Below are 57,671 nucleotides of genomic sequence, written 5' to 3'. Positions count from 1 at the left end.
GAAGCAGAATCCGGGCGATTACGTATTTTCTTTGGATGACAATTTATATTCTGAAATGATGCTGGCGGTGAAAAAGGTTGCTGGTATTTTGGAAAAAGCATTTGACACTCCACGGGTAGCGCTGATTTTTGAAGGTACGGGCGTGGCACATGTGCATGCCAAATTGATGCCGCTTCATGGCGATTTGGCAAAGGGAATTGGTTCGCCAGTGTCGCACGAGCAAGCGTTTTATGAGGAATATCCTGGCTGGCTAACTACGACTGACGGTCCGAAAATGGACGACGCTCAATTGGATGAAATTCAGGTGCGAATTTTAGCTGTGCAAGGTAAATAGGATAGCTAGTTCACCTCTAATTTTACGTTTTTTCCTTCGTACATATCCAAATAAAACGGATATAATTTGGCGGCGTGCTTTTTAACCTCGTCTTGGTTTAAGGCTACAATGTCGTGACCGATACCAAATGAGGTCGGAATTGAATAATATTGGAATTTGGCGCCAGAAGCTGCAGCCATTTGCTTGGGTATGTTGACCGCGAGATTTTTATCAATTGCGGTGTCGTTTTCGCTCGTTACAACCCCGACATATTTTAGCCCTGGAGCTTTTAGGTCGGATTTATAGTTCTTGGCGATTATTATATATTTTCCAAGAGCGCGATATGACAAATTGCTACCCGTAAACGAATCTGGAAGAATATTACGTCCGTAAAGATTTCGTAAAAGCGGAATTTTCCAGGAAGGAGTTTCCGACGATGAAGGCTGATAAAAAGGTGATAGAAGTAGCGCTCGTGATATGGTTTGGCTGTTGTACTGAGTAATCCAAGTCGCCATATTTGCGCCGCCAGAAAGTCCGACAACTCCCGCTTCATCGCCTAAACCGCTAATTATGCTGGTGCTGGATTTCATAAATTGCGCCATTGCTGGAATGGTGATTTCTCCGTGTCGTTTATTGTCCGTCAGACCGTGGCTGGGGACGCGGGGAATATAGACGTTATAGCCGGCATTGAAAAAGGTGTCGCCCAAGTCTGCGAATTGCTGTGGGCATGCGCTTACGCCATGAATCATCATGACGGCTTTGGCGGTTTTTTTGCCGTGGGTTTTAATAATCGATCGGCATTCTGATCTAACGTCGGTATTTGAAGTGTCTTCGCTAACAGTGCGATTTGCGGCGGCGATGGCGTCGTTGTAGCTCAATTTTTCAGAGCTTGCAGATTGCAATTGCTTGGATGTTGCTGGCCAAAAGAAAGCTGCGGCGACTAGTAAGGCGGTTATAATGACAATTGAGCAGACTACCCAAATAGTAATTTTTATGATGCGATTTTTTCGTGAAGTATTCATGGGTATATTATAGTATATTTTAATATTATTTCAGCTTAAGCATTATAGTAGGCGTATAATAACCAATACAATGAAAGTCAATTATTTACAATTATCAAACATTCTTAGTTTTAAATATGAGGAGGATATAAACAACGCTTTTAAGATTGAATTTGACCCGTACCTTAGCATTATTATTGGAGGGAACGGATCCGGCAAGTCAACAGCCTTAGAGGCTATGAATTTTGTATTCACAAGAGTTCTATTTAAATATTGTGAGGTTAGAGATTATAATTCTTTGTTGCCAGGTGAAGCTCGAAGAAGTTCCCTCGTAATAGATGATCGATCTAGTCATATTTCAGGTCTTCGGCTCCAGCCTAATTGGAATTCGGAATCGAAACCACAGAGAATAAGAATATCATTTACACTTGATGATATTGATAACGCTAACATGAGCCATATAGCAAATAATTACACTCATATAAAAAATATATTTGAGGAGTATTCTTATATAAAATTTCCCATAGATTTTAGGCCTATAAATGGCGATATAAAAATTGTTATAGATATTATCTTTAATTATGAAAAAAGCACATATAATGTAGAATATACTGATTCCACGCCGGATTCCGTACAATTTTATCTAGAATACTACCAGGCTATCAACGAAGCTATAGCGATACATAATAATAAACACGCCGACCGCGTAAAGCCTCTTGGAAGTACATTTTCTATGTTGTCTGCTTTTCGTAATTATAATACCTTCTCTCTACAAACCTCTTTGCAGTCCAATCCAGTAAGTCAATTGCGAGAAATTAGGCGCGATTCTTCTTATCGTAGTAATCATGATCAATCTGGTAGTGAGCCAGCTATATTCAATATTGTAAAGCTCAAGCTTGGTGAGGAATATCTTAATTTTTTAAAAGGCAAAAAGGATATTGATGAAGCTGGGAGAGTTGTAAATAGTTCGAAGATGGTTAATCGTATAAATAATGCGCTTAAATTATTCAATTTAGAATTGCATATAGAGCTCACAGAGTTAAGAACTTGGTCATACGAATTTAGATTTTACGATACAAAAAATGAGCGGGATCTAGGAGACATTAACAGTCTTAGTGCTGGACAAAAATCGATTATGCACTTAATATTTGAGGCGTACGGTCGGGACGATGTAAATGGTGGTCTTATTATTATCGATGAGCCGGAGATTCATTTACATTACCAATTTCAATTTGAATATCTTAAGATACTCGAGAAACTAGCGGAAGAGCAGCGCATACAGTACGTTATCGTAACTCATTCGGAAGGATTTATAAGCAACAAGACAATAGAGCATGTTAAGCGATTTTCACTGGACGAAGGGCGTAATTCTGTGGTGTGCGCTCCTGATATTAGGGAAGATCAAAAAAAGCTGATAGAAATCCTAAACAATACTTGGGCAGCTCGAGTACTATTTCTAGATAGAGTATTGCTGGTTGAAGGTCAGGATGATGAATATTTCTTCAGAGCTGCCATAAAGAAACTACAACCAGATCTCAGTCGGAATATTACTGTATATGGGGTACGTGGAAAAGACAGTATATCCTCATTTAAGTCCTTCTTTGAATCTTTCGGGCTAAAGGTGTATGTCATTAAAGACTTAGATGCTACAGGGAGAGATTTTTATAATTCTACCGTGTCATTCAAATATGATAAACGGACAAAACAGGCGGGGCTTGATAAACGTAAAATCGACAAATATAGAAACGAGCATCCTGATCTAGACCAGCAAATAGAGTCAAAATATTCATCCGACGAGTTTTATCTAAAGAAAGGAGCCATCGAACAGTATACTGGAAAGGAAAAAGGAATTGATCATGTAATTGATTTTTGCGAAAATGAGATGGATAATTTTCTAAACAGCGATGACGAGAAAGCAAAAGAAATTTGTAAAATTATAGAGATTATTTCAAAATAGAATAACTTTCGGTTAAACGAGATATTTGAATATTTATATGATGGTTTAATTATAGCAAGAAAGGCAAATAATTTTATGACCACACACCAATTAAAATTGGCGACTGAGCCGTTTAATGCTATTATTTCTGGCAATAAGACTATCGAGTCGCGACTATATGACGCCAAACGACAGAAAATCCAGATCGGGGATCGGATTATTTTTACAAATAGAGATAATTCCGAGCAAACTGTTACCGCTGAGGTTGTTGGTTTGCTTAGATGCGCGACATTTCGTGACTTATTTTCTCACAATAATCCGCGAAAGTTCGGCGGTGATAATGTCGAATGGTTAGAAAATCAAATTTCTGAATTTTATTCTCTCAGCGACCAGCTGGAAAATGGCGTGATAGGTATCGAATTTGAAATATTTTAATGATATAATAATGACCATCCTATCAGGCTACACTAAAAATCGTAGTCATCACAGGAAGGTGTACTATGACTGAAGCGCTAGTCAATGATATCATTGTACGTCCGGCAAGGGCGGACGATTTCGATTTCGTCGCGGATCTTATGATCCGGGCGCTCACACCGTTTTATGACGGTGACCACTATGCACACGCACGGCGCATCTTTGATGCGCACATGGCAGGCGGTGTTGACCACGTCGGCCAGTTCTCGGTCGGACAGCACATGTTCATCGCCGAGAGTGATGGACAACCCGTGGGTGTCATTCATGTTGTCAACAAGAAACAGGGGACTGTCAAGATCAGCCCTCTCATTGTTGATACGGCGTACCGAGGAAAGATGGGCGTCGGAAGTGTGCTGCTCAAGCACGCTGAAGATTTCGCCCGCAGCCTCGATGCTCGACAACTGTACTGCACTGTCGCGTCGTCGAACCAGAAGGCGCTTCAGTTCTTCCTCCGGAAGGGTTTCCTCGTCACTGGCACGGCTCGCAACCACTACAAGATGGGGGTCGATGAGCACATGCTGTACAAGCAGCTCGTTGACGAGGCGGGGTTCGACTCGCCGAATATCTCTGTGGTTCCGTTTAACGAGAGTCAGCACGCCGACAGCGCGCGAGCTCTCATCCTGTCGCAGGTGAGTGACGACTTTGAAGGAGTGGACGACAGTTGGGTTGACGCCCTCTTCGCTGGCTATCGTCGTATGGAATCTGGTGACGTCAACAACAAGTTCAAGATCATCTTTGTCGCTGAGTGCAACGGTCAGGTTGTTGGTGTCGCTGGTGCGACCCCGAAGAAGGGTCAGCCTATCAAGCTGATGCCTCTCGTGGCGAAGTCGGAAGCAGCTTTTGAGGCGCTCATTATCGACCTTCAAGGTTTGTTGGAGGATTACGGTCGCAAGCTGTACATCCATCTCGTCCCTGAGCCATGGCAGGTCGTCTGTCTCCAGCGTCACGGCTGGAGCCTGGAGGGCGTGTTCCCGGGAGGGTATGCGCCTGCCAGCGTCGTTCAGCAGTGGGGAATCAGTCTCAACAAGGAAGGAGTGCCTATGCGTAAGATGCGCATCAAGCGTCCATACTACGACGCAATCATGTCCGGCAAGAAGACTCTCGAGGTGAGAGTCGGCTATAACAGCATCAAGCGACTGAAGGCTGGTGAGCTGCTACAGCTCGAGACCGGTCACACATCGGGCGTGGTACGGATCAAGTCGATACGTATTTACCGTAGCTTCGCCGACATGCTGGCGGCTGAGCCGTGGCAGCAAATCGTGCCGCAGGCAGAGAGCGAGAGGGAGGCTCTCCGTCTCCTTCGTAAGATCTACCCTGGCCACAAGGAGAATCTTGGTGTTCACGTCATCGAGGTTCAAAAGTAGGACAACGAGAGAGGTGCGCATCCTCTAGGCTGGAGAAATCAATCTGAATAAATGCGAGAAGACTTATACTAACGGTACGCCAGAATGGGTTGATCTGGATAAGATTGACGATATAAACTTTCGCCACAGCGTGGAGCTAAAAACAATTTTACAGGCGTATATTTCGCTAGAGGAGATCAAGAGGGTATCATAAGGCTTACTATAGGAGTAGTAAGAATGTTGGGAAGATTTATCTTAATCAAAAAAGAGCGCCCGAAGTCTGCACATAGTATGGGAAAATATGTCGGACAGATCAAATCTCGGATAAATGCTTTAAATAATCAATAACATCTATATAATAAGGATCTGCGCCCTCTGGAATATTAGTATCTAACAATTCCGATAACGTCATCCAACGGTATTTTTTATGTTCCCAGCTCAATTTAACAGAAATGCCAGCCTCAGTCTTATCTATGACTATCTCAAAAAGTACATGTCTTGTGTTTTTGTACTGCTTAACAAATAGCTTTTTTAAGTCATTTGGATATATACATATGCCAGTTTCTTCCTGTACTTCTCGCGCGGTCGCCGTCTTAGAGGTTTCTTCAGATTCTACTTCTCCTCCAGGAAGATCAAGATGCCCAGGGAAATTAGGGTGTGTATCTCCCCTATAAAGCAGTAGATATTTACCATTTTTATTCTTAATAAGCGCTTTTGACACTGTTTTAACCATATTTCAATTGTAATGGAGAGGCAATATTTGATCAATGTGATGTACTGTGAATAGTGAAAAGCGCCAAAAAATCAACTTGGAGAGGAAGCCACTTTTACGAATCGAGAAAACACCAGTCAGACAGTCGCTGTAAAAGTGGTTGGTTTATTGCGTTACTAAACCCTTCATGACCTTTTCATTCATAATAATCCTGCAAAATTTGACAGTGTTAATATTTCCTCTTCAGAATCCTTTCTCTACTAGAAAATCAGCTAGAGCTAATAATCCAGGACTATCGTCGCCTTTATTTGTTTTAAGATTGCGTTCATGTTTGCGATGTTTATAGTTTTCGCTAGGTCATTTCTGGATAGTGGCGTAGCGGTTTGTTGATAAAAATATATGGGCACTGAAATATAAAATGGGTCAGACGTGAAAGCTTCGGCAAGGTTTCTTAGGTCGGTTGCGTGTGAGGATATGTTAAAGCTTCGTAAGTATGTCTGTATAGTTTCACTTGAGCTCAGTCGAGCAAGGTCTGTATTTTTTACGGTGTAGGTTTGGCTGGTGTAATTGCCGTCATAGTACGCTATAAACTGTCCGGGGCTGGACGGGTAGGACGAGATTTTATCGAAACAAATGTCGCGCACTAGGTCTAAAAGTATTGGGTATGTGCAGAAAAATGCGGCAGTCAATTCATCGCTGGCGTCAGCAATTTCTATAGCAATCTTAACGTCTGTAAAATCCTTCGGACTATGGCTGATTTTAAGAGGAGAGATTTTAGATTTTGGGCGTGAATTGCTGGGAGTGGTTTTTTGACTATCGATAAAATATTTTTGACAAAGAGCGAGCTGTTCTTGTAGTAGCGTCATGTCTGTTATGTCAATGTTGGATTGCATCTCGGCTTCTATGTGTGAGATGGACTGTTGAATAAGAGGCTCCTCAAAAGGCGTAACATCGTTGATGATTTCTTCAAATAATGTATTAGACTCGCTTGTGAACAGTGCGGACGTAAAAAATACGCTTGATTCGCTAGTCGTGCCGTCCAACTCTCCAACAAAAGCTCGGTTACCGCCAACTTTTTCCGTTTCCTTTAAGAATCGCCTAATAATCAGATGCTCAAACAAGTGGCACGTGTCGTGGTCTGCTGGTAAAGAATATGCTGAATGCAAGTTGTGAATCATGAGTTTATTATATCAGTATGGAAGTTGACCTAAATCTTATAAGTTTGGTGGCGTGTTTATATGAAGAAAAATCATTCATCATAGTCAAACAAGCTTCCAGCTCCCGCCGCTTTATATAAGGCATCTGCCGCTAAGAGCATATCGTTCTGAAGTGTTGGCTGATTGTCAATATTTTTATCATAAACAAAGTATAAATTTCTAATTATCTTTTTATATTTTCTTAAATGCTCGTAAAGCCTTATTCTATGTGCTTTCGAGTATTTTTACTGTAGGAAGATACTTCACGTTTCTTTGCATATTTCCTCATGTCTTAGCTGTCAGAAGTGGTAAATAAGTAGTAAATCATTTGTACTACTAAGCAACAAGACGCTCCTGTTGCTTCTCTTTATTCAAGCGTTTCATTTCTGCCATTGCAGAATCGAATGTTGCATGTGCGTAATAGTTCAGCGTCATGGCTATATTAGCATGTCCCATAATGTACTGTAATGCCTTTGGATTCATTCCTGCATTTGCATAGTTGGTACAGAATGTATGTCGCAAACTATGTGGAGTGATGTGTGGCAATTTATCCTCGTTATACTTATTGTATTTCTTAACAAGACCTTTCATCATGCCGTTGTAATCACTTGCCACTTTTGGATAGTTCTTTCTATTAAGAAAGAGGAAATCACTATATCCATCAATCTCAACACGCTTATCATTCTTTCGATTCGCTAACACTCGCTTAAATGCTTGATAGGCTTCTTCAACCATAGGAACTTGACGTTCGCCACTTTTGGTCTTTGGTGTTTCAATGTAGTACCCAATTTCAGTATCTCTCAATAGCTGATGGTCTATATTGACAAGACGATTCTCAAAATCTAAATCTGGAAGTGTCAAACCACCAAACTCTGAAATACGAAGACCTGTTTTTAAGAGTATCAGAATTTCATCATAATTTTTGCTGTAGGTTTTATCAGCTTTTGCAAAGGCTAACAGTTTTTCTTCCTGTTCTTCTGTTAGTACGGTCTTAGGGACAGTATCATCATCAAGAACTGCTTTCAGTTGAAAGTCAAATGGATTCTTCCGAACACAATCATCTTGTATAGCAATATAGAATGAAGCCTTTAAAGAACGTTTGTAGTTATTGATGGTTTGATAAGCATAACCATTTTCACTCATTCTAATAGCCCATTCTTTAGCGTCTGATGGCTTAATACTGTCAATACTTCTTACACCTAACTTGTCTTTCTTCAAAATATCCATAAGATATTTGCGTCCAGTTTCAGTGTTTTTTCTAACCTTTGGTCTTTGAGCGTTCTGTTTTGCGTAAAGCTGGCAGAGTGTCATTTTCTTTCCTACAACATCAATACCATCATGAATGTCTTTCTGTAACTCTGCGATTTTCTCTCTAAGTGAGATACAATCACGCTTTCCTGCTGGTACTCGGTCTGTAGCCACAAGTTTCCACGAGTAAACAAATTGCGGTTCTCCAAATGAATCTATATATTTGTATAAGTATCTTCCGTCTTTTCGTTGGCTCTCTCCAGTCTTTAAGATTCGACCTTTATTGTCACGTCTTTTTTCTGACATGGCATTTGCTCCTTTCCTTTATGGAAAGAGCCTTGATACGACTTAATACTATTTTATCATATACAAGACCCTTTGGCGACGCTAGATTGCGTCCAATGTATCTATAATTTTTTCAAATTGTTTTCGTTTAATCTGAATACGATTGCCATTCATAATCAGCCAATTTGCATTTTTATTTTCCTCTGCCAAGCGTCGTAGCTTGTTTTCGCCAATACGAAAATATTTTGACGCTTCTTCAATGGTTAGGGTATAACGTTCCCAAATAGGAATGTCAGTCTGCTTCATAAAATCCTCCTTTCCAAATCACTTATTTGGATTTCATAAAAGTTGTTTTACCAGCAATCGAACAGCTTTAGCAAAGCTCACGGGAGTTCCACCCCTGCATGGTTCTCATGTAGCCATACTCATTGCCTGCGACGGTTTTATCACGCTCGGACTATTGACTGTATGGGAGTATCATTATCACGATAAGAATGTCGTTGCAGGCAATCCTGCTAAAGATTGCTTCTCGGATCACTAACATGAATCGCTCGCTATCTTTATAAGATAGGTCATGGCGGTTAGTTCCGTTGGCTCTTTTCTTATCGAAACGTATTCGATTACTTTTATTCAGTTTTCAAAGAACAATGGCTCGTTAGCCTATCAAAACACATTGAAAGCTCAATATGCTTTGGTGGAATAACAAACCTCCCTGTTCGGGAAGCGTGGAATGGTTTAGCACGCTTCCACGAAAGGAGAGAGGATATTACTTAATTTCAAATGACAAAATCTTTGTAATCAGTCTGGTTTCCATTCTTCCACGTAAGACTTCATCAACGACCATACTTTGATTGCCATATTCATCTTTCATAAGTCGTAGGGAACGCTTCGTTATGTACCCTCTGTAATGATGTAGAATCTGGTTAATCGCTTCGGTATCGCCATCTGTTGCCTTTACAATGAGAGGAAAGGGAATCATAGGATATTGTGTTTTCATTCTTCAAATTCCTCCATAAACTTTTTAATTAAGGCTAGTCCACTGGTTCTATGCCGATAGACAGTAGAACGGTTCAATTTCAACAGGTCTGCAATTTCTGAATCGCTCATGTCCATAAAGTAAAACAGCAGTAGAATTTCACGTTTCTTGTCTGGCAACTCACGTAATGCTTCACTCAACAAATCATTTTCAACGCCTACTGATAACCCATTGAGTGTAAAAATCTGAAAGTCAGTTGAATAGTTATCTGTTGTCGCAAACTGGCTAACAAGATAATCGCCAACATCCGAAAAGGACACCTCACGCTTTGCAATCCTTGAAAGATAAAGCATATAATTCTTTCGCTCGTCTTCCATAGCACGTTTACAGATATAGTCAAACTGATTTTCTATTGTGGTCTGAAAAGAAGATGGTTTCATGTTTCTCACCCCCTTTCTGTCTAGGAAAGGAAGTGAGCCTTGCTCGTTTATCTCCTTTCACTCTTAGTCCCAATGTGAAAGGGGGATTTGTTGCATTACTGATAAATAAACTTTGTAAAAAAGTTCTGAATAGCCAAAAAAGCATATAAACAGATTTATTTCTCTGTTTACATGCTTCTGTTATTCTATCTATATGATTTATAAAACCACATTGGTGGACGTACTTATCTATTGCAGATAGACGACTTTTTTTGACAAGAACCCAATGTAAGGAAATTTATTGTATATGATGTACTTCATGGCGACGTTGACCTCCAACAAACCGCCATTTGGAAGTAATATACAATATTTTAACAGCGTAAATAGCACTACCATATAACGGTTTTTTTATTGGCGTTTAGTAGTGCTTTTTATTAAATATAAACCTATAAACCATATAACACGTTTTTCTATACCTGTTTTTAATTCAGTAGGAACAATAAAATGTATAGAGGTGGTCTACTATGCGTAAAAAAGAAGATAAATATGATTTTAGAGCCTTTGGTTTAGCCATTAAAGAAGCTCGATTGAAACGAGGTTTAACTCGTGAACAAGTGGGAGCATTGATTGAAATTGACCCACGGTACTTAACTAATATTGAAAATAAAGGGCAACACCCCAGCATACAAGTTCTTTATGACCTTGTATCGTTACTTCATGTTTCCGTTGATGAATTTTTCTTACCTGCTAATAACTTGGTAAAAAGCACCCGACGATTACAGATAGAGAAATACATGGATAGCTTTACAGACAAAGAACTATCCTTAATGGAATCTTTAGCCAGCGGTATCAACGAAGCAAGAAACATCGAAGACTAATTAAAAGAATCCATACATAACGGAAAGAGCCGATAAAATGAGATTGTATTAATCTCATTTTATCGGCTCTGCGTCTTTGCGTCTGGCTCTGTAATCACAGTTACTTTGAACTGCTTTATTTCAATTAAATTTTCTTGTCTGCATTTCGGACAATAGAGGGGGAATTTTTTTAATTCAGTATCTTCCCTTATCTTTAATCGTGTTTTATTTCCACATACAGGACACAATATCCACTTGTAGTTTATAATAACTATCTCCTCCTTTACACTTTAATTCAAATCTTTATTAAAAAATATTTCATCTTATTTAACAAGAAACCATATTTATATAACAACATAAAATACACTAAGTTATTTTATTGAACATATATCGTACTTTATCTATCCGACTATTTGGACGACGGGGCTGGCAAACAGGTTCACCGGTAGTAACATGGTACCCTTTTAACTCTGTTAAACAAACACTACGTCCATTTGTAAAGAAAGTTAAATCACTACGATATTCTTGAATACACCGAGCAGGGATTTCTCCACTAAGAATGACCTCATTATTTTTCAATTGAGTGTCTACGATGTTCGCACAATATTTAGGAGCATCGTTGTATGCTCGTGAAAGATATTCCTGTGGCGCATAAATTTTAAAACTAAGATATGGCTCTAACAATTCTGTTCCAGCTTTTTTTAAGACTTGTTCCAATACAATAGGAGCAAGCATCCGAAAATCTGCTGGGGTACTAACAGGGCTATAGTATAAGCCATACTTAAAACAGATTTTACAATCCGTCACATTCCAACCATATAATCCTTGTTCGCAACCATAGCGTATCCCTTCCATAACTGCATTTTGAAATGATTGATTTAAGTATCCAAGAGAAACCGAGCTCTCATACTGCATTCCACTTCCCAACGGAAGCGGTGATACAGATAAACCAATGGAAGCCCAGAAAGGATTTGGCGGCACTTCGATGTGAATGGTATATTCTGCATTTTTTAACGGTCTCTCCATATAAATGACTGTAGGCTCTTTTAGTTCTATCTCCACATGATACTTTTCTTGCAACAGTGCACTAATCACTTCCATTTGTACTTTCCCTAAGAAAGAAAGTATAATTTCATGTGTCGTAGAATCCACGTAATATCGTAGAAGCGGATCACTATCTGAGATTTCCAAAAGGGCATCAAGCAACATTTCTCTCTGTTCAGGTTTACTCGGTTCAACAGTTGTTTGTAGTAGAGGGTGCGGATTTTCAATCTTTTTTCTCTGTGGCAATAGTTTTGTATCTCCAAGAACACTATTTAACTTCAAAAACTCATTTTGCAAAATAACAATTTCTCCAGAATAAGCTCTATCAATCTTACATAATTCACCATTTATTGAAGTATACATTTCTGTAACTTTTATTTTTTCTTTTTCTGATACTCTAACCGAATCTCGTAAATGTAGTACTCCACTATAAAGGCGTATATATGCAAGACGTTGTCTTTTTTTTGTATATTCAATTTTGAAAACATTTCCGCAAAGTTCAGACGGACCTCGATGTGTTGATGAATAAAATTTATTCGTAATCACTTCTATAAGGTTATCAATCCCTATATTGTTTTTTGCACTTCCGTGATAAACAGGGAACAGGGAACAATTATGAAATCTTATGCTTTCCTCTTGTTCGAGTTCCAATGCTTCTAATGATTTACCGGACATATATTTCTCTAAAAGGTCATCGTTTCCCTCTATTACCGTATCCCATTGTTCAGATTCGGTAAAGTTCGTCACACACATATTAGGATACAGTTCTACCTTCTGTTTGATTACAATTTCGGCAGAAAGTTTCTCTTTAATATCCTGATAAACCGTTGATAAATCAATTCCATTTTGGTCAATCTTATTGATAAAAAAGATTGTGGGAATCCCCATTTTCCTAAGTGCATGAAATAATATACGAGTTTGTGCTTGTACGCCATCTTTTGCAGAAATCAGTAGAATTGCCCCATCTAAAACTGATAATGAACGATATACTTCTGCTAAGAAATCCATATGTCCTGGCGTGTCTATGATGTTCACCTTCGTATTTTCCCACTGAAAAGAGGTTATTCCTGTCTGAATTGTAATTCCTCTCTGACGTTCTAAAAGCGTATTATCCGTCCTCGTTGTACCTTTGTCCACGCTTCCTAATTCTGTAATCGCTCCACTGTTATATAATAAGCTTTCTGTTAAGGTAGTTTTTCCTGCATCAACATGAGCTAAAACTCCAATATTAATAATTTTCATGTGATTTTCCTCCATTCAAAAACCCAAAAGGGCATAAAAATCCCAGTGATAAATACTTTTATCACTGGGATTTTTATGCATAACCATAGGTATACAAAGCATACAGATATTCTCTGGATACTTTAGAATCACATGATAAAGGTATTCTTAAACTGGGTACAAAAAACTAAGCCCTCCTAAAAAAGGACATCTAATTATTTGTTCCCGCTATCAAATTGACAGTTTATTTAAGAATACCTTGCCGCATATTTATTAACTCCTTTTAAATAGTCACTTAAATAATAGCACGTAAGAGCATATTTGTAAAGGAATCTCCAATTTTATCATAAAAATCCTGCAATGACTTCGGATAGTGTTCGTCGGGCGCATCGTACAGGAACGTATCCTGCAGTAGCTTCTTCTGCTCGAGCGAAATATCATTAAAAAACTCTGGGTGAAAATCATAAAACCATTCTAGACGAGTTTGTAGTTCTAGATATATATCGTAGTTCATAGTTATATTATAATTCAAGAAATGACCCCTCTCCGAGTGCGAAGAGAAGGTGCCCTTGGGAATTATCTCCCGTTTGTTCAAGGACGGTTGTATTTTGCCCTGGAGCAATTTACCTTGGTTATTTATAGTTTTCTAAGGTCGATTACTTGCCAGTAAAATGATATAATTATATCAGTATGAAAGTTAGCTTAAATCTTATAAAACAATTGATTAATTTTGAGTTGCCGCCAGTTGATGAGCTAGTGTCGCGTGTCAATCAGCAGCTTGGTGGTGTCGAGGAAGTGATTGACCTGAAAGCCAAATATGGTGGCGCGCGCATTGTGCGAGTTGTTGAGTGCGAAAAGCATCCGAATGCGGATCGTTTGAGTGTGACTAAAATTGACGATGGTGGCGTAGCGGACGTCCCAAGGGATGACAATGGTTACGTGCAAGTGGTTTGCGGTGCGCCGAATGTTCATGCTGATATGTGGGCAATTTGGTTGCCACCAAAAAGCACCGTCCCAGCGAGTTTTGATGACGCTGAGCCGTTCGTGCTGGATGCGCGGCCGCTGCGTGGAATCTTAAGCCAGGGTATGCTGGCGGCGGCTGATGAGCTGGCGATTGGTACGGATCACGAGGGAATTATCGAGATTAATGAGTGTGATATTCCGGCGGGCGTCACGCTTCAGGCTGGCGCAAGTTTTGCGGAAGTGTTTGGGCTGGACGATTACGTGCTGGAAATTGAGAATAAGATGTTTACGCACAGGCCGGATTGTTTTGGGCAACTCGGTGTGGCGCGTGAAATTGCTGGCATTTTTCATCAGCAGTTTAATAGTCCTGACTGGTATAATGCTATTCAAGAATTCGCAGATAGCGATGGTTTAGAGCTTGAAGTGTTTAATGAAGCCAATGGGCTTGCGCCCGCATTCTCTGTGATTGCTATAAAAAATGTAGATATCCATTCAAGCCCGTTGTGGCTGCAATGTCAATTAGTCGCAATGGGCGGAAAGCCTATCAATAACATCGTTGACGCGACAAACTACGTGATGTTTATGACGGCGCAGCCGACTCACGCTTATGATTACGACAAGTTGCGCGGGCATAAACTTGGCGTGCGAATGGCGCACGATGGCGAAAAAGTTGGTTTGCTTAACGGCAAGGAATATGAATTGACGGTTGACGATATTGTGATCGCTGACGGCGAAGGTGTGATTGGGTTAGCGGGAATTATGGGCGGCGTTAATACGGAAGTTTCGGCTGAAACGAAGAATATTGTCCTTGAATGTGCCAATTTTGATATGTACGCACTGCGACGTACGGCTATGCGCCACGGAATTTTCACTGACGCCCTGACCAGGTTTAACAAGGGGCAATCGCCAGCACAAATTGACCCTGTCTTAAAATGGTTAATTGGTATGGTTGGTGGTGAGCAAGCTAGCCCTATACTATTTAAGAATCATTCTTCATTGCGACAAGTGTTGGTCGATGGCAAGCACTGGCACGGTGGATTGTTGATTCCTAAAAGGTTTGTCGAAGAACGTCTGGGTGTTGATTTTGCCGAGAATGAGATTGAGACACTACTAAAGAATGTTGAATTTATCGTTGACGATGGTAATAAATATGGCGAAGCTGGCGTGATGGTTTACAGTCCATTTTGGCGAACAGATATTGAGCTTCCTGAGGATGTTGTTGAGGAAGTTGGGCGATTATATGGCTTTGATAGATTGCCGCGTCATTTGCCAGAGCGAAGCATCAAGCCTGCTTCGAAGAATGAGCGTCGTGAATTGAAGCAGAGAATTCGCCGAAGTTTGTCGCGAGCTGGGGCGAACGAAGTTTTGACGTATAGCTTTGTCCATGAGCGAGTTTTGAAAAATTCCGACCAAGATCCGAGCCGTGCGTATCGCTTGAGTAACGCGCTTAGTCCAGACTTGCAATATTACCGAATTAGCATTTTGCCTAGTTTGCTGGATAAAGTTCATGCCAATATAAAATCTGGACATGACGAATTTATGTTGTTTGAAATTGGCAAAATTCACGATAAGAAATTAGGATTTAACGATGAGAATTTGCCGATTGAAAAGACTTTCATTGACGGAGTTTATGCGAATAAAAAACCTCAAACTGGCGCGCCGTTTTACAAGGTGAGAAAAAATGCTGAAAGGCTGATGAAAGATTTGAGTGTTGAGGTTGATTTTGTGAAGATTGCGGAATCTGACAGCGACGTTCCGGCGCCATTCGATGCGAAACGCAGTGCTTGGATTGTGGCGAATAATGGCGACAATTTGGGAATTGTTGGCGAGCTGGCTTTGTCTGCTCGACGTAACTTCAAATTGCCAGATTACACCGCGGCGTTTTCTATTGATATTGAAAAATTGCAGAAAAATCTGAGTAAAAATCAGGGCTATAATTACCAGCCGTTAAGTCGTTTTCCGTCGACTGCCAGAGATATTTCATTGAAAATGGATTCGAATGTTGATTATGCGAAGGTTTATGCTTGCGCTGAAGAAGTTGCGAAAAAACACGGTGAGTTACAAATTAGCATAACGCCGATTGCGATATATCAGCCAAAAAATGACGATTCGACAAAAACTGTAACTTTGAATGTAAAATTTACGAGCGCCGAGCGGACGCTGGAAGATAAAGACATTGCGCCGATTATTGAGGAGATTGCCGCGATGGCTGCGGAAGAATTCGACGCCGCTCAGGTTTAACGTGATTTGTTGCGCTTGATAAAAATTGCTATAATTGAAAGGTAAATAAAGGAGGAATATGGCAACTACAAAAGGCCAGAGAATAGGTATTTGGGTTATTGCCGGCATGATGTTTTTGGGTACCGTTGGCGGATTTGTCGCTATGATGGTGGCGCCTGGAAATGAAGCCAAAGACCAAGCCGCGTTTAAGAAAGCTCAGGATGAATATACCAAGGCTACTGACGAACGGAAAAAGAAAGTAGAGGCTCGGACTAATGAATTGAGTCAAAAATATTACGGCAAGTTTTCTGAGTTTAGCTCACGAGTTGGCGCGTTTGAAGCTGGTGACGTGAAAGAGCTTATTAAGGAAGATTTGGTTGAAGGCGAAGGTGCTGAAGTTAAGGACGACACCAAGTTGGCTGTTTATTACATTGGCTGGAACGCTAAGGGTGAGATTTTCGATCAATCAATTGCTGACGGCAAATTGAAAGCTCCTCTCAATATGGATGGCCCGGCAAATACTGCAGTCATTCAAGGCTGGAAAGAGGGTTTAATTGGTATGAAAATTGGCGGCGTGCGTGAATTAACAATTCCAGCCAACAAGGCTTACGGAGACAAAGCTCAGGGTGATAAAATTCCTGCAAATTCTCCACTTAAGTTCGTGGTGATGGCTATTGAAAAGCCAGCCGATATTCCAGAGCCAGAAATGCCAGAAGTGATGAAACAATATTATCGATCGCGAGGTTTCAATGTCTAAAGATGTTATTATTGTTGGCGCTGGTCCAAGCGCGTTAACGGCGGCAATTTACTTGTCGCGCGAAGATGTTGACACGACGTTATATGAGCGTGGCGTGGTCGGCGGAATGGCGGCGATTACTGATCAAATTGACAATTATCCTGGATTTGCTGAAGGTGTTACTGGAATGAAGTTGGCGTCTGAATTGCAACAACAGGCGGAGCGATTTGGTGCGAAGATTGAGTATGGTGACGTGACAGAATTGAAGCAAGTTGATGGCGAATTGGAGCTGACAATTGACGGTCAATCTGTCCGCGCGAAGTCAGTTTTGCTGGCGACTGGCTCGAATCACCGCAAATTAGGCGTTCCGGGCGAAGACGAATTATATGGTCGAGGCGTGCATTACTGTGCGACTTGCGACGGCGCGTTTTATCGTGATAAGAATCTAATCGTTGTCGGTGGCGGAAACTCAGCAGTGCAAGAAGCGATATTTTTGACGCGATACGCTAGCCATATTGATCTGTTGGTTCGCAGTAAATTGCGTGCTAGTGACATTTTGCAAAAAGATTTGCAGAAGTATGTCGATGATGGAAAAATTACCGTTCACATCGGCGCAACGACTGATGAAATTATTGTCAAGGACGATAAATTTTACGGCGTTAAATCGACCCAAAACGGCGAGCAGAAAGAATTTACTGCTGACGGATTATTCGTATTTATCGGGCTAATTCCGAACACGCAATTCCTGACAAATTCGGACGTTGAGTTGGATTTAGGCGGACACATCATTACTGACGAACACCTGCACACTAATATTCCTGGTGTTTTTGCTTCTGGCGATGTGCGCTCGGGGGCAACTATGCAAATCGCTTCGGCGGTTGGTGAAGGTGCGGTGGCGGCGCTGCAGATTCGTGAATATTTACAAGAAAAAGCCAGAGAGGAGTAAAAAATGGCAGATTTTAATCAAATTTTAACACCTGGTGATGTCGAAAATGGCATCGTGAATGTAGTTGTTGAGATTCCACAGGGATCAAGTCATAAAATTGAGTGGAACCGCGAGCTTGCAGTGATGCAGTTGGACCGTGTTGAGCCAGCTATTTTCGCAAAGCCAACAAACTACGGTTTCATTCCGCAGACTTTGGATGAAGATGGCGACGAATTGGACGCGCTAATTATCACCGACGAACCGCTGACAACCGGTATTTTTATGGAAGCAAAAGTTATCGGCGTGTTGGAATTTGTTGACGACAATGAAGTTGACGACAAGGTTATCGTTGTGCCAGCCGACGACCGAAACACTGGCAACGCAATCAACTCACTAGAAGACCTACCTCCACAATTGTTGAAGCAAATTGAGCACCACTTCAATCACTACAAGGATTTGAAGAAGCCTGGCTCAACAGTAGTCAAGGGATTCGGCGACGTAGAAAGAGCAAAGCAAATCATCCGCGAGTCAATTACTCGTTGGAATGAAAAATAAATCGCGTTTGATTATTGATTAAAACCGAGAGACTGGCGAGCGTTACTTGTGTCGGAAGAACGAGGAAACGCCGCCAGTTAATTGTTGTAAGATGCCGTTTGAGTGGGATAATTGTAAGCGTAATTTATCTTTGGCGTGTGGCGTAATTATGACGTCTCGCCAATCTGGTTTTGGACGAGCGGACTTGCTTGTTAAGACTTCAATTGTGTCGCCGTGCTGTAATTTGTAATTGAATGGCTTCATTACGCCATTGATCTTAAATCCACTTGCGCGCGCCGCAATGTCGGAGTGAATTCGGTAGGCATAATCCAGGGGAAATGCTCCGCGAGGCAAATCGTAAATGTCGCCCTTTGGTGAGTACACGAAAATCCTATCAGAAAACAGCTTCATTCGGAATTTGTTGGAGTCGAATCGCTTTCCTTCGCTAATTAAAGCGGCGGCTTCTTGAAGCTCGCGAATCCATGACAAATCGGCTGGCATAGTTCCGATTTTTCCTTTTTTATAGGCGTCGGTCAATTTTTGCTCATTATAATGGAAACTAGCCGCTAATCCACGCTCGGCGTATTCGTGCATTTCTTTGGTTCGAATCTGGAATTCAACAATTTGCCCACTTGGTGTTTGTACGGTTGTGTGAAGACTTTGATAGCCATTTGGCTTTGGATTGGCAACGTAATCCTTAATCCTCTCGTACATCGGCTGATACATATCATGTAAAATCCCCAGAACCAAATATCCAGTCGATAAATCATCGACAATTATTCTTAGGGCAATCAAATCATAGATCTTATCAATATCGCCAACTTTGTCCAATTTCTTAAACAAGCTATAAACGCTCTTAACGCGTCCGTCCATCTGGAAAACCAGCTTTTCTGCCTTCAGTCGCGCTTCAACTTCGCGGCGAACGTGATCCAATTTTCGTTGCGATTTTTTCAGTCGACTGTCCATTAAATTTTTGGTTTCTTGAAAAGCTTTCGGCATCAAATATCTAAAGCTCAGCTCCTCCAATTGAACACGAACTCGTCCCATATTTAAGCGGTCGGCCAGCGGCGCAAAAACCTCAATTGTCTCTCTGGCAATTTTTTTCTGCTTTTCTGGCGTCATAAATTGCAAGGTTCGCATATTGTGCAGGCGGTCGGCTAGCTTGATAATTATCACGCGCACATCTTCACCCACGGCAATCATCAACTTGGTCAAATTGTCCTTCGTGTGTGGTAAATAACTATCCAAATTTCGCATTCCGGCACGAGCTTGTGAAACTTTAGTTACGCCATCCACCAGAAACGCCACATCGCGTCCAAACAAACTTTCCAAATCGTCTAAAGTTGCGTCGGTATCTTCGACTGTGTCGTGCAGAACTCCCGCCACGACCGTATCAATATCCATGCCCCATTCAATCAGAATTCCCGCCACCGCCAATGGGTGATTGATATAAGGTTCGCCACTTTTGCGCTTTTGTCCGGCATGCTTTTCCGTGGCGTAATCGATTGCGCTCGCTAAAACCAATACTGGCACTTCGTCGTATTTTTGCTTAGCAATTGACAATAACTCTTCGCGCGTCATGTTTATATTATACAACTTTGTAGTATAATTAAGAAAAGCTAAAGCGAAAATATCTAACAGGGAGGGCGATATGGCTGTAACGAGAATAGCAATTAACGGCTTCGGGCGAATCGGACGCAATGCGTTTAAGATTGCTAATGAAAGAAGCGATTTGGAGATTGTCGCTATCAATGATTTGACTGACACAAAAACATTGGCGTATTTGTTGAAGCATGATAGCAATTACGGCGAGTACGGACGTCAAGTTGATTTTACGGAAAACGAGCTGATTATTGAAGGTAAGTCGGTTAAGGTGCTGGCTGAGAAAGATCCAGAAAATCTGCCGTGGCGAGATTTGGGAATTGATGTGGTGATTGAATCAACAGGATTTTTCACTGATAAAGATGGCGCGGGCAAGCACTTAACAGCTGGCGCAAAACGTGTAGTTATCAGTGGTCCGACGAAGTCTGAGGGAGTCGATACAATTGTTTTAGGAACTAACGATGACAAGGTAAAAAACGCGACGCCAATCGTGTCTAATGCTAGTTGTACGACTAATTCTTTGGGTGCGGTTATGGCGATTTTGGACGCAGAGTTTGGTGTCGAAAAGTCGATGCTGACAACTGTTCACAGTTATACGGCCAGCCAGAGGTTACAGGATGCGCCATCTAAGGATCTCAGGGAAGGTCGTAACGCTGCTGAGAATATGGTGCCAACTACGACTGGCGCTGCAATTGCTGTAACTAAGACCTTGCCGCAGCTGACTGGAAAATTCGATGGACTTAGTGTGCGCGTACCGACTCCAGTGGTGTCGCTTAGTGATGTGACGGCGCTTCTCAGGAAAGATGTGACTGTCGAGCAAGTAAATGAAGCCTTCAAAAAAGCTGCACAAAGTAATTTTTACCAGGGTATTCTGGGCGTTTCTGAAGAGCCTTTAGTTAGTCGCGACTTCATTGGTAATTCGCATTCTGGGGTTGTCGACTTGCCGCTGACGAAGGTTGTTGGTGGTAATTTGATCAAGGTTATGGTTTGGTATGACAATGAGTGGGGCTATTCCAACCGGCTGGTTGAATTAGTGGCGGATGTGGCGTATTATCTGAAAAAGAGTGAATAAGGCCATCTTCCAAAAAGGAAATAACCCCGCACCGTGGTGGTGCGGGGACGCCGGAATTTGGCGCTTTTACAGAATATTTATCTTAGCGCGCCTTCTGCTGGCGCGGCGCCTCAATCTTCTCCGAAGCAGGACGAAAACCTCTCGTCCTGCCTCAAGACTTCGAGTGACGGACTCCTCACGAATGAGGGTTCGTCAGAGATATCACTTCCCGGAACCTCCGCATAGATTGCGTCGGTTTGCCTGTCGATGACAAACCGAATCCGACAATCGCCCGCTGAGGCCATAATGGTATTCGAGGCTTCCCCCGTACCCTTGATGGGGACGGGGTCGGTGAACCCCGCCTTGACCAAATCCTGAGACCAGACGTCGCTGACGTCTGCACATCCGGTCAACCCGGTCAACCCGAACAGGGCAAGCAGGATAATGACGATCGTACTACGAGTAGTGGACATTATTTTCCCTCCTAGAGAAAATTTTGAGGTGCGGCCTTTCAGAACCGCGACCTCAACCGGGGTGAACTCCCCGGTTAGTTGCTTTTCACGGTTTGAAAAGCTGATATATATATATCATACCAGCCGCGAAATGTCAATACTTTTTGTCAAATAGCTACACTCTGCCTCTGATAAAATACCCAACTTTTCCTTGCAAAAATCACCGAAAACGCTTATACTAAAATTATGAAAATCTACCTCGGATCTGACCATCGTGGCTTTATGTTGAAAGAAAAAGTTTTTGCCTATTTGGTTAAGAATGGCTATGACGTTCAAGACGTTGGCGGTGTAGAATTAAATCCTGATGACGATTTTCCGCAATTCGCGCAGGCGGCGGCGTTGAAGGTTATTGGCGATGATAGCAAAGATCCGCGCGCGATATTAATTTGCGGTGGCGGTCAAGGAATGTGTATGGCAGCGAACCGATTCAAAGGAATTCGTGCCAGTGTGATTTGGGATGCGTTTGAGGCAAAAATGACGCGCCAAGATAACGATTCGAATGTTCTATGTTTGCCAGCGCGAGTTTTGGAAGATAACGAATCGGCATGGAAGGGAATTGTGGAAACGTGGCTGAACACCCCTTATGCGAATGCCCCACGATTTAATAGGCGTAATGCGCAGTTGGATGAATTGTCATGAGTAATTCTGTAATCGCACCAGCAATTTTGGCGGAAAATGCCGAACAATACAAAGAGCAGGTTAATAAAATAACTGGGCTTGTTGAGCGTGTGCATATTGATATTTCTGATGGCGAATTTGCTCCAACGCTTACTGTTGGCATTCCTGAATTGTGGGCGCCGGAGGGTTGGATGATTGATATTCACGCAATGGTTAATGATGTTGCCGAATATGTTCCGAAGTTGATTGCCTTAAGGCCGCATATGATTATTATTCACGCAGAGGCTACTGGTGACGTAAAAACCGCGCTTATGCAGATTCGTCAAGCTGGAATTATGGCGGGATTAGCTCTATTAAAGCCGACGGTTCCGCGAACGGTTGAGGAATTGATAAAAATAGCAGATCATGTGATGATTTTTAGCGGTGAGTTGGGGCGATTTGGCGGAACTGCTAGTCTTATGCAGCTAGAAAAAATACGACTTATTAAAGCTATTAATCCAAATGTAGAAATCGGATGGGACGGCGGAGTGTCTATAGATAATGCATACAGCCTAGTTCAGGGCGGCGTTAACGTTCTGAATGTTGGCGGCGTTATTCAGAAATCGTCAGATCCGCGCGCTATTTTCTCCAGATTGCAGCAGGAGATTAATAAAACGAGCGTGCTTTAATGAATATCGATCAAATAGCGAAATTGAAGAAAATATCGCAACAATTGCGAAAGTCTGTTATTCGCGAATTATCAGCGGCTGGTTCAGGGCATTCTGCTGGGTGTTTGGGTTTTGCTGACGTTATGGTGGTTTTGTATTTTCACGCCATGCAACTAGATCCTGAGAATCCTAATTGGGAGGATCGGGATATTTTCGTAATGAGCAACGGTCATTATGCGCCACTTTTATATGCGACGCTGGCGGAGCGAGGATTTTTTGACAAAAAAGAGTTGGCTAATCTGCGAAAATTTGGTTCCAAGCTTCAAGGCCATCCAGAACGCGGCAGTTTACCGGGAATTGAAACGACTAGCGGTCCTCTGGGATGCGGTCTAAGTCAGGCGGCCGGCATGGCGTATTCATTGCAATATTTGGGTGGTAATCCTGAGCGATTCGTTTACTGTAGTTTGGGCGATGGCGAGCTTGATGAAGGGAATGTTTGGGAAGCAGTGATGTTTGCGAAAAAATATAATCTGGCGAATTTAATTGCGATTGTTGATAGAAATAATATTCAGATTGGTGGCGATACGGAAAAGGTGATGCCGTTAGGTGATTTGGCGGATAAATGGCGAAGTTTTGGCTGGGGGGCGCAGGAAATTGACGGACATAATTATTCGGCAATAATTCAGGCGATTGATAAAGCAAAGAATTCTCGGCAGCCAAGCGTGATAATCGCGCATACAATTCCTGGTCGTGGCGTTGATTTTATGGAATATGATTACCATTGGCATGGAAAATCTCCAAACGCCGAGGAGGCGGAGCGGGCGCTTGTTCAATTGAGTGAAGGAGGCGGCAAATGAGTTTCTTAATGGAGAATTGGCAGAATTCAGAACTTGCGGCAATTCGCGTTGGTTTTGGCGAAGGCTTGGTGGATATTGCGAAGAAAAATAATTTGGTGGTGGCGCTGAGTGCGGATTTGATGGAGAGCGTTGGCTTTGGTAAGTTTTATGAGGAAATCGGGAAACCGCGGGCAATTGAAGTTGGCGTGGCGGAACAGAATTTGGTTACCGTGGCGTCTGGATTGGCGGCTATGGGAAATATTCCGTTTGCAGCCAGCTATGCGGCGTTTAGTCCTGGTCGCAACTGGGAGCAGATTCGCACGACGATTTGCCTTAATAATCAGCCGGTCAAGCTGGTCGGTTCTCATGCAGGATTAAATGTTGGTCCAGACGGTGCGACGCATCAAATGCTGGAAGATATTGCGCTGATGCGAAGCTTGCCTAATATGGTGGTTTTGGCGCCCGGTGATGCTAATGAGGCCAAGCTAATGGCGGCGGCAATGGCTGGAGATAAACACCCAAACTACGTAAGATTGCCAAGAGAAAAAACGGCGTTATTCCTGAATCAATCTACTTTTGAGATTGGAAAAAGTTATACGTTGAGGCGCGGTAAAGATGTTGCCTTGTTTGGAACTAGCGTGATGACTTATCAATTACTGTTGGCGGCGGAAAAGCTCGCGAATGAATATGACATTCAGGCGGAAGTGATTCATTTTCCGACAATCAAGCCGCTGGACGAGGATGCTGTGCTTGATGCGGCTCAAAAATGCCAAGCCGTCATTACGGCGGAAGAAGGGCAGATTACTGGTGGATTTGGCTCAAGCGTGGCAGAAGTTCTTAGTGAGAATTTGCCAGTGAAGATGAAACGAATCGGCGTTAATGATGCGTTTGGCGAGTCTGGCAAAATGTCTGAATTGTGGCGAAAACACGGTTTGGATGTCGATTCAATTGTTCGTAGTGTTGTCAATTTTCTCCAGTAAAAAGCCCGCCAGGAGCTACTGCCAAGATCCAATTAAAGACCTCAAAGCGGTAGTCCTGGCGGGTTGTGTGTGTCACCTACGGTCACACCTGGAGTTGCACCCCTCGTGGTGGTCGTACCCGTCGTGGTGGTCGTGATGTTTCATGCCGATGGCCGCGGCGGGGAGTATGGTGCTCCCCATCGCGAACGCCAGCGCCGCCGGTAGTCCGTAGGCTACGTAGAGATGGGCGACAATCACCCACCACACTGCGGATAGCAGTGCAACAATAATCAAAAACGAGTTCCCCATGAAATAAACTGCTCGTACTACGGGGTTCATGTTCTCTCCTCTACTGAAGCTCAAGACCAAAGGGCTCTTTTGCCCCTAGGAAAGTCTCGAGCAAAAGTTATTTTATATTATCACCAAAACAACATGATGTCAATTCTCTTGGCATAGCGGGCGGTAATTGATATAATTACCATAAGTATTTTAGGGGGGCAGTATGGGATTATCAATTTCAGAGATTCGGAAAAACACGACGCGGGCGCGTCATTTAATGCAGCGGACACGGGCGCAGCGTTTTGCGGTTGGGGCGTTTAATATTGACAATCAAGAGACGCTGATTGCGGTGGCGCGGGCGGCACAAAAACTCCAATCGCCAGTGTTGGTTGAGGTTTCTGACGCCGAAGTGAAGGCTATGGGTCTAGAGAACGTTCGCGATTTGGTGGACAATTATAAGGCTGAGTATGGAATTGAAATGTACTTGAATCTGGACCACGGTCCGACGGTTGAGGGTTGTAAGCGAGCGATTGACGCTGGATATGAGTTTATTCATATTGATATTTCTCAGGCAAATCATGACGCTTCAGACGAGGAAATTATTGCCAAAACTAGTGAGGTTGTTGAATATGCCAAGTTTACCGGCGCGCTAGTGGAATCTGAGCCACATTATTTTGGCGGGAGCTCAAATGTCCATACGGAAGATATAAATTACGAGGAGATAAAAAAGACTTTCTCTACGCCAGAGGGTGCCCGGGCGTTTGTTGAGGCGACTGGAATTGATACTTTTGCGGCGGCGATTGGCAATTTGCATGGCAAATATCCAGTTCCGAAAGTGTTGGATTTGGATTTGTTGGCTGACATTCGCGAGGCGATTCATTGTCAGATTTCGTTGCACGGTGGGTCTGGCACGCCGCTGCATTATTTTGAGGATGCTGCGAAAATTGGCGTTTCTAAGATTAATATTAATTCTGATATGCGCTATGCTTTCCGAACAACCCTGGAGAAAACTTTGCGAGAAAATCCAAATGAGTACGCTATCGTTAAATTAATGCCGCCAGTTTATGCTGCTGTACAGGAAGTGGTGGAGTCGAAGATTAAGGCGTTTAATTCCGTGCGAAAGGCGGTGGTTTGATGGCAAAAATTATCACCGTTGGTGCGGCGATTCAAGACGTATTTTTAAGTCAATCAGACGCACTGACGCCAGTTTGTGAAAGTCCAGAACATTGTTTTGCGCGACTAGATTTAGGTGCGAAAGCTGACGTAAACCAGATTCATTTCTCGACTGGTGGTGGAGCTACGAACGCCGCAGTAACGTTTTCCAGACAAGGTCATTATGCTAGTTTCATGGGCGCAATCGGACATGATCCAGCGGGTCAAGCGGTAATTGCAGATTTGGACAAGGAAAATATTGACACGCATTTGGTGCGATATTCGCCAAAATATAGCACGGGATATTCAGTTTTACTATTAGCCTCAAATGGCGAGCGAACGATTTTAACATACCGCGGTGCTTCAACGCATTATCATGAGGCGGATTTTGATTTATCCGAAGAGGATGCGGATTGGCTATACGTTTCAACTTTGGCAGGAAATATGTCAATGCTTCATAAATTATTCCAGCAAGCCAAGCGTCGTGATATGAAAATCTGCTTTAATCCCGGGAAGAAAGAATTGGCGCAAAAGGATAAATTGCTGGGATTATTGTCTGATGTTGACGTTTTAACTTTGAACAAAGAAGAAATGCAACAGTTGGTGTCTGGCGAGGATTTGGAAGCCTTGGTTAGAAGAGGTTTGAGATTAGTTCCAGTCGTTTTGGTGACGGACGGCGTAAATGGCTCAATTGCAAGCGACGGAAAAACTATTGTGCGAGCGCTGATGTACGACGACAGACCGTCAATTGACAGAACTGGCGCTGGAGATGCGTTTGCGTCGGGATTTTTGAGCGAATGGGCGCGAAGCGGTAATTTGAAAAACTCTGTGATTATGGGCAGTGCGAACGCTAGCTCAGTGGTTATGAAAATTGGTGCAAAAGCTGGAATTTTATATGCCGGCACAGTACTTCATACTATGCCAATTCAAGAAAGGGAAATATAATGGCGCAGAATTTGGGAAAATTGTTGGGCGGTGACGCGAAAAAGCGTCGAGCATTAACCGAGCTCAGGCAGATGACTAGGGATGACAGCGATGTGCGATTGATTGCGGAAATATTGGCTAGAGCACACTCAATTATTCGATCTCTAGGTCTGGATCCGTCAAACGCTACGGCAGAAGAAATTTATCAATCACTAATGGCCATTGCGCCGAAAGTGGACAAATGGGCGCCGTTCAAGGCTTCTGAATGGGTGCTTTTGGACGTTGATGGTCAGGTGATTTCGTTTAATCCGATTGATATTATAAATAACTATCACTGCCAGTTACCTCTGGGGAAGCAGCAGACAACGTACGGCAAGCGAGGTCTGGGATTTGAGATTACGCGCCGATATAAAAACCACCCGCGCACATATAATCCAGCTGTGGAGCGAGTGGTCTGCCAGGGAGGAATTTGTTGGATTGAGCCGAAAACTAAGAAATAGCTATCGGTCGCAACAAGTTCGCTGATTTTTAATTAAATTAACCACCTCTGGAATATCTTCGGTGATTGTGTAGATTTTTTCATCGCCGTCAGAAATTAATTTATTTGGAAGCATATTTTCGCAAACAAAATCATCCCATTTGCCCCAGAATTTTTTATCAAACAGAACAATTGGCACTGTCGCCATTTTCTTAGTTTGTGTCAATGTGATAATCTCACAAATTTCATCCATTGTACCGAATCCGCCAGGGAAACAAACGTACGCATCGGCCAGAAGTGTCATAACGATTTTTCGTGGCGCGAAGTGGGTGAATGCGAACGAATCTGTCGTGTAGTTGTTTAATGATTGTTCGTGCGGCAAGCGAATGTTGAATCCGACTGATTTTCCGCCAGCTTCCATGGCGCCGCGGTTTGCTGCTTCCATAATTCCGCCACCACCGCCGGTGATGATTGTGTAGCCTTCTTTAGCTAATTGAAACGCTAAGTCTTTGGCTTTTTGATAATATTCATTATCTTCAGTTATCCTGGCTGATCCAAAAAAAGTCACGGTTTTATGATATTTTTGGAGAATTTCATAGCCGGCATGAATTTCGTCATCGACTTTTCCTAATCTGAACATCGCAGCCTGAAGTTGCAATTCGCGCGGAATACAAACATTTTTCGGTGTCATCATTATCCTTTTTATTTTATGATTTTAACTTTATTACTATATCATAAAATGCCTATGGTTACAATATGTTGACGGCAAATAATCCATCATATACAATCAAAGCACAATCTAAATGGAGGTTTTATGGAAAATAAATCAACGGCTAATAAATGGCTGATCGCGGCGGTGATTGTTATGGGTATAATCATTGTCGCTATGGCTACTTGGATAATTGCTGGCGCTGTGTATAAAGACAAGGATTCTAGCGCTTCGGTAAAAAGTAGCCAGACAAAGAAGGATTCATCTGATTCAATAGAAAAAGCGCATAGTGAAGGCGAGGAGCCATCAAATGAGGCAAAGAAAGAGTATAAGGATTTCCGAACCAAAGGCGACGGCACGGGCATTCGTTTAACTTCAGCAAGCGATGTTGATAAGTTGGATATTGACAGTTCTTTGAAGAAGTTTTTGAAGTCTAAAGTTGGTCGGCCAATTCCAGAGCGTGAGGGTCCAGTGTATGAGCCAATCATTGACCGTGCATACGGAAAATATGCGGCAGTATATGGCCTGACGAACGCTTATACTATCATCGGACCAAAGAACGGCACTGGTGAAATTGCAATTGTTGCAGGCACGCAGCAAGGCGGTATGTCATGCTCAGACTTGAAGTCGGCGTCGGTTCCGAGTCGTTTGGTTGACGGCAAATGTGAAGTTTCTGGCTCGTCTCAAACTTATAGCCAAGACTAGTTTTCGTAAATATAGTAAAATAGAGAGGTGAATAAATTTCGCCTCTCTTCTTCATATCAGCCCACGGGTGATCAGCCGCGAGCAATTGCTCAGTTAGTCGATGGTTTGGAAAAAGGTCAGCGCGAGCAAACTTTGCTGGGTGTAACTGGTTCAGGTAAGACGTTTACGATGGCGAATATCATTGCCGAGCGCAATGTACCGACGCTGGTTTTGGCGCATAATAAGACTTTGGCGGCTCAACTTTTTTCTGAGTTTAAGGAATTTTTTCCGGACAATGAAGTCCATTATTTTGTTAGTTATTTTGACTACTATCAGCCAGAGGCGTACATCGCTTCAAGCGACACTTACATCGAGAAAGATTCGAAAATCAATGACGAGATTGATCGGCTTAGGCACGCTGCAACTTCTGCGCTGCTTACACGTCGCGACGTAATTATCGTGGCGAGCGTGAGTTGTATTTATGGCATTGGTTCGCCAGAAACTTACGCTGATATGGCTATTAAATTGACCGTTGGCGAAAGGCGAGTTCAGGACAAGTTTATCCGCCTACTAACCGACATTCAGTATAAACGCAATGACGTCGATTTTGCGCGCGGAACTTTTCGGGTGCGCGGCGATGTCGTGGATATTTTTCCGGCAGGTCAAAACACTGCGGTTCGCGTGGAATTCTTTGGCGATGAAATTGAGCGGCTAACGAAGATTGACCCTTTGACTGGCGAGATTTTGGATCGACCAGACCAATTGACAATTTTCCCGTCCAGCCACTATTCGACGCCACGTGAGCGAATTGAAAAAGCGATTGTTGGAATTGAGAATGAGTTTAATCAGCGACTGAAATGGTTTGAGGATAATGGCAAGTTTTTAGAGGCGCAAAGGCTAAGTCAGCGTACCAAATATGACTTGGAGATGTTGAAGGAAACTGGTTTCGTGAAGGGGATTGAGAATTATTCGCGCTATTTGACCGACCGAGAACCTGGCGAGCAGCCTGCGACTTTGATTGATTATTTTCCGGACGATTGGTTGCTTTTGGTTGACGAATCGCACATGACATTGCCGCAAGTTCGAGGAATGTACAATGGCGATCGCGCCCGTAAGGAAGTTTTGGTTGAGCATGGTTTTCGTCTTCCGAGCGCATTGGACAATCGCCCGCTTCGATTTGACGAGTTCAATCAGCATATTCATCAGGCAATTTATGTTTCCGCCACGCCGGGAGATTATGAACTTTCTCACTCGCCAAAGCCAGCTGAGCAGCTTATTCGACCGACTGGGTTGCTTGATCCGCCGATTGAAGTTCGACCGACCGACGGACAGGTTGATGATTTGATGGAGGAAATTCGCCAGACGATTGCAAAAGGTCATCGCGTGTTGGTGACGACATTAACCAAGCGAATGGCGGAGGACTTGAGCGCTTATTTGACGGAAAACGGCGTAAGGACGGCATATTTGCATAGCGAAATTGATACGCTGGAGCGTGGCGATATTCTGAAAGATTTGCGACTTGGAACGTATGACGTGCTGGTTGGGATTAATCTGTTGCGCGAAGGTCTGGACCTTCCGGAGGTCAGTTTGGTAGCAATTATGGACGCTGATAAAGAAGGTTTTTTGCGTAGTGAGCAGGCACTGATTCAGACGATTGGGCGGGCGGCGCGGCACGTTGATGGGCGAGTTATTATGTATGGAGACAATGTTACGGATAGTATGCGTCGAGCAATTGACGAAACGAATCGACGTCGAGCGATCCAGCAGAAATATAACGAAGAGCATAATATTACGCCGCAAACTATTCAGAAGAAAATTGACGACGGTTTGCGTTCGATTATTCCGCAAAAAGAATCTGATAAAAAGCCAAAGCTCAACCTGAAGAAAATTCCAAAAGACGAATATCCGGCTTTGATTAAAGATCTGACGGCGCAGATGGAATTGCATAGCGCTAATTTGGAGTTTGAAAAAGCGGCAGAACTGCGTGATTTAATTGCAGAAATTCGTCATACGATGTAGAATAAAAATATTATTAGATTAGGAGGGATTATGGCAACAAAAGAACAACCACAGCCAACAAACGTCGCGCAACCAGAAATGCCGATGCAACCAAATGCTTACCAAGCATATCCACAATACGCATATGAAGACCCAAATAAGGGCAAAGCAAAGATGCTAACTTTGGAATACGCTTTAGCAATGGGTTCGGCAATTGTTTCAATCATGTTGCTGATTGACATCATAACTAAGGTGTTTGGTTTGTGGACGAACTCAACATCAATGTTATTAAGAAGTGTCGGCGGATTTTTCGCGCCATCGATGGTAACTCAGGGAACGGGAATTGTTGCAGCGTCAGTATTTGCTGTGCTTTTGGCTGTATTGTCACTAGTTCTATTCTCTCGCGTATCAAAAGCTGTTCCGGAGCGTGAAGGCTACACAAAGCGAACAGCTTACAAATTGGTAACTTACGGCGGTTTGGCGGTTTTGATTATTCCAGCTGTCGACTTGGTTGCTCGATTAGTAAGCATTTTGATCAACTCATTGCTATTTATCGGCGTTGGTGACGGCGGCGAATTCTATAAGAGCTTGTACTTGGGTGAATTCTTGCCATACGCATTAGCTCTTGCAATTGTTGCTACTAGCGCTTACTTCATTTGCCAAATTGTCAAAGGACGCAACATGTCAAAGGCTTTGTCTTTGATGTTGATTGTGGCTTCTTCTGTCGTACTATTGACTGGCGCTATCACAATTGCCGTTAAAGCGCACGACACGGGCAGCTCAGCAAAAACTATTCCATCAGACTACAGTCGCTACAAGAACTACCAAGATTACTCAATGTAATAAAACTTGGAAAAATAAAGTCGCTCACTTTGATGGGCGGCTTTTTTTAGTGGTATAATATTGATATGATAACTATTTCTACCAGCGATATTCAGCACTTGGCGAGTTTGAGTAGTCTGGCATTGACTGATGACGAAACCGACGGACTGCGCCAAGATTTGGAAAATATAATTGGCTATATTGAGCAGTTGGGCGAGCTTGACGTGTCGGGTGTTGAGCCGACTTATCAAGTTACGGGACTGAGCAATGTTTGGCGCGAAGATGAAATTCAGGCGGGGATTCCTGTTGAGAAGTTGCTTGATTTGGCACCAGAAAAACAGAATAACCAAGTGAAAGTTCCGCAGGTATTGTAATGAGTAAGATTAGTGATTTTATTGGCAAGAGCGCGGTCGAGAACGTAAAAGGAGCGTTGCGACGAGCGCGTGAAATTGAGGAATATAATGCGCTACTTAGCTTGACGGAAGAGCGTGCGCTGGAACGAGCAGAAAAAGTTGATGCTGGCGAGGTTTCTGGACGATTGGCGGGCGTGCCATTTGTTGTGAAGGACAATTTTTTGGCGTTTGGTGCGCCAACGACTGCCGCTTCAAAAATGCTAGAAAACTTTAATGCGCCATTGCAGGCGACGGCTGTTGAAAAATTGGAAGCGGAAGGTGCGATTTGCATCGGTAAGGCGAATTTGGATGCTTTTGCGCACGGTGGTTCGACGGAAAACTCGGCATTCGGTCCAACTAAGAACGCTGCAGATGAAACGCGAGTTGCTGGTGGATCATCTGGTGGATCGGCGGTAGTTACGGCGCTTGACGTGGTTCCATTTGCGCTTGGTACGGATACTGGCGGTTCGATTCGTCAGCCAGCCAGCTTTAATGGCGTAGTTGGAATTAAGCCGACTTACGGGGCGGTTAGTCGCTACGGCGTAGTGGCGATGGCGTCAAGCACGGACACAATTGGCTGTTTTGCTACGAACGCTGAAGATGCGGACTTGGTGATGGAAATTATGGCTGGTCGCGATGATAAAGATATGACGACTTTGTCTGATTTTTGGAATAACCAACCAGAATTTGCAAAGAAAAAAATAGGTCTAGTTAAGCAATGTATGACCGACGACGTGGACGCGGAAGTCCGCCAAAAAACGCTTGATTATGCGGAGAAATTGAAGAAGCTTGGCTATGAAATTGAAGAAGTAGATTTGAGTATGATGCAACATTCGCTGGCGATGTATTACATAATTGTGCCGGCGGAATTGTCCTCGAATTTGGCGCGATATGACGGCGTGCGATATGGTCATCGAGCAGCGGAAGTAAAGACTTTGGCGGAACTTTACGGTCGTAGTCGAAATGAAGGATTTATGACTGAGAATAAGCGACGAATCATGATAGGAAGTTTCGTATTGTCAAGTGGATTCTTTGACGCTTACTATATGCAAGCTCAAAAAGCCAGGACGCTGCTTATTGACGAGTTTAAAAAACTGTTTACCGAATATGACGCGCTATTGATGCCGGTTGCGCCGACTCCTGCGTTTAAGATTGGGGAGAATGCTAGCGATCCGATAAAAATGTATTTGGCGGACATTATGACTGTGCCGGCAAGTTTGGCTGGACTTCCTGCGGTTGCCGCGCCAGCTGGAAATAGCGATGAAGGTTTGCCAATTGGCGTGCAGCTTATTGGCGATTACAAGTCGGACAAGAACTTGCTGAAGCTGGTTTCGGAAGTGGAGAAGATTTGATGGACGGATTGATAGTCGCGATAGTTGTTGCGGCGTTGATTATCGGCGCCTTGCTGATGATTTTCATTCAATTGACTTCTCGTGGTCGCGGTCAAATTGACAAGGAAATGTATCAGAGGGTTTGGCGGCAAATTTTGCGCAATGTCGAAACCAGAAAATCGGAAAGTATGCAAATGGCGATAATGAAGGCAGACAAGTTGCTAGACAAAGCTATGCGCGACTGTGGTGTGGCTGGCGAAACGATGGGCGAACGTATGAAATCTCGCAAGGGATATTGGAGCGATGAAAATGGGCTTTGGGCGGCGCATAAATTGCGCAATCAAATTGCCCACGAAACCAATGTAACGGTAACAGCACAGAGTTTTCGTCGAGCGATGGCGAGTTTTGAACAGGCATTAAAAGATTTGGGAGCATTATAATGAGTGTATATGACGATTATGAAATGACAATTGGTATCGAATGTCACGTTCAGTTGGCGACGAAAACCAAGCTATTTAGCCCGGCCGATAATGACGCTCGCGACGCTGAGCCGAATAGCAAGACGCATCAGATTGACTTTGGTTTGCCGGGGATGTTGCCAGTTTTGAACAAGCACGCTGTTGAGTTGGCGGTTCGCGCTGGAAAAGCCTTGAATTCGCCAATTGCGCACGTTAGCCGATTTGACCGAAAGCATTATTTTTATCCAGATTTACCAAAGGGCTATCAGACTTCACAGATGTATAATCCGATTATTTTGGCTGGATATGTCGATGCGCCGCTGGAAGATGGTTCTTTGAAACGCGTGCGAATTGATCATGCTCACATGGAGGAAGATGCTGGTAAACTGACACATCACGACGGCTATTCGTTGGTCGACCTTAACCGCGCTGGCACGCCGCTGATTGAGATTGTTTCTGAGCCAGATATGCATTCGGCCGAGGAGGCTAAAGCTTACGTTTCGGAACTTCATAAATTGATGGTTTACGCGGGTGTAACTTACGGTAATTTGTATCACGGAAATATGCGATTTGACGTTAATATTTCGGTGGCAAAGAAGGGTGCGACAGAATTGGGAAAGCGCGCAGAAATTAAGAATCTCAATTCCTTCCGCAGCGTTGAAAGGGCTGCTGAGTACGAGTTCAAGCGCCAAGTCGATATCTTGGAGCGTGGCGAAGAAGTTGTTCAGGAAACCAGAGGCTGGAATGATGACAAGCAGATAACTATTTCTCAGAGGTCAAAGGAAGACGCGCAGGATTATCGTTATATGCCAGACCCAGATATTCCGCCAGTTGTGTTGACTGACGAGGTGATTGCTGAAATTCAGTCCAAAGTGCCGATGCTTCCTGGTGAATATAGGGAAAAATGGAGCGCGCTAAACTTGGATAAATCTGTTATCAATTCGCTTTTGTCTAATCAGGATTATGCCCAGATTACATTGGAAGTTCAGGAAAAGTCTGGCGAGGCGTCCGCTAAGCGAGTCGCGCATTGGTTTGCGAGCGCATTGACAACTTCCGATGAAAATGACGCGCAAACGGACAACGAATCTGCACGCGTGGCGGTTGACGATTTGATAGAATTGGCTGAAATGACAGAGAAGTCTGAAGTTTCCAGCACGAATGCGAAGGAGTTATTTAATGAGCTTCTGGCTGGCGCGAAAAATCCGCGTAAGCTTGCCGAAGAGAAGAATTTGTTGCAGGTTTCTGATGAATCGGCGATTGCTGCAATCGTTGACGAAGTTCTAAACGATCCAGCTTCGGCGGCTTCAATTGCAGATATTAAGGCTGGAAAAGATAAGGCTATTGGCTATTTGGTCGGGCAAGTTATGAAGAAGTCTAAGGGCCAAGCCAACCCAAGCCTTGCGCAAAAACTGATTCGCGAGAAACTTTAGAATTGCTGAAAATAATAGGGGATAGGAGCTGAAATATGAGAAAACCAACTAAAGCTATCATCGCCGCTGCCGGTTTTGGTACGCGATTTTTGCCGCAAACCAAAGCCATGCCAAAGGAGATGTTGCCGCTGATTGATAAGCCGATTATTCAATACGTCGTCGAGGAATTGGTCGAAGCTGGCATTAAAGATATCATCATTATCGGTAGCGCGAATAAGCGAGCAATCGAGGACCATTTTGATGAGCCGAATGAAGAACTTTTGGCTAATTTGCGCGCTGGCGGCCCTAAAAAACAGCCATTCATTGACGCGGTGCAGAATCTGGCTGATATGGCGAACTTTATTTATATTCGCCAGAAAGGTCCGTACGGCAACGCAACGCCTTTGGCCTGTGCTTCGCATTTGATTCATCATGATGAGCCTGTGATTTACACATTTGCGGATGACTTTATTGCGGCTAGTCCAAGTCGTTTCAAGCAGATGATTGAGGCGTCAGAAAGCTTAGATGGAGCGGTTCTATCGTGTAAGAAAATCACCGATGACGCGGAATTTGATCGTTATGGAGTCATCAATGGTCAAGGGGTAAAAGACGGCGTTATAAAAATGACGAATATCGTTGAAAAGCCGGGCAAGGAGAACGCACCTTCTGATTTGGCTAGCGTCAGTAGCTATTTGCTTCCGGGCGAGATTTTCGGCTATCTAGACAAAGCCAAGGAAGAATTTGACGGCAACGGCGAGTTTACAATTCAGCCAATTATGCAACAAATGATTGACGACGGATTTGATTTTTACGGCGTAGAAATTACGAACGGCACTTATTATGACACTGGTGACAAATTGGAATATCTAAAAACGGTGATTGACTTTGGGTTACGTGATCCTAATTTTGGCGATAAATTACGTGCTCATCTGACGGATCGTCTAAAATAATGTATAATAAATAGCATGAACGGATTGCTTATTATATTAGTGATTTTGATGGTGATTTTTGTCATCATGATGATCGCTATGACAATTTCCATCATCAAATTAACGCGCCAAATTCGCCAAACTCAGCAGAACGTGGAGGCGATAAGCCAGCGAATTGCTAGTCTGAATGGAATTGTAAGTACGGTTTCAATTGGCGTGGAACTAGCCAAAAGCTTCGCTTCAAAGAGTGGATTTTTCTCGAAATTTTTCTCAAAGAAAAAGGTAAGAAAGAGTGAAAAAGTCAGCCAAAGAACAGCCAAATAAGCTAGCAAAAAAAGTCGTTCGTGATAACGAAAACGATGCTCGTCGGGCGATTTTGGAGGATTTATTCTTTGATTTTCATAAATCTCGCCACCAGGTTTACTGGGTGAATTTTGTTCGCGGAATTTTCTTTGGTCTGGGAAGTGCTTTGGGTGCGACGTTATTGATCGCGATATTGATTTGGATTTTGGGGCAATTTGCCGACATTTTCCCGCCGTTGGCTGATTTTATCAACCACTTAATTGAGACAATGCAACGTCGTCAATAGCGTGCTATAATTGTTATTAATGACTGAGGGGACGAGCGAACAATTATCGTCGGCGGCTTTGAAGCCGTCAGATTTCGTGCATCTCCATAATCACACCTTTCACTCGGTGCTGGACGGATTGACTAAGATTCATGACTTGGTCGATAAGGTTAAGGAGCTCGGGATGGAGGCTGCCGCCGTAACTGATCACGGCACGATGAGTGGCATTTTGGACTATTACAAAACTGCCAAAAAAGCGGGAATTAAGCCGATTATTGGAATTGAAACTTACGTGGCGACTCGTTCACGATTTGACCGCGATCCAGGTAAGGACAAGCAGCGTTTTCACTTGACTGTGCTGGCGATGAACAACACGGGTTTTCACAACTTGATGAAGTTGTCGACGCGCGCCAATCTGGAGGGAATGTATTATAAGCCGCGAATTGACCATGATTTGCTGGAGGAGTTGAATGAGGGGCTGATTGTCCTGAGTGGTTGCGCGAGTGGTGAAATTGGCGTGGCGCTGAAAGAGGATGATTATGATCGCGCTCGTGAGATTGCCAAGTGGTATAAGTCAATTTTTGGCGATCGCTATTATTTGGAGCTGCAGGACCACGGACACCCGAAGTCGAACACGCATTGGGATGTGCAGGCGAAGATTAACGAGGGCTTGATTAAGCTTTCAAAAGAGCTTGGTATTGAAATGGTGGTGACTTGTGATGGTCACTATTTGACGCATGAATATCAAGACGCGCACGAGATTCTGCTTTGTGTTGGGACGGGTTCATATCTCAGCGACGAAAAGCGGATGAGCTTGAAGGATTTTGAGCTTCATTTGACGGACCCGCGCGATATTATTGATCACTGGGGCGAGGAATTTCCTGAAGTTATTCGCAACACGAAAAAAATAGCTGATCGCTGCGACGTTGAGATTGAGCTTGGGCGGATTCTTATTCCAAAATATCCATTGCCAGACGGCGAGAACGAACATTCGTATCTGCTCAGATTGACATATCAAGGTTTGCTACAACGTTACAATGGAGCTTCGAAGGAGGAGGCTGAAAAGTTGGATCCTGACGAGATTATCCCTCAGTTATCCGAGGAGGTTCGTGAGCGCGCTAAGATGGAACTCGGTGTGATGGGTAATATGGGCTATGAAGGTTATTTCTTGATCGTCCAGGATTTTATCAACTGGGGAAAATCTCAAGGAATTGTTTTTGGTCCGGGGCGTGGTAGCGCGGCTGGTTCGATTATTGCGTATGCGCTGAATATTACAGATCTTGACCCTCTAAAATATGGTTTGCTGTTTGAGCGATTTCTTAATCCTGATCGTATTTCTATGCCCGACATCGACGTCGATATTCAGGATACGCGTCGCGATGAAGTGATTGAGTATTGTGCGAAAAAATATGGAGAGGATCACGTCAGTAATATTGCAACGTTCGGTAAGATGTTTGGTCGTATGGCAGTGCGTGATGTCGCCAGGGTTTTGGAGGTTCCGTACGCTGAGAGCGACCGATTGGCGAAGTTAGTCCCGCCGCCAAGCCAGGGGCGTCATATTCCGTTGTCGGTAAGTATTAAAGAAGACGCGGACCTTCGGAATGAATATGAAAATAATCCGACTGCGAAGGAAGTTTTGGATTATGCAATTCAGTTGGAAGGGACGATTCGTAGCCACGGTGTTCATGCTTGTGGCGTGGTGATCGCGCCAGATACGTTGGTCAATTATATTCCGCTTGAAATGGCGCAAAAGGGCGTGGTGGCAACTCAGTTCCCGATGGGCGAAGTTGAAGAGTTGGGCCTATTGAAGATGGACTTTTTGGGACTTTCGAACCTTACGATTATCAATAACGCCATGAGGATTATCCGAAAAGCTTACAAGAAAGAAATTAATCTTTCGGAGTTGCCGCTTGATGATAAAAAGACCTATGAGCTGTTTCAGCGCGGCGACACAACTGGTGTTTTTCAGTTGGAATCGGCGGGAATGAAGCGATATTTGCGCGGACTAAAGCCGACTACGTTTGAAGATATTATTGCTATGGTGGCTCTTTATCGTCCAGGCCCGATGCAGTTTATTGACAGCTTTATTAGGCGTAAACACGGCGAGGAAGAAATAACTTATTTGCATTCTGGAATGAAAAACTCGCTGAAAAATACTTACGGAATTTTGGTCTATCAGGAGCAGTTTATGCAGATTTCTAAGGAATGGTGTGGATTTACTGGTGGTCAGGCTGATACATTGCGTAAGGCTGTTGGTAAGAAGAAAATTGACTTGATGAAAAAGGTCAAGCCTGAATTCGTCGAGGGCGCAGTTAAAGTTGGTGGCGCGACTAAGGAAATTGCGGAAACGTTCTGGACTCAGCTGGAAGAATTCGCTAACTATTGTTTCAATAAGTCGCACGCCGCTTGCTATGGTTTGATCGCCTATTGGACGGCTTATTTGAAAGCGCATTATCCTGACGCGTTTATGGCGGCGCTTATGACTAGCGACCATGATGACACTGATCGTCTGGCAATTGAAATCACCGAATGTAAGCATATGGGAATTAGTGTGCTGAGTCCTGACGTAAACGAATCATTCGTTGAGTTTGCTGTGGTGCCGAATGAGAATAAAATTCGTTTCGGAATGTCGGCAGTAAAGGGCGTTGGCGTTGGTGCGGTCGAGGAAGTTCTGCGGGCGCGCGAAGATGGTCCGTTTACGTCGGTTGAGGATTTTGCTAGGCGCGTTTCAACCAGCAAGTTCAACAGAAAAGCCTGGGAGTCGCTTATCAAGTCTGGTGCGTTTGATGATATGGGTGATCGATCTGATTTGCTATTCAATCTGGATTCTATTACATCATTTGCGTCCAAGCTCCAAAAAGAAGCCGCCAGCGGACAGACCAATTTGTTTGGAATGTTGGGTGGCGATGATGCAGCGAGCGTCCAATCGACTCTTCATCTCCAGAAGGCTCCCGTGAAACACGACGATAAAGAGCACTTGATGTGGGAGCGAGAATTGTTGGGGTTGTACATCTCGGCACATCCGCTTGATAGGTATGAAACGTATTTGAGCGAGCAAACTCAACCATTGACGCAATTAGTTCCTGAGTACGACAGTCGAATGATGACGATTGGGGGAATTATTAGCACTGTTCGTACAATCGTCACGAAAAGCGGTTCAAAAATGGCGTTCGTGGGAATTGAGGACAAGTTCGGTGAGGGTGAAATAATTGTTTTCCCAAATCTGTATGAGAAAGTTGGCGCCAAGCTGGTTCAGGACGCGGTGATTCGAGTTTCTGGTAAAAATTCAGCTCGAGATCGTGACGGAAATTTGGGCAATGAAAGTAAGCTAATTGCCGATGATATTATTGCAATTACGGACAACGATATCAATGGCTATGAGTCGACTGGCCGTAAAATGGATGCGCCAAAAATTAGCTCTGCTGTAAAAAAAGAGCGCCGTGAAGCTTATCGCAATCAGAAAAATGGAGTTTCTCCGAAGTCTGCTGTAAAGAATGACGCCGCCAAACCGCAGCCAAAAACTCATTCGGCGCCTGTTAATGTTGCGCCAGAAATTCCCGCTTCAAAGTTATTTGTGTATATTAAAGACCCGAATGATCATTCGCGGTTGGTAAAAATGAAGTCTGTTTGCGGCGAGAATGCTGGCACGACTGACGTGGTTTTGGTGTTGGGCGAGAAAGAAAAATCAGCCATGCGTCTGCCGTTTAAGGTGGATGCTAATGATAACCTATTAAGCCAATTAAAAAACACTCTGGGTGAAGAGTGTGTAGTTCTAAAGTGATAGTTAGCCCGCTGACAGAGGTCTCAGCCGAGACCAAAAGTCTCAAGGCGAGCTAACTATCTATCAGCGGGACTTCTTGCCCCGCAGCTTATTCCTCGCTTCGGCGCTACGTGCCAATGAGCACGTAGCGAACAGTGTGGCAGTCGCTGTAAAAACTGCCGCTGATATTGACCAGGGCAATATCGGTAGCAGAACTACCATATAGGCAGCGAACTCCAGCATAATTGCCGTCGCTGCTATCACAGCCAGGATTGATGGCACGACTCCCGACATCTTGTCGTGGGAGTACAGTGCCCATGTAGCCAGGTACATGACCGATATAGTCGTGATGATCATAGCAATGTCCATCATTGCATTTCTCCTTTTGTGCGGGTACTACTTTCTCTGGGGGATTCCAGAGAAAGCTCATATAAATATAACACATATGTTTAATAAAGTCAATAAGTAGACTTGAGGGATTTATTTATGTGTTGTTGAGATTATTTCGTTCTCGGGAAAATCAGTCCGAACAGCGCAATTCCTGTTGCGACCGACACGTTGAATGATTCTTTTTGGCCGAACATCGGGATTTCTACGGTGAAGTCGCAGTTGTCCAAAAGCTCTGGCGTGATTCCGTGGACTTCTTCGCCAAGCAGTAGCGCGAATTTTTCAGGTGGCTGAAATTCTGGCAACATCACGCTGTCTTTTGATTGCTCCAGCGCGACAATTGGCAAGTTTTCTGTTCGCTGATTTTCTTTAATCCAATCATTGATATCCTCGTAAAACTCAAATGGCACCAAACTTTCCGCACCCAAAGCGGTTTTATGAATTTGGCTGGTGATTTTTTCGCGAATATGCGGCAGGCGAGGGTCTTCAGATCGAATTTCTCCATCGACAAGCGCACAAACAGGCGCCTTGCTACATAAACTCAATTCTGGATACGGCGTGTAACCACTAAGAACAATCTTTTTTACGCCAAATCCTTCGGCTGTGCGAAAAATTGCCCCAACATTGTGCGTCGAGCGAATATTATGGACTAACAGAGTAATTTCTGGATTCATATCACTATTATATCACTCGTCAAACCGTAAGCTTTTTGGTATAATTTTCATATGGACGAAGATAAAATTCAGGCGCGACGCCGTGAGCAAGATGAGGAAGCTACTCGTCGTCGAGCGTCAATTTTAGGACTTCAATATCTTGACGGGCGGGAATTTGAAGAAACTTTACCTTTGCTTAAGGGTGTTTTGACGATAGAAGAAATGTATAAGGGTCGGCTGGTCCCGTTAGCCTTTAACGAGGAAGACCAATCTTATCGATTTGGCGTTACGTCGCAAACTTCTGAGTCGTTGATGAAGCGGATGCGAGATCAGTATGTTGAAAACGGCAAGCGAATCTTCTTTTTCTTAATTTCTGGTTCAGCGTTTCGGTCAATTATGCTCAGGTTTGATCCGCCGAAAAAAGTGATTTACGACAATATTGAAATTGCCAAGGAGGGTGATAGCGATACTCTAGCACAGGTTACTCAGACTTTGGCTTCCGTGGGCACAAATGACGTGTTTAATTATTTGATTGACCAAGCGGATTTGTTGGGTGCGTCGGATATTCATATTGAGAACCAGCGCGAATCGATTCGAATTCGTATGCGTGTTGACGGAGCTTTGCACACGGTGGCGGAGCTTAGTAGGGATAGATATCGAGTGATTATGGCGACTTTGGCGTCTCGTGCGAATATTTCTACTGCTTCCAGAGAGCCTCAATCTGGGCATATGCAACAGGAAATTCATAGAGATGGCGCATCGCATGTGCTGAATTTGCGTGTGGAGGCTGTGATGACGGTGTATGGCTTAGACTTGGTGCTTCGATTATTTAATTTTGACGAATCAATGTTGAACTTGGATCTCTTAAGTATTTCAAAGAAAGAGCGTGAGCAAATTGATGAAGTTATTTCTCATCCGCGCGGAATGTTGTTGATGGTTGGTCCAACTGGTTCGGGAAAATCCACGACGTTATATAGTATTCTTAATGCCCTTAATACGCCAGATCGAAAGATTATCACGCTGGAAGATCCTGTAGAAAATACGATTCCTGGGATTGCTCAGATTCCAATTGATACGACAAATGGACAGAGGTTTGCTGATGGCTTGCGCAGTGTTTTGCGTCTTGACCCAGACGTGGTGATGGTTGGTGAGATTCGCGACAATGAAACTGCGAAGACTGCGATTCAGGCGTCAATTACGGGACATTTGGTGTTGTCCAGCTTTCACGCCAATTCAACTGCGGCGGCGTTTAGTCGTATGATCGATATGATTGGGCAAAACCCGATTTTTAGCTCGGCGGTTCGGCTGGTGATTGCTCAGCGGCTAGTGAGGAGATTGTGGGATGATAGCAAGGAAGAATATGAGCCGGATGAGGCGACTCGTAAGTGGGTGAAAGAGGTTTTGAAGGATTTGCCAGAGAATGTTGATTGCCCAGATTTGGATACGTTTAAGCTTTGGCGTGCAGTGCCGACAGACGACGTTCCATTCGGCTATAAGGGGCGAATTCCAGTAATGGAGCAATTGGTCGTGAGCGAGAATATTCAGAAATTCTTGCGCGGCGATGTTGAGGATGTTCACACGGAAGCGATTGAGAAGGCTGCAAAAGAAGATGGCATGGTGACGCTACTTCAGGCTGGCGTGTTAGCGGCTCTTCGCGGCGAAACGACATTAGAAGAAGTTAATAGAGTAATATAATTGACTTTATAGCCATAAACTGATAAGATATTAGTTTATGAGCGAAAGACAACGGGATGGTTATGTTGTTAAAGATAAACTATCTCATACAGAGGATCTTAATAAAAACTACATAAGTCAAATTATAGATTATGTAGAGTCTATTATTAAGCATGTACCGTTTCTTGTTGAAGGTGAGGAGTTGCGCGGTGAATATCAAGAATCTTATGGGAAGGTTCTTGGGTTGTTTCAGCAAATTGAGGAGGAGTATAACAGGCTTCCAGATTGCATAGAGATAGATTTTGATATAGAGGAAGTCAAAGAATCATTAAGAAGTATATTTAATGGAACATACGAGAAATTTATAAGGGAAAATCTTAGTGTAGTTTTTCCCGAAAAGCTGGCGGAAGTGAATATTCCAGAATTTTGCCAAGCTGAAGAGTATGCGATTCCCGACGTAAGACGATGGCAGCATGCTAATAAAATAATTAGTCCTGAACTTGCAGATCGTGAATATATGCGCTTTATCGCAAAGGCAAGGGAGACTGTGATTAATAGACTTACTAAGGATGGAGCTTTTGGTTTACCTGATGATTTTACAATTACTAGACCTGAATACATTCCAGGTAATGATGGCAAGATGAAGTTGAGTAGTTTCTTGGAGGACTTTAAGCGTCGGAAACTTAAGGAGGTTGAAGATGAGGAATGTAATGGTATTAATCCTGAGGGTGATTTAAAATTTGCCAACAGTGTTCTTGAGTTTATAAAATCCATAAAATTGCCAAGCGAAGAGGAACTAGCCAAGCAGTATAAAGAAGCGACAATTAAAGAAAACAGTCCAGTGGTTCGTAGTCTTGCTGAATCTATGGCTAAAGAGTGTCTGAGTGGGGCTTTAGACAACGCCCTGAAGGTGCTTTCGGAGAAATTGAATGGCTATGAAGCGGCACCTAAAATCGCTGCTGAATCTTTGAATGAGGCGAGGAAGAGAAAGAGAAATAAGCAATCACGCCAGGGAAATTGCGAGGTGAGTGATCAGGATGTTCAGGCGGTGGAGGTTAACTTGAAGGTCGGGGATTATATAGAGCTTAGTCACGAAACATTTCCGTGGTTAGATGATGAAATGGCTAAGGTTTTATATATTAAGAGAAGCGGTAATGATGTTACGATAGTAGTCGATGCTCGTACTGAAGCAGCCAAGAGAATTGAACACAGAATGTCTGGCTATGAGACTAAGAAAAAGCAGAAGAGTATTTTGCCCAGTCTTTATAATAAATTAAAATTAGCGGCAGAAATTGTTGCAACGTCAGATTCTGGATTACGTGATTCTTGGACGACCTTAAGATATCGAGATAAAAATAAGTATCCTTTTAGTATCTTTAGCTGGAAAGCCCAAACATCTGACGCACTAAGGATGTATGTGTCGCACATCGCTATGGATAAGGTGGATGATGAGTCTGTGAGAAAGATACTAGAAGAGAACGGTGTAACTCATTTATTAATGCTTTTGGGTGCTTGCGACAAAAATAACCAGGAAGAATTATTGCCAGTATTTACTGGGCGGACTAGGCGCATTGAGGCAGCTGACGGTGCTGGTGCTTAGGCTTATCTAATGACATTTGCAATAGCTTCAACAACACCCTCATCAAATGCAGTTGGGACGACTTTATCGACGGTTGGATTTTCGACCAGGTTAGCTAGCGCTTCGGCGGCCGCTAATTTGTGCTGATCGGTGATTTTCTTAACTCCGTGATCTAATGCGCCGCGGAAAATTCCAGGGAATGCCAGAGAGTTGTTGACCTGATTTGGGAAGTCGCTACGACCCGTACCGATGATTGCGACACCGGCTTGTTTGGCGACATCTGGCATAATTTCTGGAACAGGATTTGCTAGTGCGAATACGATTGGATCTTTCGCCATTTTTTTGACTAATTCTGGAGTGAGAAGTCCTGCGCGCGATACGCCGATGAATACGTCTGCGTCAGTGATAGCGTCTTCAATTGAGCCAGATTGTGATGCATCGACATATTCTAGTAGCGCGGTTTTTTCAGCGTTCAAATCTGTGCGTGATTTTCCGACAATTCCTCGGCTATCCACCGCTACGATGTTTTTTGCTCCGTAAAGGTTTAACAATTTGATGATTGCTGTGCCAGCTGCGCCCGCGCCGATGACTACGAATTTGCAATCTGCTAGGTTTCGTCCTGTCAATTTAGCGGCATTAATTAAGCCCGCCAACACAACGACAGCCGTACCGTGTTGGTCGTCGTGGAAGACTGGAATATCTAATTCTGCCTTTAATCGCTCTTCAATTTCAAAGCATTTTGGTGCGGCGATATCTTCGAGGTTGATAGCGCCGAAGCTTGGCGCGATGGCTTTAACTGTGGCAATGATTTCTTCTGGTTCATGAACGTCTAACACAATTGGCACTGCGTCGACATCGGCAAAATGCTTAAATAGCAAAGCTTTTCCTTCCATAACTGGCATGGCGGCTTTTGGTCCCAAATTGCCTAAGCCCAAAATTGCTGAGCCGTCTGAGATTACGGCGACTAGATTGTTTGTCCAAGTGTATTTTGGTAAATCGGCTGGATTTTCGGCAATTGCTTGACTGACTGCGCCGACGCCAGGGCTGTAATAAGCGCTAAGCTTGTCGCGATTAAGCTCCTCTTTATCTCTGAGGCTGGTCGTAATTTTACCTTTGTATTTTTCGTGTAGTTCGAGTGCTAATTTATTGTAATCCATAACTATATTATACTCCAATTTTATTTAATTGATATTTCTTCAGATTTGTGTTATTATCTTATGTAATTGTACGAGAGTTAAATATTCGAGCCTTGTTTGACGTGGAGCCGCAGAGGTACAACTGCGTGGCCAGTCGGAGCGAGTTCGGAAGATAGGAAAAATTATGAGTTTTGATTTAATCAACAAAATCAACCAAGCACAAAAAAAGCAAGCAGTTGTCGATGCTCGCAGCGGTGACACAGTTCGCGTTTACCAGAAAATTAAGGAAGGCAACAAAGAGCGTATTCAGATGTTCGAGGGTGTTGTCATCCGCACCGACAATAAAAAATCACACACATCACGAATTACGGTTCGAAAGATTGCTTCAGGCGTTGGCGTTGAAAAGTCATTCTTGATACACAGTCCGCTAATTGAGAAGATCGAGATTGTTCGTCGCGCTAAGGTTCGTCGCAAGTTCTTGAGCTTCCTTCGCCAGCGTAGCGGTAAGTCAGCTCGCTTGACGGCTAAGAATTTCGATCGCGCTGCTGTTAATGACATTCATGACGCTAAGGCAGAAGCGGAAGCTGAACGCTTGAAGGAAGAGGCTGCTCAGGCTGCTGCTGCAAAACAAGCTGAAAAAGATGCCGCTCAGGCTGAACTTGACGCTAAGGCTGCCGAAGTTGCAGCTCGCCATAAAGACGCGTAATTGTCAATTGGTCTATTGTTAAAACCGTCTCTTAATCTGAGGCGGTTTTCTCATGTTATAATCTCAATATGGCAATATTTCATTATATATCCGTCCTTGTTCCGACGATTTTAGCTGTGGTGGCTCCTTATGTTTTGAAGAAAAACGGCTTTGATAATGAGCGAAAATATCGCTGGCTACTCTACGTAGCGTGTTTGTTGTTTTTCATATCTTGGTATTTGCCATCGCCGTTAATTGACGGGCAGGATACTAGTTTTACGACGCACTTTGTGGGCGGTGGGCTATTTACGGGGCTATTCTGGGCGTATTTGGTTTCGTCGATGAAGTGGCGAGTGTATTGGCTGGTGATGACGTTTTCAGTATTTGCTTTAGTCTCGGCGCTGGGTTGTATTAATGAGTTGGCGGAATTATTTATGGTCAAGGTGGGCTTGGCGAACATAAAATTGGACGACACAAATTGGGATATTTTGGCGAATACATTAGGCGCGGCAACGGTTTGGATTGGCTGGATTATTGCTGATTTTATGACGAAAAAGGGAAGATTGTCGGGTGATTCTGGGAATTGACGAAGTCGGGCGCGGCGCGTGGGCTGGACCGTTGGTGATTGGTGCGGTGGTTTTGGGCGGCGCTGAAATTGAAGGGCTTGATGATAGTAAAAAATTGACCAAAAAACGACGTGAATTGCTTGATGAGGAAATTCGCGAGCAAGCATCGGCTTGGGCGTTGGGTTGGGTTTCTGCTGAGGAGCTGGATGAAATAGGAATGAGCGAGGCGCTTAAGTTGGCTACGCGGCGCGCAGTCAAAGAAATTCAAGCGAAATGCCAGAAAAGCGGCTCGAAGTTTGATGAGATTATTATCGATGGGACGGTCAATTTTTTGGCGGGTACACTGCTAGAAAAGTACGTAACAATTATAGCGAAAGCCGATGGTCTGATTCCGAGTGTTTCGGCGGCGTCGATTATTGCTAAGGTGGCTCGTGATAAATTTATGGCAGAGCAGGATAATATTTATCCGGGATATGATTTTTCTTCACACGTTGGTTATGGAGTGGCGAAGCACCGAGCGGCTATTGATAATCTGGGCGTAACTCCGCTGCATCGGCTGAGTTTTGCGCCGTTGGCTAAATATGCTAATGTTGAGGCGAATTCGCAGAATGTATCTGATGACGGAAAATCTAAAAACCAGCAAAAAGACACGACGCGTCAAATTGGCGATAAAGGTGAGCAGGCGGCGGCGGATTGGTTGGTGGCTGATGGTCATGAGATCATAGAACGGAATTGGCGAACGCGATATTGCGAAATTGATATTGTTAGTAAAAAAGACAATGTTTTATATTTTACAGAGGTCAAATATCGGAAAAATGACAATTTCGGCGATGGCTTGGCGGCAATTACAAATAAAAAACAGCAACAAATGCGCTTTGCTGCTGAAATATTCATTTCTAAAAATGCGCAGTATGAAAGCTGTGATATGCAAATGCTGGCAATTTCTGTCGATGGAAATCCGCCCGTAGTTGAAGAGTGTGTGGTGTTGGAATAAATTGTTCGCTTTCGTCGTTTTCGACTCATCAGCATAGACACGCATCTATGGAGCGAACATGACAAGTGAGAGAGTTGGGAGTCTCTACAGACTCGCCATGTTCGTTTAGGGGACTAGATATCTAGAACATCTAGCCTTTGGATGTCAAATCGTACATGTACGATAGCCGATCCCGGAGTGTGTGTGCTCTTCTGCCAGTCGGGGACCCAGCCTCCCCGGCCGTCGTATTCAAAACTTACGTCTTGAATACGATCATCAACCTGCCTGAGCTTCTGTAGCAGTTTGATTTTGCATTCCTCGCTACATACAACTGACCATGTAACTGTTGGAGTATCAACTAGTTGGATGCCGGGGTACCTGCCATGATCAAGATAGTATTTCCTGACCAGAAGGCTGAGATGTGCAGCGATTGACGCTAGGTTGTCGGGGCGAAGAAATATTTCTATTTCTTGCCTCTCCGCCTCATTCTTTCTGGCGAGGGCTGTCTTACGTTCTTCAACGATATCTTTCGTAATGATAGACATGGTCAAACTCTCTCCTCATCTGGGCGAACGCCCGTGCTGGAAGCACTGATCGACGCCCGGATGGCACGACCGAAAATGAGGTTTCGGGATACTTCTTAAAATATCGCAAAATCTCACCTCCAGTTTATAAACTCTCTCAACTTGTCAAGGTGCGCTTTCGGACAAGGATTTACTCGACTTGTCAATGAAAGCTGTATTCATTTATATCACTAATAAAATAAAATGTCAATAGATTTTGTCAAAAACCGTAAAATAATGCGACCAAATTATTTACAACGCGGAAATAACCGCCTCTTTGTCTCGTTTAATCAGCTCAACTCGCGCGGATATTTCGGTAATTCCCAGCTTAATCGCTCTGGTGAGGGCTGGAATATCCATCATCGGCTCAAAGAATTGTTGAAAGTCGTTAAGTTCGTCGGTTGTCAGTAGGGCTGTGGCCGCATAGCGAATGAAATCGTCGTAACTTTTATCTTCGCCAAACGTACCTTCGACCCACGCCCAGTTCTCCTTTAGCCAATTCCAAGCAATCTGGCGGCTTTCTCTGGTGCGAATCAAATACACAAACCAACGGCTGGCGTCTTGTGGGCGGATAATATTGGAATCTTTAATATTGGCAAGAATTTTTTCTGCTGTTTCAGGGTTTTTGGTGGAAGTCAGTCCAATTGCAATATCATTCTGCAGGTCATTTGACGGCGTGTTTTTATACGTGGCAAAGAGATTTTCAATCATCTCTGGCGTCTCGAAATGTCTTACGTTTGTGCTGATAATTAAAGCTCGAATTTCTGTCGGTAAGTCTTCCAGTTTATTGTTATCAAATCGCGTTTTCGCCTCATTCAAAACTTCTTCATCTTCGCTATATATCATCAAACTCAAAGCCGTGGTGCGTCGTTCGCGGTCGTCGTCCGATTCGCCAGCTTTTTCGTCCCAGCCCAATTCCTCAAATGTGGCGCGCGCAAATTCTCCAGAAATTTTCTTTAATGAATCTCTGGCGGTGTCATTGTCATCGACGAATTTTCGCAGTTCCGTCAAAGCGCCGGCCGCCATACCGAAGACTTTTTCGTTGGTTTCGGTTTTTAGCGACAATGCCAATGGAAGTAGTGACGCCGAATTTTCAAATCCAGCGCGGGCGAGTATTGTCGCGTCCTGTAAGATGCAAATCTTATCCAGGGTTGGCAACTCTGTAATGTTTTTCAATAAATATTCGCGAGTGGATTCGTCATATTTGGTGACGAAGTGGGCGCTTAAGCCGCAGTTTAATTGCAATGGCTTTTCAATAGAAACGGTGGTTTCTTTTTGATCCAAGATTTTTACGTCAAGCGGTTGGTTTGCGAATAATGGAATCGGCCATAACGCGTCGGATGGTTGGTGCTCGCCGATGAAGAATCGTTCCTGACTTAAAATCGCCGCGTTGTGACTGGTTGAAACTGATATGACAGGAAGGCCAGGTTGGGAAATCCAAGTGTTCATTAGATTGACGATTGGCTGACCACTCGCTGATTCCAATTCTTGCCATAAGTCATTTCCGACGGTGTTTTTATACGCGAATTTTTCAAAATATGATTTAAGACCAGCGCGAAACGCTTCTTCACCGATAAGTTTTCTAACCATAACAAGCAGCCGTCCGCCTTTGGCGTAGACGATTGCTGGGTCGAACAAAGTGCTGATTTCATCTGGGTGATTGACGTCGGCTTGAACTGATTGAACGCCGTCCAAGCTGTCGCGCCTGAGCGCGGTCGTTACTTCATTCGTGGCAAAATCTTCCCACATATGCCAATCCGGCTGGAGCGCGTCAATTGCTACATATTCCATCATATTGGCAAAGCTTTCGTTGAGCCATAAATCATTCCACCAATTCATGGTAACGAGATTGCCAAACCATTGATGGCTAAGTTCGTGCGCAATCACAGTCGCGATAAATCGTCTGGATGATTCTGGAGTCAATTCCGGGTCCGCAAGCAAACAACTTTCTCGGTAAGTGATTAAACCCCAGTTTTCCATGGCGCCAGAGGAAAAATCGGGAAGAGCGACGTGGTCGGATTTTGGCAATGGGTATTTGACGCCGAAATATTCATCATAAAAATCAATTGAACGAGTGGCGATGTCTAGCGCAAAATCTAAGGTATTTTCATTCTGAGCTGGCGTTGCCCAGACGTTAATCTCGACGCCAGATTTGGTGTGGGCAGATTTTTTGTGCAATTCACCGATGACGAAAGCCAGAAGATAACTGCTCATTCGTGGGGTTTTCTCGAAAGTTGTTGTGAGTGAATCGCCGTTTTCTTCTTCGCTTTTTACGGGCATATTTCCTAAAACTGTTATTCCTGTTCGGGTGACCAGTGTCAAATCATATTCAGCTTTGGCGGCTGGTTCGTCAACGCAAGGGAAAACTTCGCGGGCGTGGTGTGATTCAAATTGAGTTGCGAAAAGCTGTTTTTTAACGCCGTCGTGAGTAAAATAACAAGGATACAAGCCGTGCATTGCGTCGGTGATGGTTCCGGAAAAATTGATACAAACTATGTGGTTGCCGCTTTTAAGTTCAGGTTGAAATAATCTCAATTCGTCAAACTCACCAAATGAAACGTCGGCGGGCTGATTGTCGATTGTGGCTGATTGAACTGTTAAGCCTTTGGAATGTAGCGAAATTGATTCGCTGGTGGACTCGCCAGAAATGATAACTGTGCCAGAAAATTCTTTTTCCTCGGCGCGCGTTAAATCGAGAGTTAAGTTGTAATGATTTGGTGTGAATGTGTCGAGTAGGCGTGGAACTTTAGTCATAGTTTAATTATAATACAGCCATGAGGGTGAATAAAATACGACGTCGGCAAGTGGTGATTGCGCTGGTAATTCTGATAGTCGGCGTGGCGGTTTGGGCTTCGCGAATTTCACAACCCGAGCCTCAGACAATTCAAGCTTCAACTCAACGAGAATTATTTGGCAATTCGAACGCCAAAGTAGAATTGGAAAAGATAGAAGTTAAAGGACGTGCGCCAAAAACTGGTTATTCCAGAAAGCAATTCGGCAATGGCTGGGGTAAAATTAACGGCTGCTCTGTGCGGGAAGTGATTCTGGCTCGAGATTTGACGGATGAGAAAATTGATGAAAAATGTCGAGTTTTGTCGGGTGTGCTGAATGATCCGTACACCGGTCAAACAATTCAATTTCAGCGCGGCGAAAAAACCAGCTCTAAGGTTCAGATTGATCACGTCGTGGCTTTGAGTGATGCTTGGCAAAAGGGTGCGCAGCAAATTTCTCCAGAAGAGCGAGAGAAATTGGCGAACGATCCGTTAAATCTGTTGGCGGTTGACGGCCCAGCGAACCAAGCCAAAGGCGACGGCGATGCGGCGACTTGGCTACCGAGTAATAAACCTTTTAGATGTCAATATATTGCGCGACAAGTGGCTGTGAAACGAAAATATCGCTTGTGGGTAACGGAAGCTGAAAAAAACGCAATGTCGGGAATTTTGGAAAAATGTACTGAAGTAAATTGACAAAATGAAAAATTTTTAATACAATGAGAAAGTACTCATCCGGCCGGCAGGTCGGAGTTTTTCGTTTATGGAAGTTTGAGACGGAAAAAGATATAATTAATAAGAAGGAGAATGTAATGGAAGACTTGAACATTAAGCAGTTGACGTTGGCAGTTCGTACGATTGCTGAGGAAAAAAACTTGCCAGAAGAAACAGTTTTGAGCGTGATTGAACAGGCGATTGCGGCGGCTTGGCGTCGTGATAACGGCACACGTGACCAGTTGGTTCGCGCAAGCTTGAATATCAATAACGGTACGGCTGTCGTGTCGGTTGTTAAAACTGTTGTTGAAGAAGTTGAGAATGACGCCAATCAAATCGACCTAGAGGAAGCTAAGGAGATAGATCCTGCGGCTGAACTTGGCGGTGAAGTTGTGATGGAAACTCATAACGTGACGACTTTTGGTCGAGTTGCAGCCCAGACTGCTAAGCAAGTGATTTTGCAGCGTTTGCGCGAAGCTGAGCGTGAAGTTGTTTTGGCGGAATTTGAGGATAAAATCGGTACGGTTGTTATCGGTACGGTTCAGCGAGTTGAGCCACGTGTCGTGCGAATTGAGCTTGGCAAGGCTGTCGGAATTATGCCTCAGAGTGAGCAAATTACTGGTGAATATTATGGTGTTGGTCGTCGAATTAAGGTTTACATTAAGGATATTGAGCGCGAAGGCCGCGGTCCGCAATTGATTCTTAGCCGTGGCAATGAAGAGTTTGTGCGATTCTTGTTCAATCAAGAAGTTCCAGAGATGGAAACTGGTGCGGTTGAGATTAAGGCAATCGCTCGCGAGGCTGGTCGCCGAACTAAATTGGCGGTTTCTTCAGCGCTACCTGGCGTTGATCCAGTTGGTACGTTTGTTGGTGGTCACGGCGCCCGCGTTCAGGCTGTGATGAATGAAATTGGTGAGCAGGAAAAAATTGACATTATTCCATACGAGGAAGATGCGGCTGGATTTATTGCTAATGCGATGAGCCCGGCAGAGGTTTTGAGCGTGACTGTCAATGAAGACGAGAAGCGTGCGACGGTTTATGTTAGCGAAGATCAGCAATCAATAGCAATCGGTCGTGCTGGACAGAATGTTCGCTTGGCAAGTCGATTGACTGGCTATGAGTTAGACATCGAAGCAAAAGCTCCTATTAAGGCGGAGCCAAAACCTCGAAAGAATATTGAGGATAGCTTGATGAGCGTAGTTGAGGAGGTGGCGGAATAAGCTGCCTTCTGCGAATCGCCGAAAACGAAAGGAGGGCGATATGTCAGAAGATTTTTCTGAATTAGAACCTCGGCTGACGGAAACGGCTCGAGCCAGTTTGGGGCGGGCTGGTTTTCTGGCGCATAATGAGGGGAGTGAATATGTTGGCACGGAGCATATTTTGCTTGGTGTGTTGGCGCAAAATTCGTCATTGGGCGCAAAGATTTTGGCGGAAAATGGCGTAACTTTGGATCGAGCGGAAATGGCGTTGAACCTGACCGCAAAGCCGCTGGTGATTACGATTGTAAGTAAGGGTTTGAGCGCTGAAGTCGTTGAATTGATAAGAATTGCCTGGCAACTAGCGGTTGAATTTGGACAGGAAAAAATTGGCACGGAACATATAGTTTATGGAATGCTGCAGCAGCACGAGGCGCGAGCGACTAAATTGCTGCGGGATATGAACGTTGACATTGACAATCTGCGTGGAAGTTTGGAAGATGTGTTTGATAAACAGCAGTTTGAATCTCTGCAGAGTGAGCGTAGTACGACAAGTAAAAACTCCGGCGATTTGCGAGTTTTGGAGAAATTCGGTGTCGATTTGACGCGGCGTGCCAGTGAAGGATTTTTGGATCCGGTGATTGGTCGAGCGTCGGAAATTCAGCGAATGATCACGATTTTGGGTCGGCGGAGTAAGAATAATCCAGCGCTGATTGGCGAACCTGGCGTCGGTAAAACTGCGGTCGTTGAGGGCTTGGCACAAAGAATTGCTGATAATAAAGTCCCTGAATTTTTGAAAGGTAAGCGACTTTTTCAATTGGATTTGACGGCGATGATTGCTGGGACGAAATACCGCGGGCAATTTGAGGAGCGATTGCAAAAAGTTCTGGCGGTCGCCAAAAAACATCAAGAAGTTATTTTGTTTATTGACGAGTTGCATCTGTTGGTTGGCGCTGGTTCGGCCGAAGGTTCGATGGACGCGGCGAACGTATTGAAGCCAGCGTTGTCGCGAGGCGAGGTACGGCTAATTGGCGCGACGACGTTTGATGAATATCGAAAACATATCGAAAAAGATGCCGCGTTGTCACGGCGCTTCCAGTCGGTGACGATCAATGAGCCATCGCCAGAAGAGGCGGTAGAAATGATGCGAGGTTTGAGAGGAAAATTAGCTAAGCATCATCAAGTTCAGATTCCTGACGAAATGTTGACTGAGGCGGTGGATTTGAGTCAGCGTTACGTGACGGAGCGATTTTTGCCAGATAAAGCGATCGACGTGATTGACGAGGCGGCGAGTTTATTGAAGTCTAGTTTGCCAATAAAATTGTCGCGTAAGGACAAGTTGGCTCGCCAAATTAAGCGATTGGCTGGGAAAATTGACGCCGCGGTCGAGGCTGAAAATTACGAAAAGGCTGCAGAGTTTAAGATGCAAATGAGGCAATTGGAATTGCAAGCCGAAGCGCTGAAAGATGAAGTCAGTGATGAGCCGGTGTTGACTGATGAATATTTGCGTCGAGCGGTTTCGGCAATGACGAATATTCCGATTGACAGATTATCGTTGAATCAGATGAAGGATTTGATCCGCCTGGAGAAGCGGCTGAGCCAGAGCGTTCTTGGTCAGAATGAAGCGATTGAGCAGCTGGCGCGCGCGATTCGTCGCAATAAAGCTGGGCTAAATCGTCAGAGTGGGCCGCTTGGGTCGTTTATCTTTCTGGGTCCGACTGGAGTTGGTAAGACGGAATTGGCGCGAGTTCTGGCGCGTGAAGTTTTTGGCGGCGATGATAGCTTGATTAAAATTGACATGAGCGAGTTTTCTGAACGTCACACGGCTAGTCGTCTTATCGGTGCGCCGGCTGGTTATGTTGGCTATGAGGATGGCGGGAAATTAACGGATAAAGTTCGTCGTCGACCATATAACGTGGTGTTGTTCGATGAGATTGAAAAGGCGCATCCTGACGTTCTGAATTTGCTTTTGCAGATTTTGGAGGACGGCAAGTTAAGCGATTCTCACGGACGAACGGTGAGTTTTCGGCAGACGATTATCATCTTGACAAGCAACGTCGGCGCCGAGCAAATGATTCAGGATTCGGAGCTGGGATTTGGCATGTCTGGGCAGAAAAAGTCGGCTAGCGAAAATCGTCACGAGAAAAATTCGCGTGCCGCTCTGCGTGAGCTTGAGGAATTTTTGCGCCCAGAATTGATTGGCAGATTTGATAACGTGATTACATTTAAGCCGTTGTCTCGCTCGGTCGTACGAAAGATTTTTGACAATCTCACGTCTGACTTGATCAAAGCTGTTGGTCAACATGGAATGACGCTTGATATTACTTCTTCGGCGAAGCGTTGGTTGATCGATCGGGGATTTGACGAGCAACGCGGCGTGCGAGTTTTAAGACGAACAATTCAGTCGGAGCTGGCGGATCCGCTGAGTGATGTTTTATTGTCCAATAAAGCAAAACCTGGCGACACGCTGGAGGCTAAAATTGATAATGATAAGGTGGTGATTAATGTCAATCGTGCGTAGAATATTCAGCGTCCTTACGCCGATAATTGTACTTTCTGTTGCGGTTTTTGTGATGGCGAATCGTCAGCAAATTATTGATGAGATTACGCTGTGGCAATATAAGCCGAGTGCGGAAATTGTTGCTATTGCTGACCGCGTAAAGATGTCGGATGTTGGCAGGAAAATGTTCTATGTTTCTAATCCGCAAATCAAATCGGCGAACGAATTTAACGAAGATTGCCGTCGCGTGGAAAAGGGAAATGCGATTTTGGGTTGTTACAATCCGTCGTCTAGGGATATTTATATTTATAACGTGGCCAATTCTGAGCTTGACGGCGTGAAAGAAGTGACGGCGGCGCATGAGATGTTGCACGCTGCTTGGGAAAGGTTGGGTGCGTCGGAAAAATCTCATTTGAGCGAGCTTTTGGAGCAGGCTTATAATAATGTGAAAAATAAGAAATTGTCCGAGCGAATGGAGTATTATGATCGTGCGCAACCTGGAACGAGAGCTAACGAGTTGCACTCAATTCTGGGGACGGAATTTGCCGATTTGGGCAACGAGCTGGAAGAATATTACCGACGATATTTTACGGATAGATCCGAAGTCGTGAAATTGCACGCGCAATATCAAGAAAAATTTGAATCCAGGGAAAATGAAGCGCAGAAGTTGAGTGAGTCGTTGAAGGTCCGGAAGGAAAAGTTGAACAGAGAATTATCGCAATATTCAACTGATTTGGCGGATTATAATGGTCGCGTGGCGGACTTTAATCGGCGAGCGGGCATTAGCGGCGGATTCTTGTCGCAGAGTGATTTTTATAGCCAACGCCAAGCCTTGAAGGCGGAGCTTTCGGAGTTGAACGAAAGGCGTGTCAATTTGAATTCTGAGATCAATTCTTACAATTCTGATGTTTTGCGGCTCAGGGAGTTGGGTGTGCAGATTGATGAATTGAATAAAAGTTTGGATAGTTTGGAGGGGGCGAAATAATGGCGAAAGCTAGAAGTCAATTTGTTTGTCAGCAGTGCGGGGCTAGCTTTTCAAAGTGGGCTGGCAGGTGTGAAAATTGTGGGGAATGGAATTCGCTAGTCGAGCAGGTCGTTTCTTCTGGCGGGTCATCTGTTGTCGATAAATCTGCCGGGCGCGGCAAAGCCTTGAAAACGTCTAGTATTCGTGAGGCTGTCTCTGAGCCTGGATTAGAAAGATTAAGCACGGGAATTGATGATTTGGACGCTGTTTTGGGCGGCGGTTTTCTGGTTGGCGGCGTGGTGTTGGTAGCGGGTCAGCCAGGAATTGGGAAAAGTACGCTTTTGGCGCAAGTTGCGGCACATATCGCCAAGACAAAATCGGTGTTGTATGTAAGCGGCGAGGAGTCAGTTTCTCAGGTGAAGCTTCGTGCGGAGCGTTTGGGTGCGGCTGATTCGGAAAAAATGCAACTCGCCTCCAGTAATAGCGCGGAAGATATTGCGGCGTCAATTCAGCAAGGCGGGTATGATCTGGCGATTGTCGATTCGGTTCAGACAATTTCTCTCAGCGAGATTTCCTCGGCTCCGGGGTCGGTTAGTCAGATTACCAACTCGTCAAATGTAATTATTCGTGCCGCCAAAGCTTCGGGCACGGCGGTGATTTTGGTTGGTCACGTCACCAAAGAGGGTTCGATTGCTGGGCCAAAGATATTAGAGCATTTGGTGGACGTTGTGCTGAATTTTGAGGGTGATCGATATGGCGGTTTTCGAGTTGTTCGGGCGCAGAAGAACC

General features: G+C 44.0%; 57 protein-coding genes and 1 pseudogene (2 of these 58 cut by a window edge). 39 read left to right on the top strand and 19 right to left on the bottom strand.

The genetic code is table 11. From position 1 onward, the window contains the following. Nucleotides 1–334, top strand: the 3' portion of a protein-coding gene (locus tag LRM44_RS03305; RefSeq protein WP_243803739.1) for an HIT family protein. It extends 128 nt beyond the left edge of the window; only the last 334 of its 462 coding nucleotides appear in the window; its start codon lies beyond the left edge, outside the window; the stop codon is at nt 332–334. Between the two features lie 5 nt (nt 335–339). Here the strand turns inward: LRM44_RS03305 and LRM44_RS03300 are convergent, their stop codons facing one another. Further along, nucleotides 340–1,335, bottom strand: coding sequence for a serine aminopeptidase domain-containing protein (locus tag LRM44_RS03300; protein ID WP_243803738.1), 996 nt, complete (start codon nt 1,333–1,335; stop codon nt 340–342). 70 nt (nt 1,336–1,405) lie between these two features. Between LRM44_RS03300 and LRM44_RS03295 the strand changes: the two genes are divergently transcribed. The 3 genes from LRM44_RS03295 (at nt 1,406) to LRM44_RS03285 (ending at nt 5,088) form a co-directional block, all read left to right on the top strand. Continuing rightward, the gene (locus LRM44_RS03295; RefSeq protein WP_243803737.1) at nt 1,406–3,271 is read left to right on the top strand and encodes an AAA family ATPase; all 1,866 of its coding nucleotides are present in this window, start codon (nt 1,406–1,408) and stop codon (nt 3,269–3,271) included. Between the two features lie 75 nt (nt 3,272–3,346). Continuing rightward, nucleotides 3,347–3,685, top strand: coding sequence for an ASCH domain-containing protein (locus LRM44_RS03290; protein WP_243803736.1), 339 nt, complete (start codon nt 3,347–3,349; stop codon nt 3,683–3,685). 65 nt (nt 3,686–3,750) lie between these two features. Next, a complete protein-coding gene (locus tag LRM44_RS03285; RefSeq protein WP_243803735.1) occupies nt 3,751–5,088 on the top strand; it encodes a GNAT family N-acetyltransferase in 1,338 nt (445 codons plus the stop codon). A gap of 292 nt (nt 5,089–5,380) precedes the next feature. Here LRM44_RS03285 and LRM44_RS03280 read toward each other — a convergent pair whose 3' ends face one another. From LRM44_RS03280 to LRM44_RS03265, 4 genes are all read right to left on the bottom strand, one after another. Next, nucleotides 5,381–5,800 (bottom strand): NUDIX domain-containing protein, encoded by a 420-nt coding sequence (locus tag LRM44_RS03280; protein WP_243803734.1) that lies wholly within the window; start codon nt 5,798–5,800, stop codon nt 5,381–5,383. A 257-nt stretch (nt 5,801–6,057) separates the two neighbouring features. Then, a complete protein-coding gene (locus tag LRM44_RS03275; RefSeq protein ID WP_243803733.1) occupies nt 6,058–6,957 on the bottom strand; it encodes a hypothetical protein in 900 nt (299 codons plus the stop codon). A 354-nt stretch (nt 6,958–7,311) separates the two neighbouring features. After that, the gene (locus LRM44_RS03270; protein WP_001291561.1) at nt 7,312–8,529 is read right to left on the bottom strand and encodes a tyrosine-type recombinase/integrase; all 1,218 of its coding nucleotides are present in this window, start codon (nt 8,527–8,529) and stop codon (nt 7,312–7,314) included. A gap of 81 nt (nt 8,530–8,610) precedes the next feature. Next, entirely contained in the window at nt 8,611–8,814 is a 204-nt protein-coding gene (locus LRM44_RS03265) for an excisionase (protein WP_000814511.1), read from the bottom strand. On the opposite strand from LRM44_RS03265, the gene LRM44_RS04175 reads away from it, so the two are divergent. After that, nucleotides 8,798–9,049 (top strand): hypothetical protein, encoded by a 252-nt coding sequence (locus LRM44_RS04175; protein WP_001845478.1) that lies wholly within the window; start codon nt 8,798–8,800, stop codon nt 9,047–9,049. The genes LRM44_RS03265 and LRM44_RS04175 overlap by 17 nt on opposite strands. Before the next feature lie 225 nt (nt 9,050–9,274). On the opposite strand, the gene LRM44_RS03260 is transcribed toward LRM44_RS04175, so the two are convergent. Both LRM44_RS03260 and LRM44_RS03255 read right to left on the bottom strand, forming a co-directional pair. Further along, complete coding sequence (locus LRM44_RS03260; protein ID WP_000857133.1) at nt 9,275–9,505, bottom strand: helix-turn-helix domain-containing protein; 231 nt, start codon at nt 9,503–9,505, stop codon at nt 9,275–9,277. Next, complete coding sequence (locus LRM44_RS03255) at nt 9,502–9,924, bottom strand: sigma-70 family RNA polymerase sigma factor (RefSeq protein WP_000804885.1); 423 nt, start codon at nt 9,922–9,924, stop codon at nt 9,502–9,504. Before LRM44_RS03255 ends, LRM44_RS03260 begins: the two co-directional genes overlap by 4 nt. A 503-nt stretch (nt 9,925–10,427) precedes the next feature. Between LRM44_RS03255 and LRM44_RS03250 the strand changes: the two genes are divergently transcribed. Further along, complete coding sequence (locus tag LRM44_RS03250) at nt 10,428–10,781, top strand: helix-turn-helix transcriptional regulator (RefSeq protein WP_001227347.1); 354 nt, start codon at nt 10,428–10,430, stop codon at nt 10,779–10,781. 59 nt (nt 10,782–10,840) lie between these two features. Here the strand turns inward: LRM44_RS03250 and LRM44_RS03245 are convergent, their stop codons facing one another. The 4 genes and pseudogenes from LRM44_RS03245 to LRM44_RS03230 form a co-directional block, all read right to left on the bottom strand. Then, entirely contained in the window at nt 10,841–11,008 is a 168-nt protein-coding gene (locus tag LRM44_RS03245; protein WP_000336323.1) for a cysteine-rich KTR domain-containing protein, read from the bottom strand. Nucleotides 11,009–11,126: 118 nt separating this feature from the next. Continuing rightward, on the bottom strand, nt 11,127–13,046 hold the full coding sequence (gene tet(M) / locus LRM44_RS03240) for a tetracycline resistance ribosomal protection protein Tet(M) (RefSeq protein ID WP_000691727.1): 1,920 nt from the start codon (nt 13,044–13,046) through the stop codon (nt 11,127–11,129). Between the two features lie 15 nt (nt 13,047–13,061). Further along, nucleotides 13,062–13,109: pseudogene (locus LRM44_RS04215) on the bottom strand (tetracycline resistance determinant leader peptide); the annotation flags it as partial. A 211-nt stretch (nt 13,110–13,320) separates the two neighbouring features. Next, nucleotides 13,321–13,539 carry a hypothetical protein gene (locus tag LRM44_RS03230; protein ID WP_243803732.1) on the bottom strand — a complete coding sequence of 73 codons (219 nt, stop codon included), beginning with the start codon at nt 13,537–13,539 and terminating at the stop codon, nt 13,321–13,323. Between the two features lie 176 nt (nt 13,540–13,715). Between LRM44_RS03230 and pheT the strand changes: the two genes are divergently transcribed. The 4 genes from pheT to LRM44_RS03210 are packed head-to-tail and all read left to right on the top strand — an operon-like array spanning nt 13,716 to nt 18,424. Continuing rightward, nucleotides 13,716–16,229 (top strand): phenylalanine--tRNA ligase subunit beta, encoded by a 2,514-nt coding sequence (pheT, locus tag LRM44_RS03225; protein ID WP_243803731.1) that lies wholly within the window; start codon nt 13,716–13,718, stop codon nt 16,227–16,229. A gap of 58 nt (nt 16,230–16,287) precedes the next feature. Further along, nucleotides 16,288–16,965, top strand: a complete 678-nt coding sequence (locus LRM44_RS03220; protein ID WP_243803730.1) for an FKBP-type peptidyl-prolyl cis-trans isomerase — start codon at nt 16,288–16,290, stop codon at nt 16,963–16,965. After that, entirely contained in the window at nt 16,958–17,890 is a 933-nt protein-coding gene (locus tag LRM44_RS03215; RefSeq protein ID WP_243803729.1) for an NAD(P)/FAD-dependent oxidoreductase, read from the top strand. Before LRM44_RS03220 ends, LRM44_RS03215 begins: the two co-directional genes overlap by 8 nt. Before the next feature lie 3 nt (nt 17,891–17,893). Further along, complete coding sequence (locus LRM44_RS03210) at nt 17,894–18,424, top strand: inorganic diphosphatase (RefSeq protein WP_129744642.1); 531 nt, start codon at nt 17,894–17,896, stop codon at nt 18,422–18,424. A 42-nt stretch (nt 18,425–18,466) separates the two neighbouring features. Here LRM44_RS03210 and LRM44_RS03205 read toward each other — a convergent pair whose 3' ends face one another. After that, nucleotides 18,467–19,984 (bottom strand): RelA/SpoT family protein, encoded by a 1,518-nt coding sequence (locus LRM44_RS03205; RefSeq protein ID WP_243803728.1) that lies wholly within the window; start codon nt 19,982–19,984, stop codon nt 18,467–18,469. A 70-nt stretch (nt 19,985–20,054) separates the two neighbouring features. Here LRM44_RS03205 and gap point away from each other — a divergent pair, with 70 nt between their 5' ends. The 5 genes from gap (at nt 20,055) to LRM44_RS03180 (ending at nt 24,649) form a co-directional block, all read left to right on the top strand. Beyond that, the gene (gene gap / locus LRM44_RS03200) at nt 20,055–21,077 is read left to right on the top strand and encodes a type I glyceraldehyde-3-phosphate dehydrogenase (RefSeq protein ID WP_243803727.1); all 1,023 of its coding nucleotides are present in this window, start codon (nt 20,055–20,057) and stop codon (nt 21,075–21,077) included. A 677-nt stretch (nt 21,078–21,754) separates the two neighbouring features. Continuing rightward, nucleotides 21,755–22,207, top strand: coding sequence for an RpiB/LacA/LacB family sugar-phosphate isomerase (locus LRM44_RS03195; RefSeq protein ID WP_129631214.1), 453 nt, complete (start codon nt 21,755–21,757; stop codon nt 22,205–22,207). Continuing rightward, a complete protein-coding gene (locus LRM44_RS03190) occupies nt 22,204–22,854 on the top strand; it encodes a ribulose-phosphate 3-epimerase (protein ID WP_243803726.1) in 651 nt (216 codons plus the stop codon). Before LRM44_RS03195 ends, LRM44_RS03190 begins: the two co-directional genes overlap by 4 nt. Further along, complete coding sequence (locus LRM44_RS03185; RefSeq protein WP_243803725.1) at nt 22,854–23,690, top strand: transketolase; 837 nt, start codon at nt 22,854–22,856, stop codon at nt 23,688–23,690. The genes LRM44_RS03190 and LRM44_RS03185 overlap by 1 nt, the downstream gene beginning before the upstream one ends. Beyond that, on the top strand, nt 23,687–24,649 hold the full coding sequence (locus tag LRM44_RS03180; RefSeq protein ID WP_243803724.1) for a transketolase family protein: 963 nt from the start codon (nt 23,687–23,689) through the stop codon (nt 24,647–24,649). The genes LRM44_RS03185 and LRM44_RS03180 overlap by 4 nt, the downstream gene beginning before the upstream one ends. A 72-nt stretch (nt 24,650–24,721) precedes the next feature. Here LRM44_RS03180 and LRM44_RS03175 read toward each other — a convergent pair whose 3' ends face one another. Continuing rightward, nucleotides 24,722–24,967: a hypothetical protein gene (locus LRM44_RS03175; RefSeq protein ID WP_243803723.1), complete on the bottom strand. Its 246-nt coding sequence runs from the start codon at nt 24,965–24,967 to the stop codon at nt 24,722–24,724. 163 nt (nt 24,968–25,130) lie between these two features. Between LRM44_RS03175 and LRM44_RS03170 the strand changes: the two genes are divergently transcribed. From LRM44_RS03170 to LRM44_RS03160, 3 genes are read left to right on the top strand one after another with little or no spacing between them, the layout of a single operon-like run. Continuing rightward, nucleotides 25,131–26,042: a class II fructose-bisphosphate aldolase gene (locus tag LRM44_RS03170; protein ID WP_243803722.1), complete on the top strand. Its 912-nt coding sequence runs from the start codon at nt 25,131–25,133 to the stop codon at nt 26,040–26,042. Beyond that, entirely contained in the window at nt 26,042–27,004 is a 963-nt protein-coding gene (locus LRM44_RS03165; RefSeq protein WP_243803721.1) for a carbohydrate kinase family protein, read from the top strand. Before LRM44_RS03170 ends, LRM44_RS03165 begins: the two co-directional genes overlap by 1 nt. Then, nucleotides 27,004–27,483: a hypothetical protein gene (locus LRM44_RS03160; protein WP_243803720.1), complete on the top strand. Its 480-nt coding sequence runs from the start codon at nt 27,004–27,006 to the stop codon at nt 27,481–27,483. The genes LRM44_RS03165 and LRM44_RS03160 overlap by 1 nt, the downstream gene beginning before the upstream one ends. Here the strand turns inward: LRM44_RS03160 and LRM44_RS03155 are convergent, their stop codons facing one another. Then, on the bottom strand, nt 27,484–28,155 hold the full coding sequence (locus LRM44_RS03155; protein WP_243803719.1) for an LOG family protein: 672 nt from the start codon (nt 28,153–28,155) through the stop codon (nt 27,484–27,486). Nucleotides 28,156–28,275: 120 nt separating this feature from the next. Between LRM44_RS03155 and LRM44_RS03150 the strand changes: the two genes are divergently transcribed. The 11 genes from LRM44_RS03150 (at nt 28,276) to dnaE (ending at nt 40,542) form a co-directional block, all read left to right on the top strand. Next, entirely contained in the window at nt 28,276–28,875 is a 600-nt protein-coding gene (locus LRM44_RS03150) for a hypothetical protein (RefSeq protein WP_243803718.1), read from the top strand. A gap of 27 nt (nt 28,876–28,902) precedes the next feature. Continuing rightward, a complete protein-coding gene (gene uvrB / locus LRM44_RS03145) occupies nt 28,903–30,873 on the top strand; it encodes an excinuclease ABC subunit UvrB (protein ID WP_243803717.1) in 1,971 nt (656 codons plus the stop codon). Between the two features lie 30 nt (nt 30,874–30,903). Then, nucleotides 30,904–31,695, top strand: a complete 792-nt coding sequence (locus LRM44_RS03140; protein ID WP_243803716.1) for a hypothetical protein — start codon at nt 30,904–30,906, stop codon at nt 31,693–31,695. A gap of 65 nt (nt 31,696–31,760) precedes the next feature. Next, entirely contained in the window at nt 31,761–32,048 is a 288-nt protein-coding gene (gene gatC, locus LRM44_RS03135; protein ID WP_243803715.1) for an Asp-tRNA(Asn)/Glu-tRNA(Gln) amidotransferase subunit GatC, read from the top strand. After that, complete coding sequence (gene gatA / locus LRM44_RS03130) at nt 32,048–33,418, top strand: Asp-tRNA(Asn)/Glu-tRNA(Gln) amidotransferase subunit GatA (protein ID WP_243803714.1); 1,371 nt, start codon at nt 32,048–32,050, stop codon at nt 33,416–33,418. Before gatC ends, gatA begins: the two co-directional genes overlap by 1 nt. Then, nucleotides 33,418–33,837 (top strand): hypothetical protein, encoded by a 420-nt coding sequence (locus LRM44_RS03125; protein WP_129637596.1) that lies wholly within the window; start codon nt 33,418–33,420, stop codon nt 33,835–33,837. The genes gatA and LRM44_RS03125 overlap by 1 nt, the downstream gene beginning before the upstream one ends. Then, a complete protein-coding gene (gene gatB, locus LRM44_RS03120; protein ID WP_243803713.1) occupies nt 33,837–35,285 on the top strand; it encodes an Asp-tRNA(Asn)/Glu-tRNA(Gln) amidotransferase subunit GatB in 1,449 nt (482 codons plus the stop codon). The genes LRM44_RS03125 and gatB overlap by 1 nt, the downstream gene beginning before the upstream one ends. Before the next feature lie 35 nt (nt 35,286–35,320). Then, complete coding sequence (locus LRM44_RS03115) at nt 35,321–36,214, top strand: UTP--glucose-1-phosphate uridylyltransferase (protein WP_243803712.1); 894 nt, start codon at nt 35,321–35,323, stop codon at nt 36,212–36,214. Between the two features lie 15 nt (nt 36,215–36,229). After that, complete coding sequence (locus tag LRM44_RS03110; RefSeq protein WP_243803711.1) at nt 36,230–36,517, top strand: hypothetical protein; 288 nt, start codon at nt 36,230–36,232, stop codon at nt 36,515–36,517. Beyond that, nucleotides 36,486–36,782: a DUF5665 domain-containing protein gene (locus LRM44_RS03105; RefSeq protein WP_243803710.1), complete on the top strand. Its 297-nt coding sequence runs from the start codon at nt 36,486–36,488 to the stop codon at nt 36,780–36,782. Before LRM44_RS03110 ends, LRM44_RS03105 begins: the two co-directional genes overlap by 32 nt. A gap of 19 nt (nt 36,783–36,801) precedes the next feature. After that, complete coding sequence (dnaE, locus tag LRM44_RS03100; RefSeq protein ID WP_243803709.1) at nt 36,802–40,542, top strand: DNA polymerase III subunit alpha; 3,741 nt, start codon at nt 36,802–36,804, stop codon at nt 40,540–40,542. A gap of 106 nt (nt 40,543–40,648) precedes the next feature. Here dnaE and LRM44_RS03095 read toward each other — a convergent pair whose 3' ends face one another. Together LRM44_RS03095 and LRM44_RS03090 are read right to left on the bottom strand one after the other, a co-directional pair. After that, entirely contained in the window at nt 40,649–40,840 is a 192-nt protein-coding gene (locus tag LRM44_RS03095) for a hypothetical protein (RefSeq protein WP_129743646.1), read from the bottom strand. Between the two features lie 181 nt (nt 40,841–41,021). Then, a complete protein-coding gene (locus LRM44_RS03090; protein ID WP_243803708.1) occupies nt 41,022–41,582 on the bottom strand; it encodes a TrmH family RNA methyltransferase in 561 nt (186 codons plus the stop codon). 51 nt (nt 41,583–41,633) lie between these two features. Here LRM44_RS03090 and LRM44_RS03085 point away from each other — a divergent pair, with 51 nt between their 5' ends. Continuing rightward, nucleotides 41,634–43,256, top strand: coding sequence for a GspE/PulE family protein (locus LRM44_RS03085; RefSeq protein ID WP_243803707.1), 1,623 nt, complete (start codon nt 41,634–41,636; stop codon nt 43,254–43,256). Between the two features lie 37 nt (nt 43,257–43,293). Next, a complete protein-coding gene (locus tag LRM44_RS03080) occupies nt 43,294–44,835 on the top strand; it encodes a hypothetical protein (RefSeq protein WP_243803706.1) in 1,542 nt (513 codons plus the stop codon). Nucleotides 44,836–44,837: 2 nt separating this feature from the next. Here the strand turns inward: LRM44_RS03080 and LRM44_RS03075 are convergent, their stop codons facing one another. Beyond that, entirely contained in the window at nt 44,838–45,971 is a 1,134-nt protein-coding gene (locus LRM44_RS03075) for an NAD(P)-dependent malic enzyme (RefSeq protein ID WP_243803705.1), read from the bottom strand. Between the two features lie 163 nt (nt 45,972–46,134). Between LRM44_RS03075 and rplS the strand changes: the two genes are divergently transcribed. The 3 genes from rplS to rnhB all read left to right on the top strand — a co-directional run bounded on the left by rplS (nt 46,135) and on the right by rnhB (nt 48,195). Further along, a complete protein-coding gene (rplS, locus tag LRM44_RS04210) occupies nt 46,135–46,656 on the top strand; it encodes a 50S ribosomal protein L19 (RefSeq protein ID WP_445083025.1) in 522 nt (173 codons plus the stop codon). A 68-nt stretch (nt 46,657–46,724) separates the two neighbouring features. Then, on the top strand, nt 46,725–47,222 hold the full coding sequence (locus LRM44_RS03065; protein ID WP_243803704.1) for a hypothetical protein: 498 nt from the start codon (nt 46,725–46,727) through the stop codon (nt 47,220–47,222). Next, complete coding sequence (gene rnhB, locus LRM44_RS03060) at nt 47,206–48,195, top strand: ribonuclease HII (protein ID WP_243803703.1); 990 nt, start codon at nt 47,206–47,208, stop codon at nt 48,193–48,195. Before LRM44_RS03065 ends, rnhB begins: the two co-directional genes overlap by 17 nt. A 113-nt stretch (nt 48,196–48,308) precedes the next feature. Here rnhB and LRM44_RS03055 read toward each other — a convergent pair whose 3' ends face one another. Both LRM44_RS03055 and LRM44_RS03050 read right to left on the bottom strand, forming a co-directional pair. Beyond that, a complete protein-coding gene (locus LRM44_RS03055) occupies nt 48,309–48,719 on the bottom strand; it encodes a hypothetical protein (RefSeq protein WP_243803702.1) in 411 nt (136 codons plus the stop codon). Nucleotides 48,720–48,989: 270 nt separating this feature from the next. After that, nucleotides 48,990–51,491, bottom strand: coding sequence for a M1 family metallopeptidase (locus tag LRM44_RS03050; protein ID WP_243803701.1), 2,502 nt, complete (start codon nt 51,489–51,491; stop codon nt 48,990–48,992). 20 nt (nt 51,492–51,511) lie between these two features. Here LRM44_RS03050 and LRM44_RS03045 point away from each other — a divergent pair, with 20 nt between their 5' ends. The 5 genes in view from LRM44_RS03045 to radA are tightly spaced (at most 40 nt apart) and all read left to right on the top strand, a layout consistent with a single transcriptional unit that may run on beyond the window. Beyond that, on the top strand, nt 51,512–52,204 hold the full coding sequence (locus tag LRM44_RS03045; RefSeq protein ID WP_243803700.1) for an HNH endonuclease family protein: 693 nt from the start codon (nt 51,512–51,514) through the stop codon (nt 52,202–52,204). A 23-nt stretch (nt 52,205–52,227) separates the two neighbouring features. Continuing rightward, entirely contained in the window at nt 52,228–53,442 is a 1,215-nt protein-coding gene (gene nusA, locus LRM44_RS03040) for a transcription termination factor NusA (RefSeq protein ID WP_243803699.1), read from the top strand. A 40-nt stretch (nt 53,443–53,482) separates the two neighbouring features. Further along, the gene (locus LRM44_RS03035) at nt 53,483–55,939 is read left to right on the top strand and encodes an ATP-dependent Clp protease ATP-binding subunit (protein WP_243803698.1); all 2,457 of its coding nucleotides are present in this window, start codon (nt 53,483–53,485) and stop codon (nt 55,937–55,939) included. Next, the gene (locus tag LRM44_RS03030; RefSeq protein ID WP_243803697.1) at nt 55,923–56,903 is read left to right on the top strand and encodes a hypothetical protein; all 981 of its coding nucleotides are present in this window, start codon (nt 55,923–55,925) and stop codon (nt 56,901–56,903) included. Before LRM44_RS03035 ends, LRM44_RS03030 begins: the two co-directional genes overlap by 17 nt. Next, nucleotides 56,903–57,671: the 5' portion of a DNA repair protein RadA gene (gene radA / locus LRM44_RS03025; RefSeq protein ID WP_243803696.1), read on the top strand. 581 nt of this gene lie beyond the right edge of the window; the window shows 769 of its 1,350 coding nt (coding positions 1–769); its start codon is at nt 56,903–56,905; the stop codon falls past the right edge of the window. The genes LRM44_RS03030 and radA overlap by 1 nt, the downstream gene beginning before the upstream one ends.

Origin of the sequence: Candidatus Nanosynbacter sp. HMT-352 (assembly GCF_022819385.1) — a bacterium.
Classification (GTDB): Bacteria; Patescibacteriota; Saccharimonadia; order Saccharimonadales; family Saccharimonadaceae; genus Nanosynbacter.
Note: the sequence above shows the minus strand (reverse complement) of the source record. Positions and strands in the feature narration are given on the sequence as shown.

Coding starts and splice junctions, on each gene's coding strand:
- LRM44_RS03260 (WP_000857133.1), bottom strand. CDS start 9,505: ATGAAAACACAATATCCTATGATTCCCTTTCCTCTCATTGTAAAGGCA.
- LRM44_RS03075 (WP_243803705.1), bottom strand. CDS start 45,971: ATGGATTACAATAAATTAGCACTCGAACTACACGAAAAATACAAAGGT.
- LRM44_RS03140 (WP_243803716.1), top strand. CDS start 30,904: ATGGCAACAAAAGAACAACCACAGCCAACAAACGTCGCGCAACCAGAA.
- LRM44_RS03265 (WP_000814511.1), bottom strand. CDS start 8,814: ATGAAGCAGACTGACATTCCTATTTGGGAACGTTATACCCTAACCATT.
- LRM44_RS04175 (WP_001845478.1), top strand. CDS start 8,798: ATGTCAGTCTGCTTCATAAAATCCTCCTTTCCAAATCACTTATTTGGA.
- LRM44_RS03270 (WP_001291561.1), bottom strand. CDS start 8,529: ATGTCAGAAAAAAGACGTGACAATAAAGGTCGAATCTTAAAGACTGGA.
- LRM44_RS03230 (WP_243803732.1), bottom strand. CDS start 13,539: ATGAACTACGATATATATCTAGAACTACAAACTCGTCTAGAATGGTTT.
- LRM44_RS03095 (WP_129743646.1), bottom strand. CDS start 40,840: ATGGGCACTGTACTCCCACGACAAGATGTCGGGAGTCGTGCCATCAAT.
- LRM44_RS03180 (WP_243803724.1), top strand. CDS start 23,687: ATGAGTTTCTTAATGGAGAATTGGCAGAATTCAGAACTTGCGGCAATT.
- LRM44_RS03175 (WP_243803723.1), bottom strand. CDS start 24,967: ATGAACCCCGTAGTACGAGCAGTTTATTTCATGGGGAACTCGTTTTTG.
- LRM44_RS03170 (WP_243803722.1), top strand. CDS start 25,131: ATGGGATTATCAATTTCAGAGATTCGGAAAAACACGACGCGGGCGCGT.
- LRM44_RS03290 (WP_243803736.1), top strand. CDS start 3,347: ATGACCACACACCAATTAAAATTGGCGACTGAGCCGTTTAATGCTATT.
- gatB (WP_243803713.1), top strand. CDS start 33,837: ATGAGTGTATATGACGATTATGAAATGACAATTGGTATCGAATGTCAC.
- dnaE (WP_243803709.1), top strand. CDS start 36,802: ATGACTGAGGGGACGAGCGAACAATTATCGTCGGCGGCTTTGAAGCCG.
- LRM44_RS03300 (WP_243803738.1), bottom strand. CDS start 1,335: ATGAATACTTCACGAAAAAATCGCATCATAAAAATTACTATTTGGGTA.
- LRM44_RS03210 (WP_129744642.1), top strand. CDS start 17,894: ATGGCAGATTTTAATCAAATTTTAACACCTGGTGATGTCGAAAATGGC.
- LRM44_RS03035 (WP_243803698.1), top strand. CDS start 53,483: ATGTCAGAAGATTTTTCTGAATTAGAACCTCGGCTGACGGAAACGGCT.
- LRM44_RS03065 (WP_243803704.1), top strand. CDS start 46,725: ATGGCAATATTTCATTATATATCCGTCCTTGTTCCGACGATTTTAGCT.
- LRM44_RS03155 (WP_243803719.1), bottom strand. CDS start 28,155: ATGATGACACCGAAAAATGTTTGTATTCCGCGCGAATTGCAACTTCAG.
- LRM44_RS03125 (WP_129637596.1), top strand. CDS start 33,418: ATGGACGGATTGATAGTCGCGATAGTTGTTGCGGCGTTGATTATCGGC.
- LRM44_RS03255 (WP_000804885.1), bottom strand. CDS start 9,924: ATGAAACCATCTTCTTTTCAGACCACAATAGAAAATCAGTTTGACTAT.
- LRM44_RS03220 (WP_243803730.1), top strand. CDS start 16,288: ATGGCAACTACAAAAGGCCAGAGAATAGGTATTTGGGTTATTGCCGGC.
- LRM44_RS03295 (WP_243803737.1), top strand. CDS start 1,406: ATGAAAGTCAATTATTTACAATTATCAAACATTCTTAGTTTTAAATAT.
- LRM44_RS03250 (WP_001227347.1), top strand. CDS start 10,428: ATGCGTAAAAAAGAAGATAAATATGATTTTAGAGCCTTTGGTTTAGCC.
- LRM44_RS03045 (WP_243803700.1), top strand. CDS start 51,512: ATGAGGGTGAATAAAATACGACGTCGGCAAGTGGTGATTGCGCTGGTA.
- LRM44_RS03275 (WP_243803733.1), bottom strand. CDS start 6,957: ATGATTCACAACTTGCATTCAGCATATTCTTTACCAGCAGACCACGAC.
- gatC (WP_243803715.1), top strand. CDS start 31,761: ATGATAACTATTTCTACCAGCGATATTCAGCACTTGGCGAGTTTGAGT.
- LRM44_RS03030 (WP_243803697.1), top strand. CDS start 55,923: ATGTCAATCGTGCGTAGAATATTCAGCGTCCTTACGCCGATAATTGTA.
- LRM44_RS03190 (WP_243803726.1), top strand. CDS start 22,204: ATGAGTAATTCTGTAATCGCACCAGCAATTTTGGCGGAAAATGCCGAA.
- LRM44_RS03150 (WP_243803718.1), top strand. CDS start 28,276: ATGGAAAATAAATCAACGGCTAATAAATGGCTGATCGCGGCGGTGATT.
- LRM44_RS03215 (WP_243803729.1), top strand. CDS start 16,958: ATGTCTAAAGATGTTATTATTGTTGGCGCTGGTCCAAGCGCGTTAACG.
- LRM44_RS03165 (WP_243803721.1), top strand. CDS start 26,042: ATGGCAAAAATTATCACCGTTGGTGCGGCGATTCAAGACGTATTTTTA.
- LRM44_RS03195 (WP_129631214.1), top strand. CDS start 21,755: ATGAAAATCTACCTCGGATCTGACCATCGTGGCTTTATGTTGAAAGAA.
- LRM44_RS03055 (WP_243803702.1), bottom strand. CDS start 48,719: ATGTCTATCATTACGAAAGATATCGTTGAAGAACGTAAGACAGCCCTC.
- LRM44_RS03110 (WP_243803711.1), top strand. CDS start 36,230: ATGAACGGATTGCTTATTATATTAGTGATTTTGATGGTGATTTTTGTC.
- LRM44_RS03280 (WP_243803734.1), bottom strand. CDS start 5,800: ATGGTTAAAACAGTGTCAAAAGCGCTTATTAAGAATAAAAATGGTAAA.
- LRM44_RS03090 (WP_243803708.1), bottom strand. CDS start 41,582: ATGAATCCAGAAATTACTCTGTTAGTCCATAATATTCGCTCGACGCAC.
- gatA (WP_243803714.1), top strand. CDS start 32,048: ATGAGTAAGATTAGTGATTTTATTGGCAAGAGCGCGGTCGAGAACGTA.
- rplS (WP_445083025.1), top strand. CDS start 46,135: ATGAGTTTTGATTTAATCAACAAAATCAACCAAGCACAAAAAAAGCAA.
- LRM44_RS03080 (WP_243803706.1), top strand. CDS start 43,294: ATGAGCGAAAGACAACGGGATGGTTATGTTGTTAAAGATAAACTATCT.
- LRM44_RS03050 (WP_243803701.1), bottom strand. CDS start 51,491: ATGACTAAAGTTCCACGCCTACTCGACACATTCACACCAAATCATTAC.
- LRM44_RS03115 (WP_243803712.1), top strand. CDS start 35,321: ATGAGAAAACCAACTAAAGCTATCATCGCCGCTGCCGGTTTTGGTACG.
- nusA (WP_243803699.1), top strand. CDS start 52,228: ATGAGAAAGTACTCATCCGGCCGGCAGGTCGGAGTTTTTCGTTTATGG.
- gap (WP_243803727.1), top strand. CDS start 20,055: ATGGCTGTAACGAGAATAGCAATTAACGGCTTCGGGCGAATCGGACGC.
- pheT (WP_243803731.1), top strand. CDS start 13,716: ATGAAAGTTAGCTTAAATCTTATAAAACAATTGATTAATTTTGAGTTG.
- LRM44_RS03285 (WP_243803735.1), top strand. CDS start 3,751: ATGACTGAAGCGCTAGTCAATGATATCATTGTACGTCCGGCAAGGGCG.
- LRM44_RS03205 (WP_243803728.1), bottom strand. CDS start 19,984: ATGACGCGCGAAGAGTTATTGTCAATTGCTAAGCAAAAATACGACGAA.
- LRM44_RS03185 (WP_243803725.1), top strand. CDS start 22,854: ATGAATATCGATCAAATAGCGAAATTGAAGAAAATATCGCAACAATTG.
- LRM44_RS03085 (WP_243803707.1), top strand. CDS start 41,634: ATGGACGAAGATAAAATTCAGGCGCGACGCCGTGAGCAAGATGAGGAA.
- LRM44_RS03160 (WP_243803720.1), top strand. CDS start 27,004: ATGGCGCAGAATTTGGGAAAATTGTTGGGCGGTGACGCGAAAAAGCGT.